This is a genomic window from Loktanella fryxellensis (assembly GCF_900110065.1).
GTDB classification, from domain to species: Bacteria; Pseudomonadota; Alphaproteobacteria; order Rhodobacterales; family Rhodobacteraceae; genus Loktanella; species Loktanella fryxellensis.
Map to the genome: position 1 here is coordinate 1 of NZ_FOCI01000021.1, position 54,058 is coordinate 54,058.

Here is a 54,058-nt window from a genome sequence, read left to right on the forward strand (position 1 = left end):
GCGCATCTTGGCTTCGGCGCGGCTGCGGGCGTGGCATCCGGTCCACCGCTTCCAGAATGCCCGACCATAGTGACGTGTGGCGCGCAGGGTTTCATTGCGCGCCCGGGCGGCTGGGCAGTCTTCCTTCCATGGCCGACCGTTCTTGCGGATCGGGATGATCGCAGTGCCACCGTGTGCGATGATGGCGCTATGGCAGCGGCGGGGTGAAGGGCGTCTCGGAATTGATCCAGTGGATCAATTCAGCCCTGAACGGGCATAGCCCCGGGTCGTAGGCGCCGTCTGCGGTAACGGTGCCGCTGTCTTGGCCCTCAGAGGTCCGGCAGGACGGGGCTGTCGCCTTCCCGGCTGGGGTGAACGCGACCACACGGATGTCGGAGGTGGCGCTGTCCATGGCCAGATTGACCCTGCGCCATTGGCGACGGCCTTGCACACCTTGCTTGCGGGCCTGCCATTCATCGTCGCCGAGGAACTTGATGCCGGTGCTGTCCACCAGCAGGTTCAGCGGCCCGCCAGCACGGCGATACGGGATCTGCACCCCCAGGGTCTTCTGTCTGCGGCACAGCGTGGAGTAGTCCGCAACCGGCCAATCCAGCCCGGCCGGGCGCAGCAGGCCGGCGACCATCCCGGCGGCCTGCCTGAGCGGCAGCTTGAACGGCACCTTTATCGACAAGCAGAACTGGATAGCCGAATTCGAGAAGACCGGCGGTCGCCCGTGGCGGCCCTCATGCGGTGCGTGCCAGGCCATCTCCTTGTCCAGCCAGATCAGTAGCCACCCACGCTTCCTGAGCGCATCGTTTTAGGTGGACCAGTGCGTCGTGTGCGGTAGCGGGCGGACTTGGGCTTGCTCATGCGGCCCGTCCAACCGCATGGATTCCTCATGTGAATCCTTCACGGTGAGAGTTCTGCAACGACGCCATCCGCATGTCCCATGCACCGCACGGCGGCGGCCACGGACGCCCCGATCAGGCCGCCGATCTGTCAGCCGACCAACCTGCATCAGTGCGGGACACCGCGTAAGCCTGCATACCCCACAGGATGGCGGGCCCGCCCTTTTCCGCACCCCCGCCAACCGCCGCGACCGCCGTGCATCGGGGGCGACGGGCGGATACCGCTTGCCCCCGACATCGCGGTCGCGGGCCGATCAACAGGAGTTTCCATGACCCATGCCATGACGGACAAGATCGTGCTGATCACCGGCGCTGCGGGCGCCCTCGGTCTGGCCGCAGCCATGCTGCTGGCGGCCCGCGGTGCCATCATCGTGGCCACCGATGTGGCCGGCGCGGACTTTGCCCCGCTGCACGCGGCGATCCCCGATGCGGCCCGGCTGCTGGTGATCCCGGCGGACGTGACCGACGAGGCGGCCTTCGGTCTGGTGGTCGCCAAGGCCGTCGCGGCCTTCGGCACCATCGACGTGTTCTTCAACAACGCCGGCATCGAAGGGCCGGTGGCGCCGATCCCCGACTTTCCGACCGACGGCTTTCGCCGCGTGATGGACGTGAACGTGACGGGCATCTTCCTCGGCCTGAAACTGGTGATCCCGGTCATGGCCAAGGCCGGAAGCGGTAGCATCATCAATTCCTCGAGCGTGGCCGGGCTGACCGGGTCGGCGGGCCTGTGCGCCTACGTGGCCAGCAAACATGCCGTGCTGGGTCTGACGCGGGCCGCGGCGGTCGAATGGGGCGGCAAGGGCATCCGCGTCAACTGCATCAACCCCGGCCCCATCGACAGCCGCATGATGGCGTCGATAGAGGAGGGCGCGAGCCCCGGGGCCGCGGCGGCGGTGCACGACGGCTTTGCCGCGACGATCCCGATGAAACGCTATGGCACACCTGCCGAGGTGGCAGGGCTCGTGGCCTTCCTCGCCTCCGACGACGCGGGCTATGTCAACGGCGCTGCCTACACCGTCGATGGCGGCATGACCGCCGCATGACGGGGCCGGCGAGGGGGGCCGTGCATCGGGACGACCGCCCTGCCAGCCATGTCGTGCGACAGGCCTGACACGGCCCTATCAAACCCTGAACCGAGAGGTGCGCGCAGGTCCCATGACCGCGATGTGGCCGGGCACGCCGCCCTTGCCATCTGCGAATCGCTGCTGCTCGCGGCGAAAGACCGCAACATCCTGCCGGAGCGTGAGGTCGCGGGAATCCTGCAGGATGCGGCAGCGGCCCATGCAAAGGGCACCGGCGATGTGGACGCCGCCGATCTGCACCGCGCCGTTGCGGCCCTGATCGACCGGATCAGGGCGGCAGGCAGCCTGGTCCGCCGCCGGTCGGGCGGTGCAGCTGTCCCGCACCCCGCCGCAGTCATGGCCGCGCACGCCGCCGCCGATCGGGCCGCATGTCGGCCCGGCCCCGTGGACAGCGCGCACGGACCGCGTCCGCGGTGACGTGGGGGGCGGTGCCGCCGATCTTCAGCGTCACCGCCCTCGGGCCGCCGCAGGCGCATGACTTGAGTGTGTCAAAAGCGAATCATCCGTCGCCGCCGTCGTCATGGGCGGCACCGGCAGGTCGTTTCAGGACGCGAAGTTAAAGCTCGGCAGCGCCTGCAGCGACGCCTTGGCGGCCCCGTGCAGGGTCAGCCTCGCGCCGACCAGTTCCAGCGCGGATGCGGCGACGATGACGTGATGCGCATCCACGCCCAGGTACCCGCCGACCGATACCACCGCATAGGGAATGGTTGCGGCGCTGGTGATGGTCAGGGCCTCGATCTTGCCGATCCTGTCGTCGGTATAGGCATCGGCTCCGATCACGTCGGTCGCCCGCCACCATGTGGCGAGCACCACGGGATCGACCGCGGTTGGGACGGCGGTCTGCGCGGCAGGCTCGGCCATCGTGGGCGCCGCAAGGCTGAGGGACGCGAGGACCGCGGTGATCCAGGTCAGGTTGGACAGGGATCGCATGTCGCTGTTCCTCGCAAGCGCCTGACTGGCCACTGGCGCACATGCAAACGGGGCGTGGGATGGATCATGGACGATACGGTGCATCACACGTGGTGCGACGGGTCGTAATAGGGTTGCAGGTAGCCGCCGTTGCGATCGGCGCCGAACGCCGCCTGCAGGGCCGGGTCGGTCTTGCGGCGGTGGACGGTCCCGCCCAGCGGCCGCATCGCGTCGTCCACCACCGCGATCTCGTCCTCTGACACCTCGGCCACAACGGCGGACTCGCCGTCCTGCAGCATGAAGAAGGACCCATATGTGGCATCGTCGCGGTGCTGCTCGGTGATGGCATCCGCCGCGGCACCGACGGCACCACCCGCCAGCGCGCCAACACCGGCGGCTGCGCCGACCGACAGGGCCGCAGCCCCGGCGACACCTGCCGCCACGCCGACCGGCCCGGCCAGCAGACCCAGCAGCGCCCCTATTCCGATCCCGATGGCGGTGCGCATCCCGGCGTCGCCGTTGCGCTGGTTCACGCGGATGTGCCCCATGTCGTCGCGGTGCACGATGGCAGCACCATGCATGGTGATCTCGCCTTCACCATCCATATGCCACAGCGTCTGCATACCCCGATAGGCCTTGTCGTCGGACGGAAAGACCACGGCGATGAAGGTATTCATGCCGTCACCGCCTTGGGTGCGATCGCCAGCGCCAGTCTGGTGCGGCCGGCGGCGACGGCGGCGCTCAGGCTCTGCGTTGCTTTATGGGTGCTGTCCAGCATCGCCGCATTGGCGCGTCGCACACCGTCCTTGGCCGCGCCGGCCTTGTCCTCGACGACATGGCCCGCCGCCTCCAGCTTGGCGATGGCGGCACCGATGCCCGCCTTCACGTCGCCCGCCTGATCGGCGGCCAGCGCCTGCATCTTGCTCACGAGGGTCGCGATCTCTGCCTGGATGGCTGTCACGTCGGCCCAGGTGGCGTGTTCCGCCTTTGCGATGTTGGCGCTGATCTTCTTGTGCAGATCCTGCGCATCGCATCGTGCAACGTCGAGCATCGTCATCGGTTTGGTCATGATCCTACCTTTCGGGGTTGCGGGAGGGGGGGCGAGGAGGAGGGGGGGCGAGGTGGCACTGCTATTGCGCCATGTCGCCCACGCCGTTCCGCACCGGATGCAGCGCAGCACGGGCCAGCGCCAGCAACTCGGGCACGGTGGCATGCGACAGGTTCGCGGTCAGGTCGTGCGACAGGCGGGTCAGAACCGCCGGATAATGGCTGGCCAGATGCGTCAGCAGGTGACCCGCCGCATGGCTCTGCCCCTTGCCATGACCGATCAGGACGATCCGTCCGGTGCCGGCGACCGCATCCGCCACCGCGTCGAAGAAGCGGATGTCGGCGGGGTCCGTCTGGTCGCGGTCGGTGTCGTGCCGGATGCGGTCGGTCGGATGCCGCAGGTGGTGCAGCGGTTGCGGATGGGCCGTCACCGCACGGGCCACGGGATAGATCCGCGCGCCGGTCTGGTCGATCACGACGACCAGATCGTCGGGAACGGGCGGTGGCGGCAGGGGTGTGGTCCGGGACATGATCGCAACCTTTCGGGCGGGGGCCCATTGCATCGGGCCTTGCACCACAGGGGTAAGGCCACGGATGCGATCGCGGCAGCCTCGGAAACTACCTATCCCCGGGGTGCATCCGCGGCGTCGGTCGTATCCGAGGGTGATCGCCCGTGTCCCGATGCTGCTGGTGCGCGCGGACCTGTGATCCCACCGGCAGGGGGGTCTTTCCAAGCGGCGGATAGAGCCTGCGGTCATCCCGGACCGTCACGATGGCGCATAGAGCCTCGCGTCGAAGCGCCCTGCGGCGTGGTCGCGGTTTCCGTAATTGAGCGCCACGCCAAGAAAACCCGCGCAGGCGCTGCCTTGCCGCAACTCGTCGTCGCCGCCGTGCCGCTGGCGGTTCTGCTCGTCGCGGTGTCCTGCGCATCATCCTCGTCCTTTCGGTATCGGCCGTGCCGTCGGCACCGTCGTCCACCTCGCTTAGGTAGTTTCCGATCCTGTCGCGGCACGTGCTTCAGGGTCAGACACAGGACAGACGCAAATTCTGCGCCGCATGAAGGAGAAAGCGATGTCCGACGACAAGCACCTGAAGCAGGCCGTCCTCGACGAATTGAAGTGGGAGCCGAGCGTGAACGCCGCCCACATCGGCGTGACCGCCCAAGACGGGGTCGTCACCCTGATGGGCTCGGTCGAAACCTATGCCGAGAAACACGCGGCCGAAACCGCGACCCTGCGCGTCAAGGACGTGAAGGCCGTCGCCGAGGAGATCGAGGTCAAGCTGCCCTTCGACGTCAAGCATGGCGATTCGGAGATCGCCGCAGCCGCCGTGGAACGCCTGTCGTGGAGCGTGTCAGTCCCCAAGGACGCGGTCAAGGTGACCGTGTCGAAAGGCTGGGTCACGCTGACCGGCATCGTGCACTGGCACTATCAGCAGGCCGCCGCCGCCGATGCGGTGCGCACGTTGTGGGGTGTCACCGGCGTGTCGAACCAGGTCACGATCAAACCGCAGGCCAATGCGGGCAACATCAAGGTCGACATCATGTCCGCCCTGCACCGGTCGTGGTTCAGCCCCGACAACATCAGCGTGACCGCGCACGACGGTCGGGTCACCCTGACCGGCAAGGTCGAATACTGGGACGAACGCGCACTGGCGGCCACGACGGCCTGGGCCGCACCGGGCGTCACATCCGTCGTGAACGACATCTGGGTCGCCTGACCTGTCACCCGCGCGCTGCAGTCCCGTCATGCCGACTGCGGCGCGCGGACCAGCCAGAGGTCGACGCAGGCCTGACCGCAGGGCCGGACCGGATGACGGCATCCGGAGGTGCATGACCTGACGGGGCAGGGATATGCCCATCACGTCCGTCCGCAGCGATGGTGCTGACGGACTGGCCGCCTTTCTGGTGTCGTGGCATGGCCATGCGCCCTTGTGCTGCGGTGCAGACCTCGGACGCGGCCCGTGGTCGGTCCGTCGGTTCCTCGGATGACCGTCGCGCGCATCTGGACGACCGGTGCGGGTCAACATGGGCGCGGCACGCAGGGATCCCGGTTCGATCCATATCTCGGCGATTCCGCATGGAACCGCTCAGCGATGGCTGATCGCCAGAACCGTGCTGTCGGCATCCGCGGCGATGCCGACCGCCAGCCGGGCGAGGGCGGGCAGCGACATGGCCCCGGTCCGCCGCATGATCGCCGCACGGTGGCTTTCGACCGTCCGCTGACTGATGTGCAGATCGGCGGCGATGTTCTTGCTGGGGTGGCCTGCCAGCACGAGGTCCATGATCTGGTGCTGGCGTGGCGTCAGCGCCTCCGCGACCGCCAGCGATGGGGCGGCCTCGTGGGCGATCAGGATGACGATGGCCCCGCCGGGGCCGTCGCCGTTCGTGTCATGCGGCAGGATATGGCACGCCCAGACCCGCCCGTCCGGCCTGTGGACGGTCAGCGTCATGGCGTCACCGGTCCGGCAGACCCGCGCGACGGCGTCGGTGTCGCAAAGGTCGCAACCGGGCGGCAGGTGCCGATCATCGCCGCAAAGGCCAAGCAGTTCGGCGGCAGCGGGGGTCATGAAATGCAGTCTCATGTCCGGGCAGACATGCAGGATCGGCAGGTTCAGGCCGCACAGCAAGCCGTGCAGCAGATCGGCCTGGCTGGTCTGGCGGTCCAAGGGTGCCGGGTCTTTTGCTGCGATGTCATGCGCGGCGAGCGCAGGGTCGACGCGCCGAGGCGCATCAGGCTGCGGCAGGCGGCGGTTGACGCGGGTGGCTGGAAAGCAATCCGCGCAGTCGGACAGCGGCGCACCGCAGGGATTGGCGGTCTCAGACATGCTCAGGCCCTCCGCGCTGGAACCGGCCCATGGCAGGGGGCCTGCCGTAGGGGTAGACCGCCGCGCCGTCCCGGTCTTTAACATGGGTCAGCATGTCGCGCAGGTGTCGTCATCCGCAAGGTCCGGAACGGGCCGGGCCCCATGCATCGATGGGAACCCCTGCAAGGTCCATCTGCGGCGTCCCCGATCCCCGACGGTGCATACGACACGCGCGGCGCATGCGGCGACCGCAGATCAGATCAGCATCGGACCCTCTTCGTCGAGGTAGGTCCGGTCGAAGTTCGACATGGCGATCAACCCGTCGAGGTCGTGTATTTCGACATGGCCGTGCCGGAACGTGAGCAAGCCGTCCTCGCGCAACTCGCGCAGGACGCGGTTGACGTGGACGGTACTCAACCCCAGCGCATCAGCCACTAGATTTTGCGACAGCGGGCAGTCGTAGCCTGCAGACGTCGCCATCCCGACCAGCTTCAGCCGTGATTTCAGCTCCAGCAGGAAATGGACGATCCGCACCTTGGCGTCCCTGCGCCCGACGCCCACCAGGTGCTCGACCACCATCGCCTCGTCGCGCGACGCCGCCCACAGGACCGCCGTCGCAACGCGGGGCATATCCGTGAACGTGTCCAGAAGATCGCTGGCCAGCACTTCCGACGCTTCCAGCGTGGTCACAGGCTCAATGTTGTGGTCGGCGGTGCGGCAGAGGACGGACCGCAGTCCGAGGAAGTCGCCGGGGATCTGGAAATCCACGATCTGCCGCGAGCCGTCCGACAGGATCTTGTAGGACGACGCCCAGCCGCTTGCGACGATATAGGCGGAATGGTTCGTCTGGCCTTCGTGGATCATGTCCCGCCCGGACGGGAACACCTTGCGTCGGGTATGAAGCCCGTCGAGGGCTATGAGTTCGCGGTCGGACAAGGCGACGAAAGCACCGAGTTTACGGGCGAACGGGCTGTGCGACGCAGTCATTCGGATCTCCTTGACGATGGGGCAAAGCCGCGCGGCATGGCCTTTGACGTCGCGGATAGGTGCAACTGGCTGCGACGCCACTGATCTGCCTCAGTGCATGATAGTGCATCGCGGTCAGAATGGCGCAGTCGATCGCGCATGACAGGAATCTGCCTGCTTCCGTGTCGCTTGACTGAAAGTTGTTACAATGACCACTCCGCCCGATGTTGCCGGTACCGCAGCGCTTGCGATCTGTGAATCGCTGATGCTGGCCTTGAACGACCACAAGATCCTGCCAGAGCGCGAGATCGTCGGAATCCTGCGGGACGCGGCGTCCGCACACGAGAACGACGATGGCAAGGACGGTCATGCGGAGCTTCACCGGGCCGTCGCCCAGCTGATCAACATCATCATCGCCGGAGGAAACTCCGTTCGCAGACCATGAGGATCTTGCGCGTCGCGTTGGTCGCGGGCGCGCCGCATCCGGGAGCGGGGGGGGCGATCAGGCGGGCGGCGCGGGTGACGTGCGCGTTGCGTCGTAGGACCGCAGCGTGCCGACAGCGCTGCGACCCGCATGACGCGGGCGCATCCGCTGCACCCCGGATACCACTGTGTTCCGCATGGCGACGAGCAGCCTTGGTGGCTGCCGCAGGCTGTGCAAGCGGGGTCGCTTGTCGCAAGGGACGTCAGCCGGATTGCCGTTCTGAATCGACAGACGTCTGAACCGCACGACGTGCGCAGACCCGGCCACCATGATCGACCGACGCCATCCTGCGCCGCGATCAGCCGGCTGTGCCCACCGCCCAGTCCGCCATGGCGGGTGTCAGCACGTCCATGGTGCGCTGGAACGCGGCGACGACCGCTGCGGGGCTGGCGTCGGTGGCGCGGGCCATCTGCGCAAAGGTGCGTCCGCCGATGACGGCCTGCGTGCGGTCGTCAATGGCGGTCAGCGTGATGTCCACCTGTGCCGTGAACGTGTCGGGGGCGGTCACCGCGACCTCGAACCGGTCGATCCGCACCAGCAGCACCCGGTCCGGCACTGGCCCGCCGTCTGTGCGTCCGACAAAGCCCACGCGCCCGGTGCCTGCGATGCTGCGGATCAGTATCGACTGGATGACGATGGGCAGGGTGTCGCTCCACCGCGCGTCTGGCAGATAGGTGATGGACGCAGGCTGCGGCCGGATCATCAGCCGGTCCGTGGACAGCGGTGCCGCCGCCTCTGGCAGGGTGACCAGCAGCGTGGCAGCACTGCGCGGGCCAGTCGTGGCACCGGGCGTGGGCTGCAGGTCGTAGGTGTCCAGCGGCACAGCCGCCGCGTCCAGTGCGGACAGCGCACTGCATCCGCCCAGCAGCGCGACGCCGCCCAGCAGGGCCATGCGGCGGGTCAGGATGGTGTGGGTCATCGGTCAGTTCCTGTATTCGGGCACGCGGTCATCCAGGATGAAGCGGGCGGGGTCACGCGCGATCCGGCGCACGAGGCTGTCGAGGGTCGCGACAAGCCCGCGCGCATCGCCCGCCAGCCGCGTCAGTTCCGGCAGGCCGCTGCCCGCGAAATCGCCAAGCGCCGGTGCGGTGGCGGCGACCGCCCCCTGCACCTGCGCCACGGTTGCATCGGCCCGCGCGATCAGGGCGCGCAAGTCGGCGGTGATGGCGGGCGCGTCGGTGGTGACCTGTTCGACCGACGTGGCGATCCGGTCGGCGGCGCTGCGGATATCCGCGATCACCGGGTCCAGATCGGTCTGCATCACGCCACTGGCCGCATCGAACGCGGTCGTGGCCGACGCCAGTGCGCCGTCCGCCCCGGTCAATGTCGTGTCCAGCGCGTCGAGGCTTGCCTGCGCGCGCAGCACCAGATCGCGGGCGGCGGCCAGCGTCGCCTGTGCGTCGTCGGTGATCGGCCCGACGCGGCCCGTCGCCTGCGTGACGTCGCTGGCGGCCTGCGCGATGGCCGCCGTCGCCGTGGCGGTGGCGGTGCGCAGATCGGCCACGACGCTGGGCACGTCGTCGCGGGTCACGGCCTCGATCATGGCGATGGTCCGGCGGGTGGCGGCCAGCACGTCGCGCGCGTCCGCCACCATCAGGGTGCCGTCGCCCGCCACCAGCGCATCGAACGTCTCTGACGCAGCCGTCACTGCGGCGAATGCGGTGTCGGCCTCCTGCAGGGACGTCTCCAGCTCTCGCAGGCGGGCGTTCAGCAGGTCCGGCGTGGCGGCCAGATCGTCCAGCGCTGCCCCTGACCGCACGTGCAGGTCGGCGATGGCGGCACGCGCCTCGGCCGCGGTGCCTGCGATGTCGGCCACGATTTCCGGCACGTCGTCGCGCAGCAGCGCCGCCACGTCCGCCGTCGCGGTGGCCGCATCCGCGATCATCGGCGTCGCATCGGCCAGCGCGCGATCCGCCCCCGCAAACGTGCGCGTGGCCGCCGCCAGCGTGGCATCCACGTTCGTCGCGGTCGTCGTGATCGCCTCTGCCAGCCCGTCCAGCCGGTTCGTGAAGCCCGCGATCTGCGCGGTCGCATCGCCCACGGTGCCGGTGATGGTGGAAAAGTCGGCCAGCGCCTGATCCAGCTGGGCAGAGGAGCGGTCGAGGTTCTGCAGGATACCCGTCACATGTGCCTGATTGACGGGGCCGGTCATGGCGCGGAACTGTTCCAGCAGGCGCGTCGCCTCGGTCACGAGGTCGGGTGCATCCTCGACCAGCGACTGCAGGGTGGACCTGCGCGACGCGATGATCGGCAACCCGCCGTCCGCATCCGTCAGCGCCGCCGCATCCGGCGTCCCCCCCGAAAGCGAGATGTAGCTGACCCCCGTCACGCCCTGCGACTGCAGCTGCGCCAGCGTGTTCGTGCGGATCGGCGTGGCTGCGTCGATCTCGACCGTGGTCAGGACGCGTGACGGGTCGGTGGGGTCGATCCGCAGGGCGATGACGCGACCGACGGCGATGCCGTTGAACCGCACGTCGCCCGACGCATCCAGCCCCGACACATCGTCGAAGTAGATGCCGTAGGTGGCATACTGCCGGTCCACCTGCACACCCGCCAGCCAGACGAAGAATCCCAGCGATCCCAGCAGCACCGCAAGGGTGAAGATGCCGATCAGCAGATAGGGTGCGCGGGTTTCCATCAGTGCGCCATGTCCGGGGATGCTGTCCGTGTGCCACGGTCCGCGGCGCGGGCGCGGGGGCCGTGGAAATAGGCCTGCACCCACGGATGCTCGATCCGCAGCATCTCCTCCATCGTGCCCACCGCCAGCACCTTGTGGTCCGCCAGCACGGCGATGCGGTCGCAGATGGCGTTCAGGCTGTCCAGATCGTGGGTCACGAGGAACACCGTCAGCCCGAAGGCCGCCTGCAACTGACCGATCAGCGCATCAAAGGCGGCGGCCCCCACCGGGTCCAGCCCGGCGGTCGGCTCATCCAGGAACACGATTTCCGGGTCCAGTGCGATGGCGCGGGCGAACCCCGCCCGCTTGCGCATGCCGCCCGACAGTTCCGCCGGATACTGGGTCATCGCGGCCTCCGGCAGGCCGACCATCCGGACCTTGATCGCGGCCAGCGTCTCTCTCAGGTCTGCAGGCAGGTCGAGCTGTTCGCGCATCGGCGCCTCGACGTTCTGGCGCACGGTGAGCGAGGAGAACAGCGCCCCGTCCTGAAACATGACGCCCCAGCGGCGGCGCAGCGCGCGGGTGGTCGCCGCGTCGGTGTCACGGACGCTTTCGCCGAACACCTCGATGGTGCCTGCCTCCGGCATCAGAAGGCCCACGATGGTGTGCAGCAGCACCGACTTGCCCGTGCCGGACCCGCCGACGATGCCGATGATCTCGCCCCGCCGCACGTCCAGATCCAGCCCGTCGTGCACCGTCTGGGTGCCGAACCGGGTGACGAGGCCGCGCACGCGGATGATCGGAGCCTCGGTCATCACACCCCCACCGTCGCGAAGAAGATCGAAAACAGCGCGTCCATCACGATCACGAGGAAGATCGACAGCACCACGGACCCGGAGGTGTGCTGTCCCAGCGATTCCGCGTCACCGCCCACCGTCAGCCCCATGTGGCAGCCGATGATCCCGATGATCAGGGCAAACACCGGTGCCTTGATCATGCCGACGGCGAAATGCCAGACGTCGGTATTGGACAGCAGGCGCGACTGGAACACCGCAGGCGACACGCCAAGGTCGATCCACGCCATCAGCGCGCCGCCCAGCAGCCCCGACAGGTCGGCAATGAACCCGAGCGCCGGCAGCATCAGCATCAGCGCCAGCACGCGCGGCACGACAAGGACCGCCACCGGATCAAGGCCGAGGGTCCGCATCGCGTCGATCTCTTCGCGCATCTTCATCGCGCCGATGGCGGCGGTAAAGGCGGACCCGGACCGCCCCGCCACGATGATCGCGGTCAGCAAAATGCCCAGCTCGCGCAGGACCGAAATCGCGATAAGGTCGACGACGAACACCTCCGCCCCGAACTGGCGCAACTGCGCCGATCCTTGGAATGCGAGGACGACGCCGATGAGGAACGCCATCAGGGCGACGATAGGCACCGCCCGCATGCCGACCTGATCGCAATGGTGCACCAGCGCCGTCAGACGCAGGCGGCGCGGATGCAGGCACAGACCCGCGCACGTCGCGACCACCTGACCCAGAAACGACACGATGGCGCCAGCGGTCCGCACCCCGGCAACCACCCGCTTGCCGATGCCGGCCAGCCATGCCGCGATGTCGTGCGGCACCGGCGGCACCGGGTCCGTCGCGGTCATGGTCCGGCGGACGGTGGCGATCAGCTGCGTCTGCTCGACCGTGGCACTGGCGATGGTCGCCCCCGCATGGCGGTCCTGCAGGGTCACGATCCACCAGGCCCCCGCCGTATCCATCGCGGTCAACGCGGCCACGTCGATGACGGCCGCCGCCGGTGCAGGGGCCGTGGCGTCGCTGCGGACAAGCCGCGCGACAGCCTCGATCGTCAACGCACCGGTCAGGCACAGCCGGTCGCCGGTGGCGGTCAGGTGCGCCGCCGCCGGTGCCGCCGACAATAGGGCAGGTCCGGTCATGCGCGCGTCATTGCACCGTCAGGACGGGGCAGGTCGCGTGCACGTTCAGCGACTGCGACACGCTGCCCAGCAGCAAACCCCGGATCGCCCCGAACCCGCGCCGCCCGGCCACGATCAGGTCGGCCTGCATGGTCGCCGCATGTTCGAGGATCGCATCGGCGGCAAGGCCGCGCAGGATGTGGGTCGTGACCGCTGTCGCACCGGCGTCGGTCGCGATTCTGGACGCGTCCGCCAGCACCGCCTCGGCGCGGGCGGTCACTTCGGCTGGGTCCATCGGCATGTAGATCACATCGGCCCCCCCGGCGACCGCGTCACCGTGAACCTGTGCCACATGCACGATCTGCAGGTCGCCTTGGCACAGATGCGCCAGACCTGCTGCGATCCGCAGCGCGGCAGCCGCATGGTCCGATCCGTCGGTGCAGACGAGGATGCGTGAAAACATGATGATCTCCGATGTCGTTCACCCATCCATGGACCGATGTGGCGTCGCATACGTTGATCTGGATCAGTTCAGGACTGATTCCCTGTCGATTCCCGCAGGGTGCTCACGCGCTCAGACCGCGCAGGACGGCGGGCAGCAGGCCCGGCAGATCATCGGCGATCAGGCCGGGGCCGAATCGGCTGGCGGCGTCGCCGTGCATCCAGACCGCGGCTGCGGCTGCGTCAAAGGCGTCCATCCCCTGCGCGAGCAGCCCCAGCACGAGGCCTGCCAGCACGTCGCCCGATCCGGCGGTGGCCAACGTGGGCGGTGCGTTGGTGTTGACGATGGCCCGCCCGTCGGGTGCCGCGATCACCGTATCCGCGCCCTTCAGCACGATCACAGCGCCGCTGCGGGCGGCGGCGGCGCGGGCGCGGTGCAGCTTGTCTCCCGTCGTATCCCACAGGCGCGCGAACTCTCCGTCGTGGGGGGTCATCACGCAGGGGCCGGTGATGGCGCGGTCCAGTGCTGCGGGGTCGCCTGCGAAGGACGTCAGTGCATCGGCGTCCAGCACGACGGCCCGGCCCGTGGCCAGCATCGCCAGCGCCGTGCTGCGCGTCGCGTCGCCGACACCCGCCCCCGGCCCGATCAGATGCGCCGTGATCCGCCCGTCCGACAGCAGCGCCGCCAGATCCTCGGCACCGGTGACGGGGCGCACCATGATGCTGGTCAGCGCCGTGGCATAGATCGGCAGCGCCTGCGGTGGCACGGCCACGCTGGTCAGGCCAGCCCCCGCCCGTGCGGCGGCCCGTGTCGCCAGACGCGCGGCCCCGGTCATCGGATAGCCGCCCCAGACCAGCGCGTGACCGCGCGTGTACTTGTGGCCCGTGGGATGCAGAAGCGGCAGCGCGTCCCGCCACAGGTCTGGGCCATTCTCCCACGTCTGCGGCGCGATCCGGTCCAGCACCGACGGCGCAATGCCGATGTCGGCCACCACCGTCTCGCCGCACAGCGTCCGCCCAGGCAGCAGCACGTGACCCGGCTTCTTGCGAAAGAACGTGATGGTCAGGGAGGCCGCAACTGCCCCGAGGTCGGCCCCCGTGTCGCCCATCACGCCGCTTGGCACGTCGATGGCGACGATGGGTGCCTGTGCGGCGGCAGCGGCCAGCAACGCCGCCACCCGTCGGTCCGGCGCCCGGTTCAGACCGGCCCCGAACAGCGCGTCGACGATCAGCGTTGCACCCTCCAGCACGGCAGGGCTCAGGGGTGCGACCGGCCCGGTCCATAGCGCCGCATTATGTGCCGCAGCCCCTGTCAGCCGGTCGGGCGCGCCCAGCAGCGAGAGCTGCACGTCCCAGCCTGCCTCGGCCAGCCTGCGCGCCACGACGAAACCGTCGCCGCCGTTGTCGCCCGGACCGCACAGCACCGCGACGCGGCCCGGGGACCAGCGGTCCGCGATGATCCGTGCAACCGCCGATCCTGCCGCGCCCATCAGCACCGGCACGGGGGTGCCGCCAGCCACCGTCAACCGGTCGGCGACAGCCATCTGCGCCACGCTCAGCAAGGCGCGGTCGCCCGTCAGAACGGCACCGCGACCGTCCGGGCCCACTTCGCCACCACATCGTCGATAGCGTTCAGGTGTTCCACATCGAGATCCGCCTTTACCGTGCCCGCCGCAGCAAAGGTCACAGCCGCCGCCATGTCAACGCGTCGCTGCCGCCACACACCGGGACCCGGCGCGTCCGGTCCCGATCCATGTTGGCATCCGCACCGCCCGGCGGTGATCCGGCACCCCTTACCGCATGCACCATGCGCGATCGGGCACAGTTATGGTCACCACGACCTTTCCGTAATCCCCAGCCACACCGACCCGCCAAGGCACCACGAACGATTTCGCCCGCGCCGAAGGGCGCACGCACGTCAGGGCGATGCCCGACGGGCACGGCCTGTGCATCCTGTCGCTGCCCGGCCTGCGCTGCGGCGGCTGCGTCGCCGCCGTCGAGCGCGCGTTGACCGAACCGCCAGACGTGGTCGGGGTCAGGGTCAACCCGACCCTGAAGCCGATGGTCGTGACGCTGCGCGACCCTGACCCAGACCCGGCCCCCGTCATCGCGCAACTGGTCGCGCCGTGCTACAGGGCCGTTCCCGCCGCTGTGGACGATGCGACGGACGACGGCGATGCGGCGGGCCGCCGTCTGGTGCGCGTGATGGCTGTGGCGGGTTTCGGCACCGCCAACATCATGTTGCTGTCGGTGGGCGTCTGGCCGGGGGCCAGCGACCAGACCCGCGACACGTTCCGCATGATCTCGGCGCTGATCGCCGTGCCCGTCGTGGCCTATGCCGGTCAGCCGTTCTTCCGGTCGGCCTTGCAGGCAATGCGCACGGGGCGGCTGAACATGGATGTGCCGCTTGCGGTCGGCGTCCTGCTGGCGCTGCTGCTGAAGCTGCTCGAGACGGCGCATGGCGAAGAGGAGGCGGTCTTCGACGCTGCCGTCACGTTGCTGTTCCTCCTGCTGTGCGGCCGCTTCCCGGATCATCTGATGCGCGAACGGGCGCGCGGCGCGGTATCCGGGCTGGCACGCCTGTCGCCGCGCGGCGCGATGTGGCGGCAGGCGGATGGCGCGCTGACCGACGTCCGGCTGCAGGCCATCGTGCCGGACGCGGTCATCTGGATCGGGCCGGATCAGCGCAATCCGGTCGATGTGCGCATCATCGCAGGGTCCACCGATCTGGACCGGTCGCTTGTGACTGGTGAGGCGATGTGCGTCACCGCAGGCCCCGGCGACACGCTGAAGGCGGGGACACCGAACCTGACCGGCACGATCGAGGCCCGTGTGCTGCGATCCGCCGCCGACTCCTTCCTAACGCGGATGATGCGGATGCAGAACGAGGCCGACATTAAGGGCGGGCGCGGCACCGACCTGCGGATCGCCGACCGGGCGACACCGCTCGATCCGCCGCACGTGCACATCCCGGCACTTGCGACCTTCGCGGTCTGGGTCGCGGTGACGGACGACTGGCACGCATCCGCCTTCGGGGGCATCAGCGCCCTCATCATCACCTGCCCCTGTGCGCCGGGACTGGCCGTGCCGGTGGCCCACGTGGTCGCTGCGGGCCGCCTGATGCGGATGGGCATCCCGATGAAGGACGGATCGGCGCTGGAGCGGCTGGCCGAGATCGACTGCGCGGTCTTCGACAAGACCGGTACGCTCACGATAGGCGCCGCGGCCGTCGCCTGCCGGTCCGACGATCCCGCGCTGCGCCCGCTGGCCAAGGCGCTGGCCCTGCGGCCCAGGCACCCCACGGCCCGCGCGATTGCCGCAGGCATCCCCGACTGGTTTTGCCCGCTGGACGACGCGACCGAGGTGCCGGGCCTCGGCATCGCAGGGCATGTCGGCGGATGTGTCCTGCGGCCGGGGCGCGCGGACGGGGTGGCCCTGATCGCGCCGCAGGCCGCAGGTCGTGCCAGCCCTGTCTTTGCCTGTGCGGACGGGCCCACCCTGTCGTTCGGGATCGTCGAGGGCTTGCGCCCCGGTGCGCAGGACGCCGTCGCCACCCTTGTCGCGGCTGGCATCGCGGTGTCGATCTTGTCCGGTGACATCGCGGCACGGACCGCCGCCGTCGCGGCACAGTTGCACCTGACCGATGTGCAGTCGGGCACGACACCCGCAGACAAGATCGCGGCGCTGGATGCCCTGCGGGCGGCGGGCCACCACGCCCTAATGGTGGGCTGCGGACTGAACGACGCAGCCGCCCTGGCGGCGGCGCATGGGTCGATGGCACCGGGCAGCGCGTCCGATGCGGGCCGGACGGCTGCGGATTTCATCATCCTGCGCGACGGTCTGGACGCGGTGCCTGCGGCATGGCGGATGGCCTGCGATACGGCGCGGATCGTGCGGCAGAACTTCGCGCTCGCCATCGCCTGCAACTGCATGGCGATCCCGCTGGCGATGGCGGGTCTGGTCACGCCCCTGATCGCGGCGGCGACGATGTCGACGTTGTCGGTCATCGTGATCGCCGACGCCCTGCGCCCGCACCGCGCGCCTCCAACCGACACCACCGCCGCCAAGCACCCCGCACCTGCGCAGGTCCCCGCATGACGATCCTGCTGTTCCTGATCCGCGTGACGCTGGGCATGGGGATGGGGTCTTCTTCTGATCGCTGCGCAGCAACCGGTACGACGACCTGTCCGACGACGCGGAACGCATCCTCCACGACGACGACCGCCCCCTGCCGGGTGCACCGCGCCTGGCTTTGACCCCGACCAGGGAACCCGGACCATGGTGACCAACCTGACCAGCACCGAACGGGCGCGGGGTCTGGCGATCGCAGGCGCGGGGGTGCTGACCGGCCTCGCGATCGCCCTCGTCGGTCGCGACGATCCGATGGCCATGCACGGCTGGATCATCCTGCTGTTCTGCGGCGTGCTGTCCTTCGTGATCGGCGACACGCTCTTCGATGCCGAACCGGTCGAGGATCGCAGCCTGTCCTACTCCGACGATCCCTCCAAGGTCGGCATCCTGCTGGCCCTCGTCTGGGCCGTCGTCGGCATGGGCATGGGGGTCTGGGTCGCCTCGCAATCGACGAGGCCCGACCTGCGGTTCGACGCGGCGTGGTCCGGCTTTGGCCGCACCCGCCAGTTGCACACGTCCGGCGTCATCTTCGGCTTCGGCGGCATTGCGTTGATCGCCACGTCCTATCACATCATGCAGCGCACCAGCCGCGCGCGGATGCCCGATCAGGTGTCGCCGTGGTTCGTCGTGCTGGGCTTCATTCGGTTCTGCGCGGTCGCCGCCAGCGGCTGCCCGATCGGCGTGACCCAGTCCAAGGAGTACGCCGAATCCGAATGGTATGCCGTGCTGTGGCTGGTGATCGTCTGGGTGGTGCATTTCGTCCTTTATATCAGCACGCTGGCCCACCGGAACGAGCCGCACGTCCATGTGGCAAGCTGGTCTGACCTGTCGTTCATCCTCGTCGTGGCGATCCTGCACATCGTGAACAACCGCGCGATCCCCGCGTCGTTGACGGGGGCCAAGAGCTATTGCGCCGTCTCCGGCGTGCAGGATGCGATGGTGCAGTGGTGGTCTGGGCACAGCGCGGTGGCGTTCTTTCTGACCACCGGCTTTGTGGGGATGCTTTACTACTTCCTGCCCAAGCGGGCAGGGCGGCCGATCTAGTCCTATCACATGTCGATCCTGTCGTTCTGGGGGATCGTGGTCTTCTACATCTGGGTCGGCTCGCACCATTTGCACTGCACCGCGTGCCGCACTGGGTGCAGACGCTGGGCGGCATATTCTCGATCATGGTGCTGGTGCCGAATTGGGCCAGCGCGGGCTATGCGCTGATGACGCTGAACGGCGCGTGGCACTCGGTCCGCGACGATGCCACGCTGCGCGTCATGCCGGTGGCGGCGGTGTTCTACGGCCTGTCCACGTTCGAGGGGTCGTTGCATGAGATCCGTCCGGTCGACGCCCTGTCCCACAACACCGACCGGACCAGCGGCCACGACCACTCCGGTGCGATGGGCTGGGTCGCCATGATCACCTGCGGCGCGATCTATGCCCTGACGCCGATGCTGTGGCGGCGCGAGGCGATGTAGTCGTGGAAGGCCGTCGAATGGCACTTTTGGTTGGCCCTGTCGGGCACTGTCAATTACGTCTTCGCCATGTGGAACGGCGGCATCACGCAAGGGCTGATGTGGCGCACCTACATGCCGATTACAGCGCACGCGCACTGGGCGGCCTGCCGTTGCTGACCGGGGCCTGCATCTGCCTGTGGAACGTCGTCATGACGATCCGCCGCGTGCCGCATCTGACCCCGGCCATCGACGTTTCCACGTCATGGCGCCTGCCTTGCCGGCGGCGGAGTAAGCGCATTGTCGCAACCCTCCTCCCGCGTGTCCGGGTTTCAGGCACGGACCCACTACCGGATGGAACGTCATTCATGGCCCTGAACGCGGGCATCATCCTTGCCGCCGGTGTCGGCGGCGTGGTCAAGATCGCGCCCCTGTTCACCATCGACGACACGGTCGAGAGTGTGGCCGACATGCGGGTCAAAACCCTGCTGGAACAGGTCGGGCGCGGCATCTACATCCGCAAAGGCTGCTATCCCTGCCATAGCCAGATGATCCGCACCCTGCGCGACGAGGTCGTGCGCTACGGCCCCTATTCGCTCGCGGTGGAATCGAGCGACGACGATCCGATGCTGTGGGCCTCGAAGCGGACCGGGCCGGACCTCGCACGGGTGGGCGGGAAGTATTCCGACGACTGGCAGGTCCGGCATCTGGTGGACCCGCGCGGTCTGGTGACCGTATCCGTCATGCCGGACTACGCTTTCCTGCGCGAGGCGGCCCTGCGCACCGACGATCTGTCGGACCGGCTGGGCGCGCTGCGGATGGTCGGCGTGCCCGACACCGACAAGATGGTCGCCAAGGCGGCCAGCGACGCGTTCGGTCAGGCGCAGCCCGACACCGACCGGGGTGACGGCGTGTTCCACCGCTACGGCGATGCGACCAACGTGTGCGCCTTCGACGGGCAGGCCGACCGCATGACCGAGATGGACGCCCTCGTCGCCTAGCTGCAGATCCTCGGCCATCTGACCGATGCCGCACAGGCCACCCAACCGGTGACCGGGGCGTAGCGGGAATGGACATGACCCACGACTGGTGTGTCATGATGTCGAAATCCTTCGGTCTGTTCTGGCTGGTGGGGCTGTCTGTCGTGACCACCGCCCATGTTTTCTGGCCGTCGCCCGGCCCGCGGTTCGACACAGCCGCCAACAGCATCCCCGATGACGCGGATGAACCGGCACCGCCCGTCGCCACAGGGTCGGAGGCGGGATCATGACCGTCAAGGCCCACGATCCCCTGACGGGGCACAGGACCACCGGCCACGAATGGGACGGCATCACAGAATGGACCACATGCGTGCCGCGCAGCGTGTGGGTGTTCATCGTCGTGACGCGCCTGTTGGCGCTGGTCCTGTGGATCCTTCTGCCGGCGTGGCCGCTGGGGGCAACCCATACGAGGGGTCTGCTCGGCGTGGACCAGCGTGACGCGGTGGCCGACGACATCGCGCTTGCGACGCTGGCGCGTGCCGACTGGATGCAGCTGGTCGCGACCCTGCCCACGGACCGGATCATGGCGGACCCGGCACGGATGGCGCGGCTGACGGGCACGGCGCATCAGTTCTTCGGCGAGAACTGCGCGGGCTGTCACGGCTCCGCGGCGGCGGTGGCAGGCTTTGCCAGCCTGATCGACGCGGACTGGCTGTGGGGCGGCGACACGGACACGGTAAGGGAAACGCTGCGCGTCGGCATCGACGCCACCCACCCCGACACCCGCCATGCCCAGATGCTGGCCTTCGGCGCGCACGGCATCTTGCCCGCCGCCGACATCTGCCTTGTCGTGAATTACGTGCAGTCGCTATCCGCCACGTCCGGAGGCATAGTCGCTGCTGACGCGTAGGTGGCAGGTGCGGCCCGGTTCGCCGACAACTGCGCCGCCTGCCTTGGCGACGGCGGCGGCGGCAACACCGACATGGGCGCGCCGAACCTGACCCATGCGGTCTGGCTCTATGGCTCCGACGATGCGTCGATGGTCCGAACGATCTGGGATGGCCGTCAGGGCCGGTTGCCCGCATGGGAAGACCACCTGTCTCTGACCGAGCGCAGGATCCTTGCCGTCTACCTGCAGCATCTGGGGCAGGGGGCTGCGCAATGACCGTCGCATCCCACCGCGAGCCGGGCCCGCGGGCGGACTTCTGGACCGGCCCGCGCCTGTCCGAGAGCGCCACCGTGTCGCTCGTCCTGATCGTGTTCGTCGCGGCCAACGCGCACCGGATCACGGTGTCTTTTGCATCCGCCCCCGACTGCGTCCTGCACCCGACCAGGGAAGGCCCCGTGACCTACGCGGCGGTAAAACCATCATGCTGAGCGATCATTCCCCGCCCGACGACGTGCTGTCGCCACCCGGCAATCCCCACGCGGCCGATGGCCTGCCCCTGATCGGGCCGCTGCTGTCGCACCCGGACCTGTGCGCCCGCGATCTGCCGTGGCGGACCCCGCTCGGCTGGCTGCGGGCTGGCTGGGACGATTTGTGGCGCGATCCGCTGAACAGCCTGTCCTATGGGCTGGGGGTCTTTCTGATGTCCGCGCTGGTCGTCTGGACCGTCTTCGTCTTCGACTACCGCTATGTCCTGTGGCCCGCACTGGCCGGGTTCACGGTCGTGGGCCCGCTGATCGCCAACGGTCTGTACGAGAAAGGCCGCCAGCGCGAGGCGGGCCACGCCACCCCGCTTTTGCAGATGGTCTTTGGCAGGCCACGGTCCAGCCCGCGGGCCGTGTTCATGGGGGTGCTGCTGCTGTGCCTGTTCCTGCTGTGGATGCGGCTGCCGTCCTGATCTGAGTGCTGTCCTTCGGCACCGTGCCGTTTCCCGGCACCGACCAGATCGTGCCGATGCTGTTCCTGACACCCGTCGGCTGGTCGGCCCTATTGGTCGGCAGTGCCGTGGGCGGGCTCTTCGCAGCATTCTCCTTTGCCATCAGCATCTTTGCCGTGCCGATGCTGCTGACGGAACGGACCGATGCGCTGTCGGCGCTGGAGATCAGCATGGCAATGGTCGCCAGCAACCGGATGGTCATGCGGGCGTGGGGCGCGATCGTGGTGGAGCTGTTCGCCCCTGTCGCTGTTCGCCGGGGGTCTGGGCCAGATCCTGATCTTCCCGCTGCTGGGCCACGCGACGTGGCACGCCTATCGCGGCATTCGCGGTGATGCGCAGCAGCAGGTAAAGGCAGAACGCATGTTCATCCGCCCTGCGTGACGCAGGCGACGCCCCAGTGCCCCGGCAGGGTCGTCATGCCGCCGGATCGGTCGTGTGCCAGCGGCAGGGCGCATCCGCGCGAGGCATGATTATGATCCGCTAGACCGCCCTTGCGGTCCGGCCGCGCTGCGCGATGGCCTTGACCACGTGGTCCGCATCCTGAGCCACGCCCAGAAACCGACCCGATCCCCACGTGTGCAACCAGCCGAGGCCGAGGAAATACATGCCGTCCACATCGCAGATGCCGCGGGTGTGAATCGGCCTGCCACGTGCGTCGCGGCAATCGACCTGCAGCCAGTCGTAGTTCGGTCTGAACCCGATGCACCACAGGACCGACGTGATCCCTTCGGCTGCCGCGTCGATCTCGGTGATCTCGCGCTGTGGCCGCCAGACCTTCTCGAATGCGGGCGCCTCGGGCGCGTCGATCCCTTCGTGGGCGATGTAGGCGTCGATCATCTGGCGGATCCCAACATAGCTCTTGTCGGCGGTGTCGAGGTTCTGTTCCAGATCGGGCAGAAAGCGGATCGTGGTGCCGTCCATGTCGGAGACGGAGCCATACATCCGCAAGCCATCGCGCGCGAAGCGGCGCAGGTCGATCTCGTGTCCGCCGTCGCGGCCCGACATGTAGTGGTTGGTCTTGCCTTCCGTCGCCGCGGGGTCGGGCTGCTGGGCGATGGTGATGTCGTAATAGCCCAGCACGTGCAGCCAGTCGGTGGCGTCGCGGCCGCGATACCAGCGCGGGCTGCGCGGTGCGGGTCCGACCGCCAGCCGCACGTCGCGGCCCGCGATCCACAGATCCTCCATCATCTGCACGCCGGACTGCCCGGTGCCCACGACCAGACAGGTGCCGTCCGGAATGTCCGACGGGCGGCGGTAGGATTTGGAATGGATCTGCGCGATGGCCGGGTCGAGGCGGTCCGCAAAGGCGGGCGTGATCGGCGTGTCGTAGCCGCCGGAGGCCACGATGACATGGTCGGCGGACCACAGGCCGCGGTCTGTGTCGACCTCGAACACGCCGCCGACCTTTTGCACGCGGGTCACGGTGACCCCTTCTTGCAGGGGGGCGGCGAAGCTGTTGCAGAACCCCTCGACGTAATCGACGATCTGATCCTTGACCATGAACCCGGTCGGGTCGTCGCCGCGATAGGGGTAATCCGGCAGCCTGCACTGCCAGTTCGGCGTGACGAGGCAGAAACTGTCCCAGCGGTCCGCCTTCCACGCGTGGAACCGCTGGTGGCGTTCCAGCACGACATGATCCACACCCGCCCGGCACAGGTAGTAGGACGCGGACATCCCGGCCTGTCCCGCACCGACGACGACGGTCGTGACATGGGTGCGCGGGGCGGGTTTCAGCGGATGGACAGACATGTGACGATCTCCTCTGGCCGGTAACGGGCTGCGGCTGCGGCAAGGCGTGCCGCCTGCGCGTCGGCGGACGAACAGCGAAAGCCGTATTTCGCAGCCACCCGGTCTGCCGCAAGGTTCAGGGCGGTGAGGCTGCGGGCCGCGAAGTCGTCGATGCGATAGCCCGTGCCGGCCGTCAGGTGGTCGTGGATGACGGTCGAGGGCGAGTAGCACGCCTCTTCGGTGCCGTCGGGCCAGCGGATGCGGAAGGTGACCTCAGGCATCGGCCCCCTCCCTGATCGGGGCGAGGCCGAGGTAGGGGGCGGTGCCGTGGTCCCAGATCGCATGGCCGGTTGCCCCGTCGGTCAGTGCCACGGTGCTGCCCGGCGTGACGGTGCCGATGACGGCGGCACCGATGTCGCGGGCGTGAAAGCGGGCCAACACCGCAGGCGCGTTGGCGGCCTTGGCGGTCAGCAGAAAGCCGAAGCTGGGAAAGGCGGTCATCCAGCGGGCCAGATCGCCCCCCGGTGCAGCGATGGCCGCCGGGTCGATGGCGATGCCCACGCCGGAACATTCGGCCAACATCACGGCGGTGCCCGCGATGCCGCCCTGGCTGATGTCCTTGCCGGCGGTCACGAGCTCGTCTTCGGCCAGCCTCGGCAAGATCTCCATGTCGCCGCGCAGGCGGGCATGGGGTGCGTTCAGAAAGGCGGGAAAGTTGCTGCTGTCGCCCGCATAGGCGCCGCGCAGGTCCGCCGCCGCGATCAGCACGTCGCCGGGGTGCGCGTCGAAGCTGGTGATGAGTGCCTTGGCCCGGCCCCAGATCGCGGCGGCCAGTTGCGGCTGCGGCGTGCGCAGGTTCGTGTGGCCGCCGACGATGGGGATGCCGTAGGCTGCAGAGGCGTCGCGCATTCCGCGCAGGATCTCTGCCGCCGTTGCGGCGTCCGGGGCCCAGAGCGCATTTGTCAGGGCGGTCGGCCTGCCGCCCATGGCGAGGATGTCGCTCATGTTCACCATGACCGCGCACCAGCCCGCGAACCACGGGGCGGATGCGACGAAGTCGTTCATGAACCCCTCTTGCGCCATCAACTGCCAGCCGTCGCCATCGCGGATCGCAGCGGCGTCGTCGCCGGGGCGGCCCGGGCTGTCCTGCGTCAGGCCGAGTGCGGCACAGGCCACGTCGATGTCGCGTTTGCCCGTTACATGCGGGTGCGCGGCAAGATGCGCGGCAAGGGCGGCCACGTCCGTCATGCGGCGCGCCGGGTCAGCGCCATCCAGCCACGCGCGGGATCGGCGATCGCAGGATAGGCCGCAAGGTCCGCCTGCATCCGCATGTGCGGATGACCGTGCAGGTCCTGCTGGCCCAAGGGCTGCCAGTCCAGCTTTTCGAACAGCGGCACGTTCTGCAACTGCACATGCGCCATGAAGGCCGTGCAGCCGCGCGCATGGGCGGTGCCCACCGCCAGACGGATCAGCTCCGCCCCCAGCCGCCCGACGCCGCGATAGGCAGGGGCGACGGCCAGCCGCCCGCCCCACCACACGCCGGGGGTCTCCTCATGGATGCGGACGGTGCCCACGACCTCGTCTGCCTCTGACGCCATGGTGGACAGGGCGACCAGCGGCAGGGCGACGCGGTCGATGGCATCCCGGTCGTGGCCGTCGAAGAGGCCCTGTTCGCGCACGAAGGTGCGGTGCCGCAGGGATGCGGCGCCACTGATCTCCCACGCCTGCGTGGCCTGACGGATCAGGAACTCCGACGTGACGAAGGCTGCGGGACGTTCGATGATCACGACGCTGTCTCCAGCGCGGGGCGCCTGAACTTCTCGAAGGCGGACAGGGCCGAACAGGCGCCGCAGCGCCCGCAGCCGGCCTTGATGTCCTCGGCCCGCATGCCGCGGTCCACGATCATCTGCGACAGCGGCCCCAGCACGCGCTGCATCAAGGCGGACGTGGGCGCCGGGTGGCTTTCCAGCGGGGTGCCCGTGACGGGCACGAAGGGCACGACGAAGGGATAGACGCCGATCGCCGTCAGCCGGTCGCACATGGTCAGGATCGCATCCTCGGTATCGCCGAGACCCGCGAGGATGTAGGTCGACACCTGTCCCCAGCCGAACACGTCCACCGCCGCGCCGAAGCTGTCGAAATACTTCGACAGCGGCACCTGCGCCTTGCCGGGCATGATCTGCTGACGCAATGCGGGCGTCACCACCTCCAGATGCATGCCGAGGCTGTCGATGCCCGCATCCTTCATCCGGCGGTGCCATGCGTCATCCTCGGGGGGTTCGCACTGCGCCTGCAGCGGCAGGTCGACGGCGGCACGGATGGCGATGGCGCTTTCGGTCAGCACCAGTGCGCCCCGGTCGGACCCGGCGGGCGTGCCGGTCGTCATGACCATGTGCTTGACCCCGTCCAGCAGCACGGCGGCGCGGGCGACCTCGGCCAGTTGGGCGGGCGTCTTGTGGGCGATGGTGCGCCCGGCGGCGAGGCTCTGGCCGATGGCGCAGAACCTGCAGGTCTTCTTGCGGCTCTCGTAGCGGATGCAGGTCTGCAGGACGGTGGTCGCCAGCACGTCCTTGGCGTGCAGTTGCGCGATGTGGCCGTAGGGCACGCCGTCGGCGGTGGACAGGTCGAGGAACTTCGCCCGCTGCGGAAACCGCACGTCGGCCCAGAACACCCCGTCCTTCAGCACGCGGGCGCGGCCCTGCGCGTCCGGTGCCTCGACCAGATAGGGCGACTCGAACGCCGTCGCGGTATGGACGGGCACCATCACGGTCAGCCCGCCGATGGTCACGGCCTTGTGGTCGGTCGGCCCGGCGCCGCCGCGCCGACTGTCGGCCCCCGCGCGGGGATCGACCAGACGCATGCCGCGGGTCTGTAGGTCGTTGATGATGTCGCCGGTCTGCATGTCAATCCTCCAGGGGGATCGGTTGGAATTGGGCGCCCGTCGCGGTAGTGTGCCGCGCCGGGGTCATGTCGGTGTTGTGGTTCAGCGACAGAAGTTCCGGCCGGGCATAGTGGCCGACGGAATCCATCATCCGCTTGCGTTTCGTGACCAGCGCCATGTCGAGGTCGGCGTAGAGGATGCCTTCGCCGCTGGTCAGCGGCGGCACGACGTGGCGCCCTTCCGGCGTGACGATGCAGGTCATGCAGCCGTCGCGCAGCGCCTTCTGCAGGGTGGTGTCGGGGGTGATCCCCTCGATCTGCGCGTCCGTCAGCCAGCCCGTCGCGTTCACGACGAAGCAGCCCGATTCCAGCGCGTGATGCCGCATCGTCACCTCGATCTGTTCGGCAAAGATCGGTCCGACCAGACTGCCGGGGAACTGGGCCACGTGGATTTCCTCGTGCTGGGTCATCAGCGCATAGCGGGCGAGGGGGTTGTAATGCTCCCAACACGCCAGCGCGCCGATGCGGCCGACGCGGGTGTCCACGACCTTCAGCCCTGCGCCGTCGCCCTGACCCCAGACCATCCGTTCGTGATAGGTCGGCGTGATCTTGCGCCGTTTCAGGACCAGCGTCCCGCAGCCGTCGAAGATCAGCTGCGCGTTATAGAGCGATCCGTGGTCGCGTTCGTTCACGCCCAGCACCACCACGACGCCGTGGTGGGCACAGCGCTGGGCGACGCGGCGGGTGTCGTCTGACGGGACCGTGACCGCCTGTTCATAGAGGTGCAGGTGCGGCTTGCCCTGCTGGCAGGGCGGCAGCACGAACGAGAAATAAGGATAGAAAGGCACGAAGGTTTCGGGAAAGACGATCAGGTCCGCGCCGTTGACAGCCGCCTCGTCGATGGCGTCCAGCACGCGGGCCATGGTCGCCGCGCGGCTGGTCAGATCGGGCGCGATCTGGACGGCGGCGGCCTTGACGATGCGTGACATGGGCGTTCTCCCGATAGGTGGGCCGGGGCGCGGTCCGCCCCGGCGGAAGGGGCCTTACAGCGTCCAGGTGTCGATGATGACGGCGTTGTCGCGCACGTGCAGCAGCTTCAGGTCCAGCACGTCCTGCGGCGCGATGGGCACGATGCCGGGCAGCAGCGCCGCCTCGCCGTGGCCGTACAGCGCCTGCAGCGCAAAGCGGCAGGCATAGATCTTGCTGCCCTCGGCCATGAACTTCTTGAGGTTGTCGCCGAAGTTCTGGTGCCCCGGAAAGGCCGCGTCGCCCAAGGTCGGAAAGCCGCGCTGCACGCCCAGCATGACGCCCGGACCATACAGCAGGATCGACGTCTCATAGCCCTTGCGGGCCAGACGGATCGCGTTGAGCATGTTGACGAGGCCGATCGACCCTTCGAAGGCCACGGTGTGGAAGGTCACCAGCGCCTTCTGGCCCGGCTCCGCTTTGACGTCTTCGAAGACCTTTTCCTCGTAGTCGACGAAGAAGTCGCCGTCCTTGTGTTTTTCCTGCGTGACTGCGGGCATCGTGCGCTTCCTTTGCGTGCTTGGCTGGGTCTGGTGCCACGATGCGGCGGCAGCATGCATCCGATCAATAATTCTGACAATTATGCATACAATATAGCCAGTCACGGCTGCGGCAGCGCGCAGGGTTCAGGAAACCCGCCCATTTCGGCGGCGCCCGGAAAAGAAATCCGCCACATCTGCACCCGGCATCCATACAATCCGTTTCAATTCGCATGGAATCGGATTTAGGGTCGCGGGATGAGAGACTGGACACCCACCCTGCGCCGCGACGGTGCCGCCCGTTATCTGCAACTGGCCGATGCCATCGCCACGGGCATCGCCGACGGCAGCCTGCGCGACGGCGTGCGCCTGCCGCCACAGCGTGTGCTGGCCGACCGCCTCGGCATCGATTTCACCACCGTGTCGCGCGGCTATGCAGAGGCGCGGACGCGGGGGTTGGTGGACAGCCACGTCGGGCGCGGCACCTTCGTCGTCGGGATCAAGGCCGCCGATCCGCAGCGCGAGTTGCGCCGCCACGCGGATGTGGATCTGACGATGAACCTGCCGCCCGAACCGGACGCGCCGGACCTGCTGGCGCGAATGCAGGCCGGATTGCAGACCGTGTCCGCAAACCTGATCGACCTGCTGCGCTATCAATCCTCGACCGGCGGGCAGATCGACAAGGAGGCCGCATCGACGTGGCTGTCGCTGCGCGGTCTCGTGCCGACGCTGGACCGGATCGCCGTGACGCCCGGTGCGCATCCGACGATCCTCGCCATCCTGATGAGCCTGACCGTCCCCGGCGACGTGGTCCTGTGCGAGGATGTCACCTACGCCGGCATCCGGGGGATCTGCGCACGGCTGGGGTTGCGCCTGATCGGCCTGCCCGGCGATGCGGAGGGCATCGATCCAGACGCGCTCGATGCGGCGATCCGGGACCATCGGCCCAGGGTCCTTTACCTCAACCCGACCCTGAACAATCCGACGACCCGGACGATCACGCTGGCCCGGCGGCAGGCCATCGCCGACGTCATGCTGACGCATCGCCTGCCCCTGATCGAGGACGATGCCTACGGCTTCATCCCGCCGCATCCGCCTGCGCCGCTGGCCAGCTTTGCGCCCGACCTCGTCTGGCACATCGGTGGGCTGGCCAAGTGCATCGGCGCGGGGCTGCGGGTGGCCTACACGGTGGCACCCGACAGCCACGCCGCCCGCGATCTGGCGCATCAGCTGAAGGTGATTTCCGTGATGCCGTCGCCGCTGATGATGGCGCTGGCGACCCGCTGGATCACCGACGGCACGGCGGACGGCATCCGCCGCTTCATCCGTGAGGAAACCCAGGCCCGCCAGGCCATCGCGGCGCAGATGCTGGCCCCGTTCCGCCACGAGGCGGCGCCACATGCCTTCAACGTCTGGCTGCATCTGCCAGACGGCGTGACGCGGGCCGAGATCATCGGGCGCATGGCGGGGACGGGCCTCGGCATGATGCCGTCCGATGCCTTCACCGTGTCGGGCGAGCCTGCCGAGGCGATCCGAGTCTGTCTGGGTGGGCAGATTACGCGCAGCCAGCTGCGCGACGCGCTGGGGCTGCTGGCCTACATCATGGCGTCACCGCTGTGAATGCGCCGGGTGGGGTGATAAATCTTGGTGGGCCGCTGATGGCCCGCAGGGACGCGGGCACCATGGCCGATGGAACGACAGGACCGAGGTCCGCGCATTCACTCTGCACTGGACAGAGCTGATTTCACCAACGCAGCCCCATCGGAAAACCGCCCTGCGGCGATCGGGCGGGGTGGAGCCGTCTCCAATTATTTGCGCGGTGGAGTGGGGGATAAGTGGCAGCCCGTAGGGAAGGGCACTTCTCTAGCAATATCACGGGACTTGGATTGTCCAACCCCCTCTGAACGCCCCATTGAAAACAATGGCGAAATTCGGCGTTTGTCCAACCGATTTTGCGATGGCGAAAACGCCCCGCTTGACGTCCCGACCATTGCAAGGCGTGTCGATCAAAACGGCAACTGGAACCGCGCCCGATGGGGCTGGCTAAAGGCCGTAACGGGTGACGGCGAACTGTCACCGATGGCACGCCTTCTTGCCCACGTCCTTGCCACGCAGTTTTCGCACCATGAGACGGCCCATTGCACGCCGGGCACCGAAACCTTGGCCGATGCCCTCTGCACGTCTGTTGACACGATCAAGCGCGCCTTGCGCGATCTGGCGGCGGCAGGATGGCTGATCAGGACCGAAGGGCGCGGGCGCGGGAATCGGTCTGAAATCTTCTTTCTGGGCGGTAATAACGTGGTGCCGATGATCTGCCCGAAGGGGCCGGAAACGTCCGGCCATGCCCGCCCGAAACCGGCCCAAGCACCATCCAAAGGACACGAAAAAGGGGGCAAATCTGCACCCTTTTACAACCGCAACACGGCTGCGAAAAAGGGGGCAGATATGCGTGGAAAAGGGGGCAAATCTGCACTGTCCTATATAAAGGATGATCCAAAGAATATCCAAAGGGCTGGCCAGCAGTCCGAAACCTCTATTTCGCCTCGTTCGTCTGGCCGGATGGACTGGACCAATTACGACCGGGCAACCGAACCCGAAAAGTGGGAACGCGGCCTGTGTGACATCAAGCGCGGCACATATGCCGAAGATGCTTGGAACGCTTGGCTTGCCGATCATGGCTTTCCGACGCTGGTGCAGATCGGTCTTGGGAATGGTCCAGACGGTTGGGCCGTGCCGTTCCGAATGCCGCCGCGTGTTGACGATGACAAGATCGAAATCAGCCTTTCCCTGAAATGGGCGCGCATTTTCAGCCGCAACGCGAAGGAACGGGCCAATGTTTGATGAAGAACGCCAAGAGCGCATTGAATCGAAAGAGGCGGTTGCCGAAAAGGCCGCGTCCTGCATCCGCGAGTGCATGGCGCTGATGCGCGAAAGCGGGATGCCTTGGGATAGCATCATCGCCGGTGCCCATGCCGAGGTGATCAGCGCCATGACGCTGGCCTTCGGCGGGCGGATGGCAGCGCATTGCTGCACCAGCGCCGCCGAACGGGTCTGCACCCTGCCTTCGGAGGCGGACCATGCCCTTGCCTGCGCCAGACCAGCGGGCAGCGCGTGACCTTCGCGGGTCCTTGCCAGCCCCGACCTATACGGGGGGCAGAGGCGCGATGCTTGAAGCTATGCAATACTTTACAAGGGGTTAAAAGATGCGGATCATGTCGGAATTGCCGGGGCTTGGGGGCGACAAGCCTGTCCATCGCATTGGCGGTTCTGACCTTTGCGACCTGTTCGGCATCACGCCGGGGATGCTGACGGCCCTTGGCAAACGCGATATCGTGGTTCGTCTAGGCCATGATGCCTATGACCTTGAGGAAAGCGCGCGACGCTACATCGCCAGCCTGCGCGAGACGGCAAGCGGGCGCGGCGGCGAAGAACAGGTGCTGAACCTGACCAGCGAGCGGGCGCGGCTGGCACGGGAACAGGCCGACGCGCAGGCCCTGAAAAACGCCGTACTGCGCGGCGAATACGTCCCGGCAAGCGAGGTGGAACGGGCTTGGGCCGATACCCTGCGCGCCCTGCGTTCCCGGCTTCTGGCGGTGCCTTCCCGGCTGCGCCAATCCATGCAGCACCTGACCACCAGCGACGTGACCATGATCGACCGCGAATTGCGCGACGCCTTGCAGGAACTTGGCAATGCCGACGCTTGACCAGATCACCAGACAGGCGCTGCGCGCCCTGATCCCCCCGCCGCGCCTACGCCTGTCGGACTGGATCGAGCGCGAAATCGTGCTGCCCGATGGCGTGTCCGCCTTGCCCGGCCCGGTGCGCCTTTGGCCTTTTCAACGCGAGATTGCCGACGCCATAGGCGACGCCGAAATCGAACGGGTGACTCTGGTGAAGCCCGTCCGGGTCGGATTCACCACGCTCTTGACCAGCGCGCTTGCGTCTTTCGTCGCCAATGAACCTGCGCCGATCCTTTGCCTTCTGCCCGCAGAGGCCGATTGCCGCGACTACATGGTGTCCGATATCGAACCGATCTTCGGGGCATCCCCGGCGCTTGCCGCTGCCCTGTCCGATGAACAGGACGAATCCGGGCGCAACACCCTTCTGTCGCGCCGCTTCCCCGGCGGATCGTTGAAAGTGGTCGCGGCAAAGGCACCCCGCAACCTGCGCCGCCACAACGTCCGGGTCCTGTTCATGGATGAGGCGGACGGCATGGAAGCAACCGCCGAAGGGTCGCCGATCCTGTTGGCCGAACGCCGCACCATGTCGTTTCCCGACCGTAAGATCGTGCTTGGATCGACGCCCGTGCATGAAGAAACCTCGCACGTCCTGCGCGCCTATGCGCAGTCCGACGCCCGGATTTATGAGGTGCCTTGCCCCGATTGCGGGGCCATGAGTGAACTTATGTGGCCCGATATCATCTGGGATGAAGGCGCGCCCGAAACGGCCCGCTGGCGTTGCCCGCATTGCGCCGCAGAGGTATCAGAACGGCATAAGACCGATATGGTCGCGGCTGGCCAGTGGCGCGCTACCCGGCCCGAAGTGCAGGGCCACGCCGGGTTCCGAATGAACGCCCTGATATCGCTGCACACGAACGCGGCTTGGGGCAAACTGGCGGTGGAATTCGTCCAGGCTAAAGACGATCCGACCATGCTGCAAACCTTTGTGAACACGATCCTTGGCCAAGGCTGGCGCAGCGCCGGGGATGAACTGGCCGAAGATGAGCTGATGGGTCGCGCCGAGCCCTTTGGGCTTGCTGTCATTCCCGCCGAAGTGCTGGCCTTGACGGTTGGGGTGGACGTGCAGCACGACCGCTTAGAAGTCACCTATCTGGGCTGGACCGAAAGCGGCGTGACGTTGGTGCTGGGGCATCGGGTGATCTGGGGACAATATGACGCCGAAGAAACATGGGTCGAACTGGACGGGCTGATCGGTTCCCGCTTTCCCCATGCGCTTGGCGGCAAGATCGGGGTGGACGCCTGCGCGATTGACGCGGGCGATGGCGTGTCCATGCACCACGTCACCGCCTTTGCCACGCCCCGGACGCGGCGCAAGGTGATGGCGATCAAGGGCGCGCCCGGTAATCGCCCGATGATCGAACGAGCAGGATCGACCACCAAGACGGGCGCGCGCCTGTGGATCATTGGCGTGGACACAGTGAAACTGCAATTGTTCGGGCGGCTGGCGCAGGCGGGCAGCTTTCGGTTTTCTGCCGATCTGCCCCCGGTCTGGTTTGAACAACTGGCGTCCGAACGGTCTGTGGTGCGCTACACCCGTGGCCAACCGACGCGCAGCTTCGTTCGGATTCCGGGGCGGCGGGCAGAGGCGCTTGACTGTGTGGTCTATGCTTTCGCGGCGCGGGCATTGGTTAATTTGGACTATGACCAGCGTCGGGCCGACCTTTCGACCGAAGCCGCGCCCGCGCCGAAGCCCGCCCCGGTGCTGGCATCAAGCTGGATGCAGTGGTGAAAGAAAAGTGGACCCAAGGCAAAAATTCGATTACCGGAATTTTTCTGCGATCGCAGCAATTTGTGGACCTGTGGCCTTCTTAGTTTCAGAGCCGGTTCTAAAGAATGCATCATCTCCTAAAAAGCTCATGTTCGTTTGTGCTGGTATTCGAACTCTAATGATTTCCAGCCCCTTGTAAGTTATCGAATCTATAGAAGTAGCCATCATTGTCTTCAAGGGTTCCATTAATCCTGATTGGCCAATATGATCTGTCAGCAGCCGAACATAGTCATCAAGGCTCTTTCCCAAGATAGTAGCTTCTCTTTCAACTCCTACCACGTTCACATGGCGGACCCTAACTGGCACCACACCATCAAGTTCTGCTATCCTTGTTGCGTGCGTATCCTTATCAGCAATGCCGATGTAAAGATAACCATTCGCATCTGGCCCCACATTTGCTATCGCACAAACTGTTTCAATTATTGTCTTAAGGATATTTTCATCCATTTTCCGACTATCATCAAGTCTTAGGAAGCCCTGCTTGAATTCATATCGAGAAGTTTCCGTCTTCGCTCTACTTATGGAATTCTCGAAATCAAGTATGACCCCAGGTCCATGCTGAAATGCCGCCATATCCTTCTTGACAAATTGATCTCTCACGAGTCCTTTAGAGATATTTATGTTCGTCCTTCTGTCTTCTGCTTTGGTTTGTTTTTGGCCAACTTCAATTTTGTTGGTCAAGTTGTTGAGGCACGACATAATTTTCTTTGAGTCATCTGGAAACATACTTTCCTTAATTATTAAATCAAAGAAAGTCATAAAGACGGCATAAAAGGGCGATTTCTGAGCATTTGAAGTAGCAGTTGGATAAACAACTTTCCTAAAGTGATTAGTTTCGCCATTGCTTTCCTCTACTACAGTGCGCAAGGCGGAAAAAACCAATTTCACCTCAGCAGCAATTTTCTCCTTTCCATAAGCAGTCAAGCGTTTTGCGATGTCTTTTGCATCCGCATGATCCACATTGTACAGATTATCACGATACACCCGCGTACCATCGACAGGGCCACTTAAAAGAATTGAGGCGCAGATATCAATGATCATTTCTTCGTCGTCGCTGTCGCGAAGATCGCCAGTTCTCAAGATGCCTTGCTGACACCAGAAAATTTCTTCTGCCTTTAAGTTATAGCCATGAGGATTCTTTTGGTTTTCAATACTTATTTCTGGCATGTCGTGAAGAGCCAATCGCTCCTTCGACACATCGCCCCTCAGCTCAGCGCCAAGCTCACGAACAAGTTCTGCAAATTCGGACAGAACACCAGCTTGTCTGCGTTCCTGATCGCTGAGCTGCTTACCACCAGAGTTAATTCGACCAAAGATATCAGTGATGCGCTTATCATCTTCCCCAGAAAACGACGTCACAGCCATCTGGTAGTCAAGAAAGTCCGAGCAGATTTTTGGACTAAGTCTCTTTACATCCATGCCAAATATATTGAAGAGGCCTTCTTCATTTGCCTGTCGGGCGCGCGCGAATTCGTTCACATCAAAGCACAAATCATTGACCGTAAACCCATGTTCAATGAAGCTAAATATCGCATTTAAGCGTTGCATTCCATCAATGACTTCAATGGTGTCCTGCCCATCTGGTCCTTCAGCCTTTTTCTCTGCAAGAAGAATAAGCGGAATGGGGTAGTTGAGCAATATGCTTTCAATTAACCGCTTTTTTTCATCCACAGTCCAGACCAGTTTTCTTTGATACTGTCGATTTACAACCAATGACCCACTTCTATAGTCCCGATACAGCGACTGAATGCTCAGTCCTTTTGGTGAAACTGCCACAATCTAGCTCCCGCGGATCAAACTTTTTCAGAACATGCAAGAAGCCTGTCGCGGTTGCAACTCGAATCAGTGACAAGTGCGATCCCTTTCTTCTTAAACTCGTTCGTTTGCTCTCCGCCCCGCCCCCATAGGATTTCAGTTGAGTGGCCCAAAAGCTCAGTTCTGACGGCTTTGGTAAGGTTAGAATTTCATTCCGGCGATACGAAGCGAGTGAGGTATCACTTGACACCCCCTACGAGGCCTGCGCAGATTGGGAATCGAGTGATACCCAAATGGTGATGACATGAAACGCGCTGCTTTCCTCTACTGTGCCGACATCGACTTGACCCGCTTTAAGGTCTTGAACCAGCGTGACCAGCTTCCGTTCGTTGTGGGCCGAGATTGGGGTGGTTCGAACTACACGCTGGACCAAGCGTTCCGCTTGCGGGTCTTGCTTGACCTCCTCGGTGGTGAAGGGCGCGACGTCACTGCGATGGCGGGCTTGGGTCCGACCTATGCAACAAAGATGATCTTTAACGCACTCTCCAAGTTCCCCCGGCACCCGCTTAACAAGGTCGTACCGTCTGACTGTTATCTTGGTGTCGTCGTGTACAAAGAACCCGAGCAAGATGGCGAAATCTTGCGCAGTTCCGAATGGATTGCCTGCGAACTTGAGCGGCTTCCGGCGTGGCTTGACGAACGCCGAACCGATTCGATTACAGGGCAACGCAAGGAAATCATTCGTATCTTTCTGGTTAACGTGACCCGCGCGGCCAAGTTTGTTCGCGAGCGGGCCGATGCTCTTGGCCTTCCCGAAGGCAGCGACTATTCGGAGATTCCCGATTGAACGCCCTAGCCCGCCTTTTGACCCGGATTACGGGGCCGGTGCACAAACGCCAGATTGAAGCTGGCGGCGGTGGGCGGCGTTGGCAGGGTTCGCCCATGATGAACGCGCCGCAAGCGTCGATCCTTGCGGCCCGCGCGCCAGCCAAGGCCCGTGCAGCGGCGTTGTCCATGAACAACCCGACGGCGGCGCGGATCGTGGAGACGTGGCTTGCGGCGCTGGCGGGCAAGGGCTGGCAGGCGCTTTCGCAGCACTCGGACCCTGCAATCCGGCGTGCGCTGAATAACGAATTTGAAGGGCAGATGCTGGCCTTGTTGCCAGTCGCGGTGCGCGCCCTGGTGCGCGACGGCGAAGCCTTTGTGAGAACCTTTACTGTTTCGGGTGATCCGGGAGAGGATAGGCGGGCGGCGTTTGGTTCCTTGGCGCTGCCCGCCGACCAGATTGACCCGTCGCTGACCCGCGACCTTGGCGACGGCGGGCGGATCGTTGCTGGGGTTGAATTCGACGCAAGCGACCGGATCGTCGCCTATCACATTCTGCCCGATGCCCCCGGAACCCCGTTCGGGTTGATTGGGCAGGCGGTGCGGGTTCCGTCGCGCGAAGTGCTGCACGTCTTTGACCAGCTTTTCCCCGGACAGGTGCGCGGCATTTCTTGGCTTGCCCCGGTGCTGCTGAAGCTGGCGGACTTTGATGCGGCGTCCGACGCCATGCTGATGACGCTCAAGGTTCAAAGCCTGATGACGGGCTTTGTGCGCGACGCGGAAGGCGGCACGGCGGGGTTCGAATCCACCGACGGCAGCGTGAACGTAAGCCTTGAGCCAGGCGCTATGCGGGTTCTGCCCTATGGGTCCGAAGTGGAATTCTCGCAGCCCGGACAGGGACTGTCGCAGGCCGTGGAATTCGTGAAAGGCCAGCAACGCGAAATCGCCGTCGGTGTTGGGCTGACCTATGAACAGGTGACGGGCGATCTGTCGGGCACGAATTATTCAAGTGCCCGTGTCGGCTTGCTGGAATTCCGCCGTCGCGCGGAAATGCTGCAAAAGACGTTGATTGAGGCGCAGTTGCTGCGCCCCCTCTGGCGGCGCTGGATCGACGCCAAGGCATTGGCGGGTGAATTCGGCACCAGTGAATCCGAATTGGCCGACTATCGCGCCGTCAAATTCGTTGCCCCCGGCTGGCAATGGGTGGACCCGCTGAAAGAGGCGAATTCCGATATCCGCGCGATTGAGGCGGGTTTGAAATCGCGCGCCGAAGTGGTCGCAGGCCGTGGCCGCGATATCGAAGAACTGGACGAAGAAATCGCGGCGGACACCTTCGCCCGCGCAACCAAACCTACAGGAGTCTGAAATGCGAAATTCCCTTTTCTCTGGCAACAACGTCACGCTGCCCGCGCCTTTTGCCCTGACTTCGGGGCAGGTGGCGCAAGTTGGTTCGATCATCGGTGTGGCGCAAGGTGCCGCTGCATCCGGTGCCGACGTGGTGCTTGTGCGCCAAGGCGTGTTCACCCTGACTAAAACCGCCGCGCAGGCATGGACCCTTGGCCAGACGCTTTATTGGGACAACGCCGCGCGCGCCGTCACCACGACCGTTGCCAGCAACAAGATCATCGGTGCCGCCTTTGCCGCTGCCCTTGCGGCGGACACGGCGGGGCAGGTGCTGTGTGACGGCACGATCCGCTAAGAACCGGGAACCGATACCATGACCATTCACCTTCGGGCGGCAAACATGCGCCCCGCCACCTTCAACGCAGAAGCCCGCACGATTGAAGCAATCGTATCGACCGGGGCGGCGGTTGCCCGCCCCGGCTTTACCGAAGTGCTTGACCTGCGCGGCGTCGATCTGGCGCGGCTTGTCGGTGCCCCGGTGCTGGACGGGCACCGCCGCGACACGACCCGCGATCAGTTGGGCGTGATCGAGGCGGCGCGCATGACGCACGAAGGTTTGCTTGTGGTGATCCGGTTCCGCGAATCCACCCCGGCGCAAGCCGTAATGACTGACGTTGCCAACGGCACCCTGCGCGGGCTGTCGATTGGCTACACCGTTGAGCAGACCCGCGAGGCCAAAGACGGCACCAAGCGGGTTCGCACCGCGACCAAGTGGACGCCGATTGAGGTGTCCATCGTTCCCGTTCCCGCCGATCCCGGCGCATATTTCAGAAATGGAGAAGTCACCATGCCGACCACCGAACTTGATGTGCAGGTGCAAACCCGCGCTGAAATGAACACCGAAATTCGCAGCATCGCCGAACTGGCGGGGCTGGACCGGGCTTGGACCGACGGGCAGATCGACGCCGAGGCGACGCCGGAAGCGGCCCGCGAACTGGCTTGGGCCGCGATGGCGCAACGCCAGGCACAAACCCGAACCCGCACCACGGCGCAGATCACCTTTGATCACAACGACCCGGCGGTGTTCACTTCCCGCATGGGCGAGGCGATCCACGCCCGGATGAACCCAGGCTATGAACTGTCTGCCGCAGCGCGCCAGTATGCGAACTTGCGGATGCCCGATGTGGTCCGCGAAGTCGCTAAGCGCCACGGCATTGCGGTGCAGGGGCTGTCTGACAGTCAGGTGTTCACCCGCGCGGGCAGCATGGTCACGGGCGATCTGGCGGGCATCCTTGGCGATAGCGCCGGGCGCAGCTTGCGGACCGCCTATGATGCTGCCCCGTCCGGTCTGCGCCCCGCCGCGCGCCAGACGCAGTATCCGAACTTCAAAGTGCAGACCAAGTATATGCTTGGTGACGCCCCGGCCCTTCGCCGGGTGCTTGAAGGCGGCGAATATCCGATGGGTTCGGTTGCCGAATCCGCCAACACCAATACGCTGGCCACCTTCGGCAACATCATCCCCTACACGCGGCAAATGTGGATCAATGATGATCTGGGCGCGCTGGCGGACTTTTCCCGCCGCATGGGCATCGCGTCGCGCGAATTCGAGAACGCGCAGCTTGTCACGGCCCTGACCAGCAACCCGATCATGGGTGACGGTCTGGCGGTGTTTGTGGCTGGCCACGGCAACCTTGACGCCGCGTCCGCGCCAAGCGTCGCCAGCTTGAACGCCGGGCGGGTTCGGATGCGCAAACAGACTTCGGCGAACGGTATGCCGATCAATGCCGCCCCCCGCTATCTGATCGTGCCGCCCGAATATGAAACCATTGGCGAACAGTTGCTGACCACGCTGGCAGCAACTGCCGTGGCGGACGTCAACCCCTTTGCCAAGCTGTCGCTTCTGGTGGAACCCCGCCTGACCACCGCAACGCAATGGTATCTGGCAGCGGACCCCGCGAGTATCGACGGTCTGGAATACGCCTATCTTGAAGGCGCGCCCGGCCCGCAGGTGGAAACGACCGTCGCCTTCGAGGTTGACGCCATGATGATCAAGGTCCGCTTGGACTTTGGCGCTGCATGGATCGACCATCGCGGTTGGTATCGGAACGGCTGATGGCTATCGACCCGAGCGAACTGGAAACCCTGCGCGACGCCCTGATCAGGGCGCGCGCAAGTGCAACACGAGTCGTCATGTTTGAGGGCAAGCGGGTTGAATATGGCAGCGACGCCGAAATGGCGAACGCCCTCGCCGATCTGGAAACCCGTATCCGCCGCGCCTCTGCGCCCCGACCCGGCAATATCAACTTTTCAACCTCTAAAGGTATGTGATGGCAAACCGTCCCGCTCTTCTGAAACAGTCTGAACTGACTCGCTATCTCAAGGCGATGAAAGCCGCTGGCAATGACGGCGGCAGAGTTGAAGTGAAGCCTGATGGAACTCACGTCATCTTCCAAGGCGAGTCCGAAGCCTCTACTGTGACCAACCCTTGTGACAGGCTACTGAAATGATCCGACGCAAGAACCCTTATCCCGGCGTGACCCGGATCGTGGATCGGCACGGCCAAACCCGTTTCCGGTTTCGAAGTAAGGGGTTCACTTGCTATCTGCCGGGGCCGTATGGCTCTGTCGCGTTCCGTGCGGCCTATGACGCGGCGATTGAAGGGGCGAAGGCACCGAACCGCAGCACAACGCCCCAAGGCACCGTGGCTTGGCTGATCGAACAGTATCTGGCCAGCCCAAAGTATCGGAACCTGTCGGAAAGCCGCAAGCGCAGCATCCGGGGCGAACTGGACTGGTTGCGCGGCGTTGCGGGCGATCTGCCCTATGCGAGATTCGGAACTGGCCACGTCGAGGCGCTTATGGGCAAGAAGTCTGGCCCGACCGCCGCGAACACGGTCAAGAAGAACCTGTCCATGCTATTCAATTTTGCGATCAAGCGGGAAATGGGCGTCACCTTCAACCCGGCCCGATATGCTGACAGGCGCAAGGAAAACGCCGACGGCTATCACACTTGGACTGATCAAGAGATTGCCCGGTTTAAGGAACACCATGCGACGGGCAGCAAGGCTTTGCTGGCGATGATGCTGTTCCTTTGGACAGGCGCGTCGCGGCAAGACGTGGCCGCAATGGGCTGGCGCAACGTGCAAGGTGATCGGATCACCTACAGGCGTGGCAAGACAGGAATCGGGGCCGATCTGCCGATACATGAAGAACTTGCCGCCGAACTGGCCTATGTGCCGCGTGACCAGTTTCTGTTCGTCACGCATGGCGACGGCTTGGCTTACAAACCGACTACCTTGGGCAACTGGTTCAAGGATCAATGCAAGGCCGCAGGCAACCCGCTTTGTTCAGCGCATGGGCTGCGAAAGTCGCTGGCAACCCTGATGGCGAACGCTGGCAAGTCACCCGACGAAATCCGTGCTGTGATGGCTCACAAGACCAACAAGGAAGGGGCGACCTACACCAAAAAGGCAGATCGTTCGCGGCTTGCAGATAGTGGGTTTGTCGGCCTGTCCAGCACAGAAGCGGAACGAAACTTGTCCAACCTAACGGCGGGGTTGGACACAAGCGTATCGCAACCCATTGAAAGGAAAGCATTAAAATGAATAAGTGGCAGCCCGTAGGGGAGTCGAACCCCTCTTCCCAGGTTGAAAACCTGGTGTCCTAACCGATAGACGAACGGGCCACAGCTTGTGTCGCGCTTCTAATCAGCGGGTGCGGAGGGTGCAAGCAGCTTTTCGTCGGTTTCGTCGAAAAAATCGCATCGGCCCCCTCCACCCCCGATCAGGCCCGCGCCGCATCCTCCAGGCGCAGTTGCGGGCTCTGGCGACCTTGCCAGACGTTGACCTCCAGCTTGCCCGCGAGATGGAACCGGGCGTCGCCATGCGCCATCAGCGCAGGCCCCAGCGGGCCGTCCATCGCGCCGAAGGCGATGGCGTCGATCCGGGCCCCTAGACCGTCGCCGAACGTCACCTTCAGGTGCCCGGTGCCCACCACCTTGGCGAACAGGATGCGGCAATCGGGAAAGGCAAAGCGCGGGGCAGGGCTGCCCGCGCCGAAGGGACCCGCCGCATCGATCTGGCCGATCAGATCGACCGTCGCGGCCCCCGGCATCAGCACACCATCGAGGCGCAGGTCGCGCGGCCCCAGCGCCCCGGCGCCCTGCCGGTCCAGCAAGGCGGCGATGCGGTCCATTGCGGCGGAAATCAGATCCTCCCTCACGGTCAGGCCAGCGGCCATCTTGTGACCGCCGCCCTTCTCCAGCAGCGCTTCTCCGGCGACCCGCTGGATCACTGCGCCAAGGTCGATGCCGCCGACCGACCGTCCGGACCCCTTTCCGATGCCGTTGTCGAGGCCGATGACGATGGCGGGGCGGTTGGTCGCCTCCTTCAGCCGGGCGGCGACGATGCCCACGACGCCCGGATGCCAGCCCGCACCAGCGGCCCAGACCAGCGGGCCGTCGAGGCCGCGCGCCTCGGCCTGCGCCATGGCGGCATCGCGCACCACACCCTCGATCTCGCGTCGTTCGGTGTTCAACTGGTCGAGGCGCGCAGCCAGCGCCGCCGCCTCGTGCGCATCGTCGGTCGCCAACAGACGCGCGCCCAGATCGGCGGCCCCGATGCGGCCCCCCGCATTGACGCGCGGCCCCAGCATGAAGCCAAGGTGATGCGCCGTCGGCGCCTGATCCAACCCCGCCACGTCGGCCAGCGCCACCAGACCGGGCCGCTGCCGCCGCCCCATCACGACCAGCCCCTGCCGCACGAAGGCGCGGTTGACGCCCACCAGCGGGGCCACGTCGGCGACCGTCGCCAATGCCACCAGATCCAGCAGCCCCATCAGATCCGGGCCAGCCTCACCGGCCGCCTTCATCTGGCGGTTCGCCTCGACCAGCATCAGGAACACGACGCCAGCGGCGCACAGGTGGCCCAGCGTGCCATCCTCGTCCTGCCGGTTCGGGTTCACGATGGCGAGGGCGGGTGGCAGCGTCTCGGCCCCCAGATGGTGGTCCAGCACGACCACGTCGGCCCCCGTGGCCGCCGCGATGGGGCCATGGGACAGGGTGCCGCAATCGACGCAGACGATCAGGTCGTGGGCCGCCGCCAGCATCGCCATGGCCGCGTCGTTGGGGCCATAGCCTTCGTCGATGCGGTCCGGCACATAGAGCGTCGCCCGCACGCCCAGATCGCGCAGCCAGACCAGCAGGAGGGCCGCCGACGCGCCGCCGTCCACGTCGTAATCGGCAAAGACTGCGATCCGCTGCCGCCCCCGCACCGCCGCCAGCACCCGCGCCGCCGCCGCCTCCATGTCGCGCAGGGACCGCGGGTCCGGCAGCAGGTCGCGCAGGGTAGGTGCAAGATAGGCCGCCGCCCCGTCGGCCGCGACGTCGCGCGCAGCCAGCACGCGGCACAGGGCAGGGGGCAGGCCCGTCGCCTGCGCCAGCGCCTCGGCTTGCCGGTCGTCATGGGCGCTCGGCCCCGTCCAGCGCCGCCCCGACAAGGAGGCGTCCACCCCGAGGAAGGCGGGCCCGAGGAGCGCAGGCCCAAGGAAGGCAGGTCTTTCAATCATGGCGGTCCTGTCCCCTTCGGGCTTCTTCTGGTCTTAAATATCCCCGCGCGGAGCGCCGGGCCGCAGGCCCGATCGCCGACATCCGCCAAAGGCGCAATCGCCGCCGTCAGGCCACCGGGTTGCGATAGCGCATGTGGCGCACCGATCCGGTCTTGGACCGCATCAGCACCGTCTCTGCCGTGACGAACCCCGGTTCGCGCCGGATGCCCGGCAGCAGCGATCCGTCGGTGACGCCGGTGGCTGCAAAGATCACGTCGCCGGTCACCATCGCGTCCCGGTCATAGATCCGGTCGAGGTCCACGATCCCCGCCTTTGCGGCGCGGCTGCGTTCGTCGTCGTTGCGAAACATCAGGCGGCCAAAGATCTGGCCCCCCATGCATTTCAACGCCGCTGCCGCCAGCACACCCTCCGGCGCGCCGCCGGACCCCATGTACATGTCGATGCCCGTGCGCGCCGCTTCGGCGCAGTGCATGACGCCTGCCACGTCGCCGTCGGTGATCAGCCGGATCGCGGCCCCGGTGGCGCGCAACTCGGCGATCATCTCCTCGTGGCGTGGGCGTTCCAACACGCAGACGGTGATGTCGCTGCGCGCACATCCCTTGGCCTTCGCCAGCGCCGCGACGCGAGCGGCGGGCGACATGTCCAGCGTGACCACGCCGGGCTTGAACCCCGGCCCCACCGCCAGCTTGTCCATATAGACGTCGGGGGCGTGCAGCATCGACCCGCGCGGGCCCATGGCGATGACGGCCAGCGCGTTGGGCATGTCTTTGGCGGTCAGCGTCGTGCCTTCCAGCGGGTCGAGGGCGATGTCCACGCCCGGCCCGTTGCCGGTCCCGACCTCCTCGCCGATGAACAGCATGGGCGCCTCGTCCCGCTCGCCTTCGCCGATCACCACGACCCCCGCGATGTCGAGGGTGTTGAGCTGTCGGCGCATCGCGTCCACGGCGGCCTGATCGGCGGCCTTCTCGTCGCCGCGCCCGATCAGGGGCGCGCAGGCGATGGCCGCCGCCTCCGACACGCGGGCAAGGCCCAGCGAGAGGGAGCGGTCGTTGAAGTCGGGCGTATCCGTCATGGTCGCGGTTCCTGTGCTGGGTGTGTCACGGCCCTAGCCGCTGGGACCACGGCCTGACAAGCGTGTGAACGCTAACGGGCGGTGCGGCCCGGTCAGACCGCCTCGATCCGCAGCGCCACGGGGCTGCCCACCACGACGCCCGTCGTGGCAAAGCGCGACAGCGCGTCGTCCAGCGCCGTGCGCGTCGTCCTGTGGGTGACGATTAGCACCGGGGCCGCGGCGTCGACGTGGTCGTATTGCCGCATCCGGTCGATGCTGACGCCCGCGTCGCCCAACGCGGTCGCGACCTTGGCCAGCGCGCCGGGTTTGTCCAGCAGTTGCAGCCGCAGATAATAGGGTGCGGGGATCGCCGCCGTCGCGGCCCGCGCGCGGCGCAGGCTGGCGGCAGGCTGGCCGAAGGTCGGATAGCGGGTGCCGCGCGCCAGATCCATCACGTCGGCCATCACGGCGCTGGCGGTGGGACCGGCCCCGGCACCTGGGCCGCGCAGCACGATCTGACCCACCGCATCGCCTTCCAGCACGACCATGTTCGTCCCGCCCGGCAGTTGCGCCAGCGGCGATCCGGCGGGCACGAGGCAGGGCTGCATCCGCTGTTCCAGCCCGCGACCCGTCATCTGCGCCACGCCGAGCAGCTTGATCCGGTAGCCCATGTCGGCGGCCTGCCGGATATCCTCGATCGTGACGGACCCGATGCCTTCCAGCACGACGCCCGCGAAATCCACCTGTGTGCCGAAGGCCACGGCGGCCAGCAGCGCGAGCTTGTGGCCCGCATCGATGCCGCCCACGTCCAGCTCCGGGTCCGCCTCGAGGTAGCCCAGCGCGTCAGCCTCGGCAAAGACTTCGGCATAGCTCAGGCCGGCATCTTCCATCCGCGTCAGGATATAGTTGCAGCTGCCGTTCATCACGCCCAGCACGCGGGTGATGCCGTTGCCGGCCAGCCCCTCCATCAGCGATTTCACCACCGGGATCCCGCCGGCCACCGCCGCCTCGAACCGGATCACGCGGCCCTGTGCCTCGGCCGCTTCGGCCAGCGCCTGTCCGTGGATCGCCAGCAACGCCTTGTTGGCGCTGACCAGATCCTTGCCCGCCGCCAGTGCGGCCTCGGACAGCGCTTTCGCGGGGCCGTCGTGGCCACCCATCACCTCGATCACCACGTCCACGTCGGGCCTGTTCGCCAATGCCACGGGATCATCCTCCCACGCGTAGGACGACAGATCGAGGCCGCGGTCCCGCTGCGACCGGGCGCTGACGGCTGTGATGACGATGGGGCGGCCCGCACGGGCGGCCAGCAGGTCGGCCTGCCGCTGCACGATGCCGACGACGCCCATGCCCACCGTGCCCAGACCGGCGATACCAAGGCGAAGGGGGTCAGTCATGGGCGATGCTCCGGGTCTGGTGCTGGGGGCTGGTGCTGGGCGGTCGTGTCCTGCGCGGGGTGTTAGCGAAAACCGCGCGCTACCGCAACGCAGGCTGTGCCGCGCCCAGGGGCGTGTCGGCTGCCGCATCCGGCGTCTCGTCCCCGCTCCGATCTTCCGTCGGGTCCGCGCCCGCGTCCACCGTCGCCGTCGTGTCCACGCCGCCAGCCATCCGCGCACGGGTGTCCGCATCGACGACAGGCCCGCGCAGGGCCGCGGCCCGGGCGCGCAGGGCGGCGGCATCCCCGTCCACCGCCGCCGTCGTCGCGGGCGTCACGCGCGCCGGTGCGGCGGCCTGAACCAGCATCGGGGCCAGCGGTTGCAGCGTCGGATAGGGCGCCGCCGCGGCAGCCGCCGAAATCCGCCCGTCCAGATCCGGCACCTCGGCACACCCCGACAGGATCAGTGCCACCGCGCAGACAACGACACGACTGCGGGGTGGCAGGCAACCGGGTCGGCACCGATCGGAGAGGTTCATGGGTGCACCCTTTGCGACACGCCCCAGCATAGGCTGGCCCGCCGCCCTGTGAAACCGCTTTTCAAATGAACGGCCGTTCATTTAATCAGGCGTCATGGCGCGCAAACAGGGCTCTCACGCCGGGATCACCGGCCCCAAGGTGCAAGAGGCGGCGCTGCGCCTGTTCGCGCAGCACGGTTTTGCCGCCGTGTCGATGCGCCAGATCGCGGCCGAGGTGGGGGTGCAGGCGGGCGCGCTCTACAACTACACGCCGGACAAGCAGGCGCTGCTGTTCGATCTGCTGCGCGACCACATGGCGACATTGGCGCTGGCGCTGGATCAGGCGGGGATCGCGGGCGATCCGCTGACGCGGCTGGACGGGTTCACGCGCTTTCACATCCGCTTCCACCTGCGCCGACGTGATGCTGTCTTTCTGAGCTATATGGAGTTGCGCAATCTGACGCCTGCGAACTTTGCCCGGATCGCCGCCCTGCGCCGCGCCTACGAGGACCGGCTGGAGGCGATCCTGCGCGACGGCGTCACCACGGGCGCATTCACGCTGCCCGATCCGCGCATCGCCACCATGGCGCTGATCGCGCTGCTGACCGGCATCACCAACTGGTACCGCCCGGACGGCCGTTTGTCAGAGGCGGACGTGTCCGACACCTATCTGGCGCTGGTGCGCCAGACCGTGGGTGCGGGCCAGCCTGCCGCCACAGCAGCGCCGCAGGACGTGTCGCTGGCGATCGGCGGTCTGGGGGCCTGAACCCGGTCAGCAGACGCGGGCGCTGACATTGGTGGGCGTGTTGTTGAAGCAGGTCTGCCCCAGCCGTGGCGCGCTGAAGATGAAGGATTTCAGGACCGCATCCTTGATCTCGACCGATGCATAGTCGGCAGCGGTCGCGCTCTGTCCCGCGAACAGCGTCCGCAGCCCAATGTTGAACCCGGAGGTGAAGTCGGTCGTCGTCTCCACCAGGATCAGGCGGTCCTCGTTGCCCATCAGGGGTAGCTTGTTCATCAGCGTTTTGGACTCGGCATTCGTCATCGGGCTCAGCGGTTGTGCGGCGCTGCTGCCCCGGACCCGCGACCAGACCACGTCGTACCGGTCGGTCGAAGTGCCCGTGGCGGCCTTGGTGCGATAGCGCAGGACGCTGATTCGCATCAGCGGCGCAGGGTCGTGCGGCGTCAGGAACTGCAGCAGACCGTAGGCGCCGTTCAGATAGGTGTCGCTGACGTTGTCCTGTTCGCGGCTGATCATGTCGGCCACGGTCATCGCCGCCTTCTGCGTGTTCGATTCCGTGCGATAGGCATCGAAGTAGGCGATGCTGGCGATCCAGATCCAGATCATGACCGGAAAGAAGAACAGGAATTCGATGGTCAGCACGCCATCCTCATCGCGCCACCAGCGCAGCGCGCGGGTGCGGAGGCGCGAAAAGGCGCGTGTCGGGTGAACGTTCATCATCGCGTGATCTTCGGCGCAAAGGGTTCCATGACATAGGACGAGGTGGCGGTCAGCGCGTATTCACCGGCCGGGTTGTCGTCGACCAGCGCGCGGCCCAGTTCCGCGAACGGCATCAGCGGCTTGATCAGGATGCAGGCGCGCAGCACCATCAGCTCGTTGTTGCCGCCATTGGTGATCGTGATGGCGGGCGGCTTCGCCTCGGCGCGGTCGATGCAGCGCACGGTCCCGCTGGGCGCCGTCCAGGCGCGCGGATTGGCGCGGATCATCTCCATCCGCAGGCTGTCGGCGCAGTTCGGCAAAAGCCGTGCATTGGCGCAGATCCGCGTCACCAGCAGCGCGTGGTTCGGTTCCTTGACGATGCCAAGGCGCACCTCGCGCACCGTCAGGTCCAGTCCGCGTTCCAGCATGGTGTTCTGGACGGTATACATCCCCGCCTCCATCGCCATGCCGAAGGCCATCCAGATCAGCGGAAACAGGATCACGAACTCGATCGTTGCAGTCCCGTCCTCGCTGCGGCGGAACCGGCGGAACCGGCGGAACCGGCGGCGCCCCTTGGTCTGCCGCGCGCTCATTGGGTCAACCGCAGGTCGGTGATCTGTTCAGCGATCTTCTCGAAGATCGCGTTCAGCTCGGCACCGGACGTCAGGAAGAAGTGGTTGGACGAACTGGCACAGGCCGCCATCACGTTGCGCCCCTGCGTGAATTCCGGGTCGGTGTTGTCGCCGGTCATCGAGATCGCATAAATGATGATCCCCGCATTCTTGGCGGCGGTGCACATGCTGTTCATGTAACCGTCGCCGATTTGCGCCGTGTAGAAGGGGCTGGACTCGCGGTAGTCGAGGAGCGCGAAGCGCGGCGCGCCCGTCGTCGAGGATGTGGCCCACGCCAGGTTGTGGTGCGCCCAGTAGAACCGCTCGCTCGGGTCGTCATAGGCAGCGGGTCGCAGACGGAACGACTGGTCGTTGAACCCGTCGGTCATCAGCACGATGTATTTCAGCGCCGCGATGGTCTGACCCTTGCTGCGGTCCGCCTCGTAGGGTTCGGGACGCTGGGCGAAAGCGGGCGAGATGCGGCCCGTGGGCAGTGCTGCGATGACTGGACGGAACGAAGGGTCGAGCAGCGTCGCCCCCCATTTCAACCCCATGAAGATCGACGTGCCGGCGCGGGGCTGGAACTGCCGGATGGCCGCAACCAGCGCCGACTTGTCCTGGCTGATGGGAATGATGCGTTCATAGGAGAAGCGTGGACAGACCGGCTGGTCTAGGTCGGGGTTGGACGTGACGCGTGCATCCCCGTAGCCGAATGCGTTCGACTGGAAGTTCTGGGTCTGTGCATATTGCGTCGCCAGATCGAAACTGACGCGCGTGAACGCGACGGCTGGCAATTCGACGCAATGCGAGAGGTTGTGCACCCGGTTGGTGTTCAGCAGGTTGAAGATTTCCGGCCCGACGTTGACGTGTTCCGAATAGGGCACAAGAGAGATCGACACACGGTCCGCATATTCGGGTTTCAGAAGGGCGTTCACGAAATTTTCGGCCGCCGTGCGCAACTGCGCGATCCGTCGCGTGCTCGTTCCGCTGATGGTGTTGTGCATCGACCCCGACAGGTCGAGGACCAGCGACACCTCGACCGCGCCGACGCCCTGCACCGCGCTGGACACGGCGGGGGCAGCCAGCGTGTTGAACTGCGGCCCGAGGTAGCGCATGAACATCGTGTCCATGTCGTAGGTGCTGTTCACCGTCACGTCCCGGCGCTGGAAGCTCTGGTTCACGACGGTGGATTTCAGTTGCGGGGCCATCCCCGCCTTCAGGAAATAGTCGGTGACGACGGCGCTGGGCGTTTGGCTCTGCCCGAGGTTGGCTGCGGCCAGTGCCGCACGGTCCGTGACGCCCTGCAGCATGGCGCGGCGCGATTCGAACCGCATCATGTCGACGCCGATACCGCCCCAGATCGCCATGATCGCCAGCATCGGCAGGAACATGATGTAAAGCCCGCCGTCCTCCGCCCGCCATCGGTCAGCTAGCCGGCGGATCTGCCGGGAACGGGTCATGCGGCACAACAGGCGGTTCAGCGGCATCGTCGTCCATCCATTCGGTTCGGCCCACCGGGGCACGGGATACGTGGGGCTGCGGCCCACGGCCGTCACGGACGCATTGGCCGTGACCGGATGCGCCAGCCCGTCTCAGACCATGCGGTCGTGGCGGAATTTGGGCATTGCCGGGGCATCTGCACCGCTTGCGGCCCTATGATGTCCCAAGCAGCGGTATCGGGGTGACCGTGCCCATCGCCGTCACCCCGGATCGTGGGACGAACTTCATCGCCCGTTCATCCGCAGCGGATGTCTTGGGCATGCCACCGAATCGGGCTACCACTGTCGCAGGCCACAGGCCGTGACCCGGTGCAGGTCACGGCACAGCGCAGCAAAGGACACCACATGACCCCGTCAGATTCCTCGCAGACCGACACGATGCTCCCCGAACCCGGCTTTCGCGAAAGCGTGGACATCATGTTCAACCGCGCGGTCAAGCTGATGGACCTGTCGCCGGGGCTGGAGGAGAAGATCCGCGTCTGCAACGCGACCTACGTCGTGCGCTTCGGCGTGCGCCTGCGCGGCGGCATCCACACCTTCACCGGCTACCGTGCCGTCCATTCGGAACACATGGAACCGGTCAAGGGCGGCATCCGCTATGCCCTCAGCGTCCACCAGGACGAGGTCGAGGCGCTGGCAGCCTTGATGACCTACAAATGCGCGCTGGTGGATGCCCCCTTTGGCGGCTCCAAGGGCGGGCTCTGCATCGATCCGCGCGCGTGGGAGGAGCATGAGCTCGAACAGATCACCCGCCGCTTCGCCTACGAGCTGATCAAGCGCGACCTGATCCACCCCGCCCAGAACGTGCCAGCCCCCGACATGGGCACCGGAGAGCGCGAGATGGCGTGGATCGCCGACCAGTACAAACGCATGCACACCACCGACATCAACGGGGCCGCCTGCGTCACCGGCAAGCCGATCAACGCGGGCGGCATCAACGGCCGGACCGAGGCGACAGGGCGGGGCGTGCAGTACGCCCTGCGCGAATTCTTCCGTCACCCCGAGGATGTGGCGCGGGCGCGGCTGGACGGCACGCTGGCGGGCAAGCGGGTGATCGTGCAGGGTCTGGGTAACGTGGGCTATCACGCGGCCAAGTTCCTGTCCGAAGAGGACGGCGCGCTGGTGACCGGCATCATCGAACACGACGGCTCCGTCTACCGCGAGGCGGGTCTGGACGTGGAGGACGTAAAGCAGTGGATCGTCAGCCACGGCGGCCTGAAGGGCTATCCGGAGGCGACCTATGCCGCCGATGGCGCGACCCTGCTGGAACATGAGTGCGACATCCTGATTCCCGCCGCCCTCGAAGGCACCCTGCACCGGGGCAACGCCGCCCGGATCAAGGCGCCCCTGATCGTCGAGGCAGCCAACGGCCCCACCACCGCCGGCGCGGACGAGATCCTGCGCGACAAGGGCGTGGTCATCATCCCCGACATGTATGCCAATGCGGGCGGCGTGACGGTCAGCTACTTCGAATGGGTCAAGAACCTGTCGCACATCCGCTTCGGCCGCATGGAACGCCGGGCCGAAGAGGCGCGTCACCAGATGCTGGTGAACGAACTCGAACGCCTCGACGACATGCTGGAACACCGCTGGTCGATGACCCCCGACTTCAAGGAAAAGTACCTGCGCGGCTCGGACGAGCTGGAACTGGTGCGCTCCGGCCTCGATGACACGATGCGGACCGCCTATCAGGCGATGCGCAAGGTCTGGCACGAACATGCGGGCGTGCAGGATCTGCGCACGGCCGCCTACCTCGTATCGATCCGCAAGGTCGCCGACAGCTACCGCGCCAAGGGTCTCTGATTGGCCCTGTCCCGTGCGGCGCGACCGCACGGGATCGTCCATCCACGCGGCACCGACGGCGGGCACCGGATCCGGGGCGACCGATCGGGGCGGTCCGCCGTGGCACTGCGATGACACACCGCCGTTCTGCCCACACCGCCGGTCTGCCCACGGCGCCCGAACGGCGCGCGGGTCAGGCGCGCGCCATGCCACCGTTCGCGGACGGCCTTTCACGCCTTTGCCGATGCACTCCGCGCAGCCTGCACCGCAGATCGCACCCCGCACCCTTACTCGCTTTTTGTGAAAATACTCCCGCCGGAGGCTGACCGCAGGTCATTGCTTCCGCGACGACCCAACCCGCAGCGCAGCCCGTCAGATCCAGTCGTCGCGGCCCGTGCCCACGGCGTCGGCGACCGTGGCAAACCCGTCGCGGGCCAGCAGATCGTCCAGTCCCCGCGCGATGTCCGCCGCCAGTCTTATGCCGCCATAGACCAGCCCGGTATACAGCTGCACCGCCGACGCGCCCGCGCGGATCTTGTGATAGGCCTGTTCCGCAGACGCAACGCCGCCCACGCCGATGATCGGCAGCGACGTCATGCCCGCCAGCCGCGCCAGCAGCTTCGTGGATGCGGCGAACAGCGGCTGCCCCGACAGGCCGCCCGGCTCACCGCGGTGCGCGCTGCGCAACCCGTCGCGCGCCAGCGTGGTGTTGGTGGCGATCAGGCCGTGGATGCCGCTGGTGTTGGCGACCTCGGCCACGTCGGCGATCTCCTGCCCCGACAGATCCGGCGCGATCTTCAGAAACACGGGCACGGGTCTCGCCAATGCTGCATTCGCGGCCATCACGCCCGCCAGCAGGCTGGCCAGCGCCGCCTTGCCCTGCAGGTCGCGCAAGCGTTCGGTGTTCGGCGACGACACGTTGACGGTGGCGAAATCCACATGCGCGCCGCAGGTCGTCAGCACGGTGGCGAAATCGCCCGCCCGGTCCTGCGACGTCTTGTTCGCCCCCAGGTTCAGGCCGACGATCCCCGCATGACCCTTCAGCCGCGCCGCGATCGCCGCCATGCCGTCGTTGTTGAAGCCGAAGCGGTTGATCGCGGCCCCGTCCTCGGTCAGGCGGAACAGGCGCGGACCGGGATTGCCGTCCTGGGGCAGGGGGGTGGCTGCCCCCACCTCGATGAACCCGAATCCGCAACGCGACAGGGGCGCCAGCGAGGTGGCGTTCTTGTCGAAGCCCGCGGCCAGACCCACCGGGTTGGGCAGATCGAGCCCCGCGACCCGCGTGCGCAGGCGTTGCGACGTGACCGGCCCGCCGCGCGGCCCCAGACCCGCCCGCAGCGCCATCAGCGCCAGACCATGCGCGCGCTCCGGGTCCACCTGCTGCAGCAGCGCCAGCCCGAGATCCTCGAGATGGCGGTACATCAGGTCAGGCCCGGAAAGACGTGCGCGCCATCCACCAGCGGCAGCGGCTTTTGCCAGGCCACATCGGTGATCCGCAGCGGGCGGTAGAGGTGCGGGAACAGCTCACCGCCGCGCGACGGCTCCCACTTCAGCGCGTCGCCCAAGCTGTCCGACTCGACCGCGATCAGCCACAGCCCGTCCGCATCCGCGAAGTGCCGCGCCGCCGTCTCCGGCGCCTGATCGGGTGTGGAAAAGTGGATGAAGCCATCCGCCAGATCGACGGCTGCACCGGCGGTCGAGCCGTCCGCCGTCAGGGCGGCCCACTCGGGACCGCGCAGGATTTTGTAGATCAACATGGGGTTGGTGTGGCCCAGCCCCGCGCAAAGATCAAGCCGCGGCTGGCCCGCCGCACGGCCCTCCTGCTGCCTGTCAGATGGGCGTTACATCCGTCCATTAGGCGCTGGGCAACCTGACGCCGGGTCAGGGGGCCTGCGCGTTTGACACGACGTAAACCTGCGGCCAAGCTGCCGACACACATAGAACAGGGGGATATCCTTATGATTTCGCGTATTCTGGGGACCAGCGCCATGCTGGCGCTGATGGCGGGCGCGGCCCAGGCCGAGTTCAACCTGACGATCCTGCACACCAACGATTTCCACGACCGGTTCGAGCCGATCAGCGGCAGCGACGGCCCTTGCGGCAAAGAGGATGCGGCGGCGGGCGAATGCTTCGGCGGCGCCGCGCGTCTGATGACCGCGATCACCGCGGCCCGCGCCGCGGACGAGACGACGATCCTCGTCGATGCGGGCGACCCGTTCCAAGGCACGTTGTTCTATACCCAGTACAAGGGCAGCATGACCGCCGAGTTCATGAACCTGATGGGCTACGAGGCGATGGCCGTGGGCAACCACGAATTCGACGACGGTCCCGAGACGCTGGCGGCCTTTGCCGATGCGGTGGACTTCCCCGTGCTCATGGCCAACGCTGACATCAGCGGCGAAGCGCTGCTGACCGACAAGATCGCCAAGTCCACTGTGATCGAGAAGGGCGGCGAGCGGATCGGCCTGATCGGCCTGACGCCGGTGGCCAACCCCGAACTGGCCAGCCCCGGCCCCAACATCATCTTCACCCCGCCCGCCGACGCCGTGCAGGCCGAGGTCGACGCCCTGACCGCCGACGGCATCAACAAGATCATCGTGCTGTCCCATTCCGGCTATGACGTGGATCAGGCGATGGCCGCCGCCGTGACCGGCGTGGACGTGATCGTGGGTGGCCACGACCACAGCCTGCTGGGCGACATGGAAGGCGCGAAGGGACCCTATCCCACGATGGTCGGCGACACCGCGATCGTGCAGGCCTACGCATACGGCAAGTATCTGGGCATCCTCGACGTCACATTCGACGACGACGGGGTCGTGACGGCGACTGCCGGTCAGCCGCTGCTGCTCGACAACAGCGTGGCAGAGGACGAGGCCGTGCTGGCCCGCGTCACCGAACTGGCCGCCCCGCTGGAGGAAATCCGCAACGAGGTGGTGGGCGAGGCCACCGACCTGATCGACGGCAACCGCGATGTCTGCCGGGTGATGGAATGTTCGGGCGGCAACCTCGTGGCCGATGCCATGCTGGCGCGCGTCGCCGATCAGGGTATCCAGATCGCCATCGCGAACTCCGGCGGC

60 protein-coding genes, 1 tRNA gene and 1 pseudogene (1 of these 62 cut by a window edge) are annotated in these 54,058 nt (G+C 66.4%); 30 read left to right on the forward strand and 32 right to left on the reverse strand.

Annotated elements, in window-relative coordinates; all coding sequences use genetic code 11:
• A pseudogene (locus tag BMX16_RS13565) lies at positions 1–849 on the reverse strand (IS5 family transposase); the annotation flags it as partial.
• A 307-nt stretch (positions 850–1,156) separates the two neighbouring features.
• On the opposite strand from BMX16_RS13565, the gene BMX16_RS13570 reads away from it, so the two are divergent.
• Together BMX16_RS13570 and BMX16_RS18360 are read left to right on the forward strand one after the other, a co-directional pair.
• Positions 1,157–1,930 (forward strand): SDR family NAD(P)-dependent oxidoreductase, encoded by a 774-nt coding sequence (locus BMX16_RS13570; protein WP_218139894.1) that lies wholly within the window; start codon positions 1,157–1,159, stop codon positions 1,928–1,930.
• Positions 1,931–2,053: 123 nt separating this feature from the next.
• The gene (locus BMX16_RS18360; protein ID WP_425434037.1) at positions 2,054–2,386 is read left to right on the forward strand and encodes a hypothetical protein; all 333 of its coding nucleotides are present in this window, start codon (positions 2,054–2,056) and stop codon (positions 2,384–2,386) included.
• A gap of 126 nt (positions 2,387–2,512) precedes the next feature.
• Here the strand turns inward: BMX16_RS18360 and BMX16_RS13580 are convergent, their stop codons facing one another.
• From BMX16_RS13580 to BMX16_RS13595, 4 genes are all read right to left on the reverse strand, one after another.
• Positions 2,513–2,899 carry a hypothetical protein gene (locus BMX16_RS13580; protein ID WP_089904669.1) on the reverse strand — a complete coding sequence of 129 codons (387 nt, stop codon included), beginning with the start codon at positions 2,897–2,899 and terminating at the stop codon, positions 2,513–2,515.
• 83 nt (positions 2,900–2,982) lie between these two features.
• The gene (locus BMX16_RS13585; protein WP_089904672.1) at positions 2,983–3,555 is read right to left on the reverse strand and encodes a DUF1269 domain-containing protein; all 573 of its coding nucleotides are present in this window, start codon (positions 3,553–3,555) and stop codon (positions 2,983–2,985) included.
• A complete protein-coding gene (locus tag BMX16_RS13590; protein WP_089904675.1) occupies positions 3,552–3,947 on the reverse strand; it encodes a hypothetical protein in 396 nt (131 codons plus the stop codon). The genes BMX16_RS13585 and BMX16_RS13590 overlap by 4 nt, the downstream gene beginning before the upstream one ends.
• A 61-nt stretch (positions 3,948–4,008) precedes the next feature.
• Positions 4,009–4,455: a hypothetical protein gene (locus BMX16_RS13595; protein ID WP_089904678.1), complete on the reverse strand. Its 447-nt coding sequence runs from the start codon at positions 4,453–4,455 to the stop codon at positions 4,009–4,011.
• 541 nt (positions 4,456–4,996) lie between these two features.
• On the opposite strand from BMX16_RS13595, the gene BMX16_RS13600 reads away from it, so the two are divergent.
• Positions 4,997–5,644, forward strand: a complete 648-nt coding sequence (locus BMX16_RS13600) for a BON domain-containing protein (RefSeq protein WP_089904811.1) — start codon at positions 4,997–4,999, stop codon at positions 5,642–5,644.
• Between the two features lie 369 nt (positions 5,645–6,013).
• On the opposite strand, the gene BMX16_RS13605 is transcribed toward BMX16_RS13600, so the two are convergent.
• Entirely contained in the window at positions 6,014–6,751 is a 738-nt protein-coding gene (locus tag BMX16_RS13605; RefSeq protein ID WP_218139896.1) for a LuxR C-terminal-related transcriptional regulator, read from the reverse strand.
• A gap of 234 nt (positions 6,752–6,985) precedes the next feature.
• Positions 6,986–7,717, reverse strand: a complete 732-nt coding sequence (locus BMX16_RS13610; protein WP_089904685.1) for a Crp/Fnr family transcriptional regulator — start codon at positions 7,715–7,717, stop codon at positions 6,986–6,988.
• A gap of 187 nt (positions 7,718–7,904) precedes the next feature.
• Here BMX16_RS13610 and BMX16_RS13615 point away from each other — a divergent pair, with 187 nt between their 5' ends.
• A complete protein-coding gene (locus BMX16_RS13615) occupies positions 7,905–8,141 on the forward strand; it encodes a hypothetical protein (protein ID WP_089904688.1) in 237 nt (78 codons plus the stop codon).
• A 337-nt stretch (positions 8,142–8,478) separates the two neighbouring features.
• Here BMX16_RS13615 and BMX16_RS13620 read toward each other — a convergent pair whose 3' ends face one another.
• The 7 genes from BMX16_RS13620 to BMX16_RS18230 form a co-directional block, all read right to left on the reverse strand.
• On the reverse strand, positions 8,479–9,099 hold the full coding sequence (locus BMX16_RS13620; RefSeq protein WP_089904690.1) for an ABC-type transport auxiliary lipoprotein family protein: 621 nt from the start codon (positions 9,097–9,099) through the stop codon (positions 8,479–8,481).
• A gap of 3 nt (positions 9,100–9,102) precedes the next feature.
• Positions 9,103–10,818 (reverse strand): MlaD family protein, encoded by a 1,716-nt coding sequence (locus BMX16_RS13625; protein ID WP_089904693.1) that lies wholly within the window; start codon positions 10,816–10,818, stop codon positions 9,103–9,105.
• Entirely contained in the window at positions 10,818–11,612 is a 795-nt protein-coding gene (locus BMX16_RS13630) for an ABC transporter ATP-binding protein (RefSeq protein WP_089904696.1), read from the reverse strand. Before BMX16_RS13630 ends, BMX16_RS13625 begins: the two co-directional genes overlap by 1 nt.
• Positions 11,612–12,739, reverse strand: coding sequence for an MlaE family ABC transporter permease (locus BMX16_RS13635; RefSeq protein WP_089904699.1), 1,128 nt, complete (start codon positions 12,737–12,739; stop codon positions 11,612–11,614). Before BMX16_RS13635 ends, BMX16_RS13630 begins: the two co-directional genes overlap by 1 nt.
• 7 nt (positions 12,740–12,746) lie before the next feature.
• Positions 12,747–13,181: a universal stress protein gene (locus tag BMX16_RS13640; RefSeq protein WP_089904703.1), complete on the reverse strand. Its 435-nt coding sequence runs from the start codon at positions 13,179–13,181 to the stop codon at positions 12,747–12,749.
• 103 nt (positions 13,182–13,284) lie between these two features.
• The gene (locus tag BMX16_RS13645; protein WP_245731567.1) at positions 13,285–14,766 is read right to left on the reverse strand and encodes an NAD(P)H-hydrate dehydratase; all 1,482 of its coding nucleotides are present in this window, start codon (positions 14,764–14,766) and stop codon (positions 13,285–13,287) included.
• Entirely contained in the window at positions 14,736–14,858 is a 123-nt protein-coding gene (locus BMX16_RS18230; RefSeq protein WP_281242607.1) for a hypothetical protein, read from the reverse strand. Before BMX16_RS18230 ends, BMX16_RS13645 begins: the two co-directional genes overlap by 31 nt.
• A 227-nt stretch (positions 14,859–15,085) precedes the next feature.
• Here BMX16_RS18230 and BMX16_RS13650 point away from each other — a divergent pair, with 227 nt between their 5' ends.
• From BMX16_RS13650 to BMX16_RS18250, 11 genes are all read left to right on the forward strand, one after another.
• Positions 15,086–17,257: a heavy metal translocating P-type ATPase gene (locus BMX16_RS13650; protein WP_089904706.1), complete on the forward strand. Its 2,172-nt coding sequence runs from the start codon at positions 15,086–15,088 to the stop codon at positions 17,255–17,257.
• Complete coding sequence (locus BMX16_RS17355) at positions 17,254–17,415, forward strand: hypothetical protein (protein WP_218139898.1); 162 nt, start codon at positions 17,254–17,256, stop codon at positions 17,413–17,415. Before BMX16_RS13650 ends, BMX16_RS17355 begins: the two co-directional genes overlap by 4 nt.
• 22 nt (positions 17,416–17,437) lie before the next feature.
• Positions 17,438–18,334: a cbb3-type cytochrome c oxidase subunit I gene (locus BMX16_RS18235; RefSeq protein ID WP_281242608.1), complete on the forward strand. Its 897-nt coding sequence runs from the start codon at positions 17,438–17,440 to the stop codon at positions 18,332–18,334.
• Between the two features lie 83 nt (positions 18,335–18,417).
• The gene (locus BMX16_RS18240; protein WP_281242609.1) at positions 18,418–18,756 is read left to right on the forward strand and encodes a cbb3-type cytochrome c oxidase subunit I; all 339 of its coding nucleotides are present in this window, start codon (positions 18,418–18,420) and stop codon (positions 18,754–18,756) included.
• Between the two features lie 344 nt (positions 18,757–19,100).
• The gene (ccoO, locus tag BMX16_RS13660) at positions 19,101–19,733 is read left to right on the forward strand and encodes a cytochrome-c oxidase, cbb3-type subunit II (RefSeq protein ID WP_089904817.1); all 633 of its coding nucleotides are present in this window, start codon (positions 19,101–19,103) and stop codon (positions 19,731–19,733) included.
• A gap of 74 nt (positions 19,734–19,807) precedes the next feature.
• The gene (locus BMX16_RS13665; protein ID WP_218139900.1) at positions 19,808–20,002 is read left to right on the forward strand and encodes a cbb3-type cytochrome c oxidase subunit 3; all 195 of its coding nucleotides are present in this window, start codon (positions 19,808–19,810) and stop codon (positions 20,000–20,002) included.
• Complete coding sequence (locus BMX16_RS13670) at positions 19,999–20,622, forward strand: cbb3-type cytochrome c oxidase N-terminal domain-containing protein (protein ID WP_089904711.1); 624 nt, start codon at positions 19,999–20,001, stop codon at positions 20,620–20,622. The genes BMX16_RS13665 and BMX16_RS13670 overlap by 4 nt, the downstream gene beginning before the upstream one ends.
• On the forward strand, positions 20,623–20,877 hold the full coding sequence (locus BMX16_RS13675; protein WP_089904714.1) for a c-type cytochrome: 255 nt from the start codon (positions 20,623–20,625) through the stop codon (positions 20,875–20,877).
• Positions 20,874–21,089 carry a hypothetical protein gene (locus BMX16_RS13680; protein ID WP_089904718.1) on the forward strand — a complete coding sequence of 72 codons (216 nt, stop codon included), beginning with the start codon at positions 20,874–20,876 and terminating at the stop codon, positions 21,087–21,089. Before BMX16_RS13675 ends, BMX16_RS13680 begins: the two co-directional genes overlap by 4 nt.
• A complete protein-coding gene (locus tag BMX16_RS18245; RefSeq protein WP_218139901.1) occupies positions 21,083–21,556 on the forward strand; it encodes a DUF2189 domain-containing protein in 474 nt (157 codons plus the stop codon). Before BMX16_RS13680 ends, BMX16_RS18245 begins: the two co-directional genes overlap by 7 nt.
• Positions 21,557–21,561: 5 nt before the next feature.
• Positions 21,562–21,927, forward strand: a complete 366-nt coding sequence (locus tag BMX16_RS18250) for a DUF2189 domain-containing protein (RefSeq protein WP_218139903.1) — start codon at positions 21,562–21,564, stop codon at positions 21,925–21,927.
• A 148-nt stretch (positions 21,928–22,075) separates the two neighbouring features.
• Here the strand turns inward: BMX16_RS18250 and BMX16_RS13690 are convergent, their stop codons facing one another.
• From BMX16_RS13690 to BMX16_RS13720, 7 genes are read right to left on the reverse strand one after another with little or no spacing between them, the layout of a single operon-like run.
• The gene (locus tag BMX16_RS13690) at positions 22,076–23,344 is read right to left on the reverse strand and encodes an MSMEG_0569 family flavin-dependent oxidoreductase (protein ID WP_089904720.1); all 1,269 of its coding nucleotides are present in this window, start codon (positions 23,342–23,344) and stop codon (positions 22,076–22,078) included.
• Positions 23,326–23,604, reverse strand: a complete 279-nt coding sequence (locus tag BMX16_RS13695; RefSeq protein WP_089904723.1) for an MSMEG_0570 family nitrogen starvation response protein — start codon at positions 23,602–23,604, stop codon at positions 23,326–23,328. Before BMX16_RS13695 ends, BMX16_RS13690 begins: the two co-directional genes overlap by 19 nt.
• Positions 23,597–24,571 (reverse strand): sll0787 family AIR synthase-like protein, encoded by a 975-nt coding sequence (locus BMX16_RS13700; RefSeq protein WP_177174675.1) that lies wholly within the window; start codon positions 24,569–24,571, stop codon positions 23,597–23,599. The genes BMX16_RS13695 and BMX16_RS13700 overlap by 8 nt, the downstream gene beginning before the upstream one ends.
• Positions 24,568–25,110: an MSMEG_0567/Sll0786 family nitrogen starvation N-acetyltransferase gene (locus BMX16_RS13705; RefSeq protein WP_089904725.1), complete on the reverse strand. Its 543-nt coding sequence runs from the start codon at positions 25,108–25,110 to the stop codon at positions 24,568–24,570. Before BMX16_RS13705 ends, BMX16_RS13700 begins: the two co-directional genes overlap by 4 nt.
• Positions 25,107–26,225 (reverse strand): MSMEG_0568 family radical SAM protein, encoded by a 1,119-nt coding sequence (locus tag BMX16_RS13710; protein ID WP_089904728.1) that lies wholly within the window; start codon positions 26,223–26,225, stop codon positions 25,107–25,109. The genes BMX16_RS13705 and BMX16_RS13710 overlap by 4 nt, the downstream gene beginning before the upstream one ends.
• Position 26,226: 1 nt before the next feature.
• Entirely contained in the window at positions 26,227–27,192 is a 966-nt protein-coding gene (locus BMX16_RS13715; RefSeq protein WP_089904731.1) for a Nit6803 family nitrilase, read from the reverse strand.
• A gap of 54 nt (positions 27,193–27,246) precedes the next feature.
• Complete coding sequence (locus BMX16_RS13720; RefSeq protein ID WP_089904734.1) at positions 27,247–27,729, reverse strand: MSMEG_0572/Sll0783 family nitrogen starvation response protein; 483 nt, start codon at positions 27,727–27,729, stop codon at positions 27,247–27,249.
• A gap of 237 nt (positions 27,730–27,966) precedes the next feature.
• Between BMX16_RS13720 and BMX16_RS13725 the strand changes: the two genes are divergently transcribed.
• From BMX16_RS13725 to BMX16_RS13745, 5 genes are all read left to right on the forward strand, one after another.
• Positions 27,967–29,328, forward strand: coding sequence for an aminotransferase-like domain-containing protein (locus BMX16_RS13725; protein ID WP_089904737.1), 1,362 nt, complete (start codon positions 27,967–27,969; stop codon positions 29,326–29,328).
• 261 nt (positions 29,329–29,589) lie between these two features.
• Positions 29,590–30,549 (forward strand): helix-turn-helix domain-containing protein, encoded by a 960-nt coding sequence (locus BMX16_RS13730; RefSeq protein ID WP_177174676.1) that lies wholly within the window; start codon positions 29,590–29,592, stop codon positions 30,547–30,549.
• The gene (locus tag BMX16_RS13735) at positions 30,542–30,823 is read left to right on the forward strand and encodes a hypothetical protein (protein WP_089904743.1); all 282 of its coding nucleotides are present in this window, start codon (positions 30,542–30,544) and stop codon (positions 30,821–30,823) included. The genes BMX16_RS13730 and BMX16_RS13735 overlap by 8 nt, the downstream gene beginning before the upstream one ends.
• Before the next feature lie 187 nt (positions 30,824–31,010).
• A complete protein-coding gene (locus BMX16_RS13740; RefSeq protein WP_245731569.1) occupies positions 31,011–31,412 on the forward strand; it encodes a terminase small subunit in 402 nt (133 codons plus the stop codon).
• Positions 31,399–33,177, forward strand: a complete 1,779-nt coding sequence (locus tag BMX16_RS13745; RefSeq protein ID WP_089904749.1) for a phage terminase large subunit family protein — start codon at positions 31,399–31,401, stop codon at positions 33,175–33,177. The genes BMX16_RS13740 and BMX16_RS13745 overlap by 14 nt, the downstream gene beginning before the upstream one ends.
• A 30-nt stretch (positions 33,178–33,207) precedes the next feature.
• Here the strand turns inward: BMX16_RS13745 and BMX16_RS13750 are convergent, their stop codons facing one another.
• Entirely contained in the window at positions 33,208–34,992 is a 1,785-nt protein-coding gene (locus BMX16_RS13750) for a GmrSD restriction endonuclease domain-containing protein (protein ID WP_089904752.1), read from the reverse strand.
• Between the two features lie 283 nt (positions 34,993–35,275).
• Between BMX16_RS13750 and BMX16_RS13755 the strand changes: the two genes are divergently transcribed.
• The 7 genes from BMX16_RS13755 (at position 35,276) to BMX16_RS13780 (ending at position 40,744) form a co-directional block, all read left to right on the forward strand.
• Complete coding sequence (locus tag BMX16_RS13755) at positions 35,276–35,818, forward strand: hypothetical protein (protein WP_089904755.1); 543 nt, start codon at positions 35,276–35,278, stop codon at positions 35,816–35,818.
• Between the two features lie 95 nt (positions 35,819–35,913).
• Positions 35,914–37,161, forward strand: a complete 1,248-nt coding sequence (locus BMX16_RS13760) for a phage portal protein (protein ID WP_245731574.1) — start codon at positions 35,914–35,916, stop codon at positions 37,159–37,161.
• Between the two features lies 1 nt (position 37,162).
• Positions 37,163–37,495 (forward strand): DUF2190 family protein, encoded by a 333-nt coding sequence (locus tag BMX16_RS13765; protein WP_089904761.1) that lies wholly within the window; start codon positions 37,163–37,165, stop codon positions 37,493–37,495.
• A gap of 18 nt (positions 37,496–37,513) precedes the next feature.
• Positions 37,514–39,253, forward strand: coding sequence for a prohead protease/major capsid protein fusion protein (locus BMX16_RS13770; protein ID WP_089904764.1), 1,740 nt, complete (start codon positions 37,514–37,516; stop codon positions 39,251–39,253).
• Positions 39,253–39,468, forward strand: a complete 216-nt coding sequence (locus BMX16_RS13775; protein WP_089904767.1) for a phage head-tail joining protein — start codon at positions 39,253–39,255, stop codon at positions 39,466–39,468. Before BMX16_RS13770 ends, BMX16_RS13775 begins: the two co-directional genes overlap by 1 nt.
• Complete coding sequence (locus BMX16_RS17360; RefSeq protein WP_143058038.1) at positions 39,468–39,647, forward strand: hypothetical protein; 180 nt, start codon at positions 39,468–39,470, stop codon at positions 39,645–39,647. Before BMX16_RS13775 ends, BMX16_RS17360 begins: the two co-directional genes overlap by 1 nt.
• Entirely contained in the window at positions 39,644–40,744 is a 1,101-nt protein-coding gene (locus tag BMX16_RS13780) for a tyrosine-type recombinase/integrase (RefSeq protein ID WP_177174677.1), read from the forward strand. The genes BMX16_RS17360 and BMX16_RS13780 overlap by 4 nt, the downstream gene beginning before the upstream one ends.
• A gap of 5 nt (positions 40,745–40,749) precedes the next feature.
• Here BMX16_RS13780 and BMX16_RS13785 read toward each other — a convergent pair.
• The 5 genes from BMX16_RS13785 to BMX16_RS13805 form a co-directional block, all read right to left on the reverse strand.
• A tRNA-Glu gene (locus BMX16_RS13785) sits at positions 40,750–40,824 on the reverse strand.
• A 98-nt stretch (positions 40,825–40,922) separates the two neighbouring features.
• Positions 40,923–42,704 (reverse strand): single-stranded-DNA-specific exonuclease RecJ, encoded by a 1,782-nt coding sequence (recJ, locus tag BMX16_RS13790; protein WP_089904770.1) that lies wholly within the window; start codon positions 42,702–42,704, stop codon positions 40,923–40,925.
• A 106-nt stretch (positions 42,705–42,810) separates the two neighbouring features.
• Entirely contained in the window at positions 42,811–43,776 is a 966-nt protein-coding gene (gene glpX / locus BMX16_RS13795) for a class II fructose-bisphosphatase (protein ID WP_089904773.1), read from the reverse strand.
• Positions 43,777–43,868: 92 nt separating this feature from the next.
• The gene (locus BMX16_RS13800; protein ID WP_089904776.1) at positions 43,869–45,152 is read right to left on the reverse strand and encodes a homoserine dehydrogenase; all 1,284 of its coding nucleotides are present in this window, start codon (positions 45,150–45,152) and stop codon (positions 43,869–43,871) included.
• 79 nt (positions 45,153–45,231) lie between these two features.
• Positions 45,232–45,669, reverse strand: a complete 438-nt coding sequence (locus BMX16_RS13805) for a hypothetical protein (RefSeq protein ID WP_089904779.1) — start codon at positions 45,667–45,669, stop codon at positions 45,232–45,234.
• A gap of 94 nt (positions 45,670–45,763) precedes the next feature.
• Here BMX16_RS13805 and BMX16_RS13810 point away from each other — a divergent pair, with 94 nt between their 5' ends.
• The gene (locus tag BMX16_RS13810; RefSeq protein WP_089904782.1) at positions 45,764–46,414 is read left to right on the forward strand and encodes a TetR/AcrR family transcriptional regulator; all 651 of its coding nucleotides are present in this window, start codon (positions 45,764–45,766) and stop codon (positions 46,412–46,414) included.
• 6 nt (positions 46,415–46,420) lie between these two features.
• Here BMX16_RS13810 and BMX16_RS13815 read toward each other — a convergent pair whose 3' ends face one another.
• From BMX16_RS13815 to BMX16_RS13825, 3 genes are read right to left on the reverse strand one after another with little or no spacing between them, the layout of a single operon-like run.
• Positions 46,421–47,110, reverse strand: a complete 690-nt coding sequence (locus BMX16_RS13815; RefSeq protein WP_089904785.1) for a TadE/TadG family type IV pilus assembly protein — start codon at positions 47,108–47,110, stop codon at positions 46,421–46,423.
• Positions 47,107–47,682 carry a TadE/TadG family type IV pilus assembly protein gene (locus BMX16_RS13820; RefSeq protein WP_089904788.1) on the reverse strand — a complete coding sequence of 192 codons (576 nt, stop codon included), beginning with the start codon at positions 47,680–47,682 and terminating at the stop codon, positions 47,107–47,109. The genes BMX16_RS13815 and BMX16_RS13820 overlap by 4 nt, the downstream gene beginning before the upstream one ends.
• Positions 47,679–49,187 (reverse strand): TadE/TadG family type IV pilus assembly protein, encoded by a 1,509-nt coding sequence (locus tag BMX16_RS13825; protein WP_089904790.1) that lies wholly within the window; start codon positions 49,185–49,187, stop codon positions 47,679–47,681. The genes BMX16_RS13820 and BMX16_RS13825 overlap by 4 nt, the downstream gene beginning before the upstream one ends.
• A 357-nt stretch (positions 49,188–49,544) precedes the next feature.
• On the opposite strand from BMX16_RS13825, the gene BMX16_RS13830 reads away from it, so the two are divergent.
• Complete coding sequence (locus tag BMX16_RS13830) at positions 49,545–51,002, forward strand: Glu/Leu/Phe/Val family dehydrogenase (RefSeq protein WP_245731576.1); 1,458 nt, start codon at positions 49,545–49,547, stop codon at positions 51,000–51,002.
• Between the two features lie 351 nt (positions 51,003–51,353).
• Here the strand turns inward: BMX16_RS13830 and BMX16_RS13835 are convergent, their stop codons facing one another.
• Positions 51,354–52,403: a quinone-dependent dihydroorotate dehydrogenase gene (locus BMX16_RS13835; RefSeq protein ID WP_089904793.1), complete on the reverse strand. Its 1,050-nt coding sequence runs from the start codon at positions 52,401–52,403 to the stop codon at positions 51,354–51,356.
• Positions 52,403–52,738, reverse strand: coding sequence for a DUF952 domain-containing protein (locus tag BMX16_RS13840; protein WP_089904796.1), 336 nt, complete (start codon positions 52,736–52,738; stop codon positions 52,403–52,405). Before BMX16_RS13840 ends, BMX16_RS13835 begins: the two co-directional genes overlap by 1 nt.
• Positions 52,739–52,939: 201 nt before the next feature.
• On the opposite strand from BMX16_RS13840, the gene BMX16_RS13845 reads away from it, so the two are divergent.
• Positions 52,940–54,058 carry the 5' portion of a bifunctional metallophosphatase/5'-nucleotidase gene (locus BMX16_RS13845; RefSeq protein ID WP_089904799.1) on the forward strand. The gene runs 441 nt beyond the window's last position, so the window shows 1,119 of its 1,560 coding nt (coding positions 1–1,119); its start codon is at positions 52,940–52,942; the stop codon falls past the right edge of the window.

What these genes read in the sequence shown, in the direction of transcription:
- BMX16_RS13570 (WP_218139894.1), top strand. Translation starts at nt 1,157, where the DNA reads ATGACCCATGCCATGACGGACAAGATCGTGCTGATCACCGGCGCTGCG.
- BMX16_RS13580 (WP_089904669.1), bottom strand. Translation starts at nt 2,899, where the DNA reads ATGCGATCCCTGTCCAACCTGACCTGGATCACCGCGGTCCTCGCGTCC.
- BMX16_RS13585 (WP_089904672.1), bottom strand. Translation starts at nt 3,555, where the DNA reads ATGAATACCTTCATCGCCGTGGTCTTTCCGTCCGACGACAAGGCCTAT.
- BMX16_RS13590 (WP_089904675.1), bottom strand. Translation starts at nt 3,947, where the DNA reads ATGACCAAACCGATGACGATGCTCGACGTTGCACGATGCGATGCGCAG.
- BMX16_RS13595 (WP_089904678.1), bottom strand. Translation starts at nt 4,455, where the DNA reads ATGTCCCGGACCACACCCCTGCCGCCACCGCCCGTTCCCGACGATCTG.
- BMX16_RS13600 (WP_089904811.1), top strand. Translation starts at nt 4,997, where the DNA reads ATGTCCGACGACAAGCACCTGAAGCAGGCCGTCCTCGACGAATTGAAG.
- BMX16_RS13605 (WP_218139896.1), bottom strand. Translation starts at nt 6,751, where the DNA reads ATGTCTGAGACCGCCAATCCCTGCGGTGCGCCGCTGTCCGACTGCGCG.
- BMX16_RS13610 (WP_089904685.1), bottom strand. Translation starts at nt 7,717, where the DNA reads ATGACTGCGTCGCACAGCCCGTTCGCCCGTAAACTCGGTGCTTTCGTC.
- BMX16_RS13615 (WP_089904688.1), top strand. Translation starts at nt 7,905, where the DNA reads ATGACCACTCCGCCCGATGTTGCCGGTACCGCAGCGCTTGCGATCTGT.
- BMX16_RS13620 (WP_089904690.1), bottom strand. Translation starts at nt 9,099, where the DNA reads ATGACCCACACCATCCTGACCCGCCGCATGGCCCTGCTGGGCGGCGTC.
- BMX16_RS13625 (WP_089904693.1), bottom strand. Translation starts at nt 10,818, where the DNA reads ATGGAAACCCGCGCACCCTATCTGCTGATCGGCATCTTCACCCTTGCG.
- BMX16_RS13630 (WP_089904696.1), bottom strand. Translation starts at nt 11,612, where the DNA reads ATGACCGAGGCTCCGATCATCCGCGTGCGCGGCCTCGTCACCCGGTTC.
- BMX16_RS13635 (WP_089904699.1), bottom strand. Translation starts at nt 12,739, where the DNA reads ATGACCGGACCTGCCCTATTGTCGGCGGCACCGGCGGCGGCGCACCTG.
- BMX16_RS13640 (WP_089904703.1), bottom strand. Translation starts at nt 13,181, where the DNA reads ATGTTTTCACGCATCCTCGTCTGCACCGACGGATCGGACCATGCGGCT.
- BMX16_RS18230 (WP_281242607.1), bottom strand. Translation starts at nt 14,858, where the DNA reads ATGGCGGCGGCTGTGACCTTTGCTGCGGCGGGCACGGTAAAGGCGGAT.
- BMX16_RS13650 (WP_089904706.1), top strand. Translation starts at nt 15,086, where the DNA reads ATGCCCGACGGGCACGGCCTGTGCATCCTGTCGCTGCCCGGCCTGCGC.
- BMX16_RS17355 (WP_218139898.1), top strand. Translation starts at nt 17,254, where the DNA reads ATGACGATCCTGCTGTTCCTGATCCGCGTGACGCTGGGCATGGGGATG.
- BMX16_RS18235 (WP_281242608.1), top strand. Translation starts at nt 17,438, where the DNA reads ATGGTGACCAACCTGACCAGCACCGAACGGGCGCGGGGTCTGGCGATC.
- ccoO (WP_089904817.1), top strand. Translation starts at nt 19,101, where the DNA reads ATGGCCCTGAACGCGGGCATCATCCTTGCCGCCGGTGTCGGCGGCGTG.
- BMX16_RS13665 (WP_218139900.1), top strand. Translation starts at nt 19,808, where the DNA reads ATGACCCACGACTGGTGTGTCATGATGTCGAAATCCTTCGGTCTGTTC.
- BMX16_RS13670 (WP_089904711.1), top strand. Translation starts at nt 19,999, where the DNA reads ATGACCGTCAAGGCCCACGATCCCCTGACGGGGCACAGGACCACCGGC.
- BMX16_RS13680 (WP_089904718.1), top strand. Translation starts at nt 20,874, where the DNA reads ATGACCGTCGCATCCCACCGCGAGCCGGGCCCGCGGGCGGACTTCTGG.
- BMX16_RS18245 (WP_218139901.1), top strand. Translation starts at nt 21,083, where the DNA reads ATGCTGAGCGATCATTCCCCGCCCGACGACGTGCTGTCGCCACCCGGC.
- BMX16_RS13690 (WP_089904720.1), bottom strand. Translation starts at nt 23,344, where the DNA reads ATGTCTGTCCATCCGCTGAAACCCGCCCCGCGCACCCATGTCACGACC.
- BMX16_RS13695 (WP_089904723.1), bottom strand. Translation starts at nt 23,604, where the DNA reads ATGCCTGAGGTCACCTTCCGCATCCGCTGGCCCGACGGCACCGAAGAG.
- BMX16_RS13700 (WP_177174675.1), bottom strand. Translation starts at nt 24,571, where the DNA reads ATGACGGACGTGGCCGCCCTTGCCGCGCATCTTGCCGCGCACCCGCAT.
- BMX16_RS13710 (WP_089904728.1), bottom strand. Translation starts at nt 26,225, where the DNA reads ATGCAGACCGGCGACATCATCAACGACCTACAGACCCGCGGCATGCGT.
- BMX16_RS13715 (WP_089904731.1), bottom strand. Translation starts at nt 27,192, where the DNA reads ATGTCACGCATCGTCAAGGCCGCCGCCGTCCAGATCGCGCCCGATCTG.
- BMX16_RS13720 (WP_089904734.1), bottom strand. Translation starts at nt 27,729, where the DNA reads ATGCCCGCAGTCACGCAGGAAAAACACAAGGACGGCGACTTCTTCGTC.
- BMX16_RS13725 (WP_089904737.1), top strand. Translation starts at nt 27,967, where the DNA reads ATGAGAGACTGGACACCCACCCTGCGCCGCGACGGTGCCGCCCGTTAT.
- BMX16_RS13735 (WP_089904743.1), top strand. Translation starts at nt 30,542, where the DNA reads ATGTTTGATGAAGAACGCCAAGAGCGCATTGAATCGAAAGAGGCGGTT.
- BMX16_RS13740 (WP_245731569.1), top strand. Translation starts at nt 31,011, where the DNA reads ATGCTGACGGCCCTTGGCAAACGCGATATCGTGGTTCGTCTAGGCCAT.
- BMX16_RS13745 (WP_089904749.1), top strand. Translation starts at nt 31,399, where the DNA reads ATGCCGACGCTTGACCAGATCACCAGACAGGCGCTGCGCGCCCTGATC.
- BMX16_RS13755 (WP_089904755.1), top strand. Translation starts at nt 35,276, where the DNA reads ATGAAACGCGCTGCTTTCCTCTACTGTGCCGACATCGACTTGACCCGC.
- BMX16_RS13760 (WP_245731574.1), top strand. Translation starts at nt 35,914, where the DNA reads ATGATGAACGCGCCGCAAGCGTCGATCCTTGCGGCCCGCGCGCCAGCC.
- BMX16_RS13765 (WP_089904761.1), top strand. Translation starts at nt 37,163, where the DNA reads ATGCGAAATTCCCTTTTCTCTGGCAACAACGTCACGCTGCCCGCGCCT.
- BMX16_RS13770 (WP_089904764.1), top strand. Translation starts at nt 37,514, where the DNA reads ATGACCATTCACCTTCGGGCGGCAAACATGCGCCCCGCCACCTTCAAC.
- BMX16_RS13775 (WP_089904767.1), top strand. Translation starts at nt 39,253, where the DNA reads ATGGCTATCGACCCGAGCGAACTGGAAACCCTGCGCGACGCCCTGATC.
- BMX16_RS17360 (WP_143058038.1), top strand. Translation starts at nt 39,468, where the DNA reads ATGGCAAACCGTCCCGCTCTTCTGAAACAGTCTGAACTGACTCGCTAT.
- BMX16_RS13780 (WP_177174677.1), top strand. Translation starts at nt 39,644, where the DNA reads ATGATCCGACGCAAGAACCCTTATCCCGGCGTGACCCGGATCGTGGAT.
- recJ (WP_089904770.1), bottom strand. Translation starts at nt 42,704, where the DNA reads ATGATTGAAAGACCTGCCTTCCTTGGGCCTGCGCTCCTCGGGCCCGCC.
- glpX (WP_089904773.1), bottom strand. Translation starts at nt 43,776, where the DNA reads ATGACGGATACGCCCGACTTCAACGACCGCTCCCTCTCGCTGGGCCTT.
- BMX16_RS13800 (WP_089904776.1), bottom strand. Translation starts at nt 45,152, where the DNA reads ATGACTGACCCCCTTCGCCTTGGTATCGCCGGTCTGGGCACGGTGGGC.
- BMX16_RS13805 (WP_089904779.1), bottom strand. Translation starts at nt 45,669, where the DNA reads ATGAACCTCTCCGATCGGTGCCGACCCGGTTGCCTGCCACCCCGCAGT.
- BMX16_RS13810 (WP_089904782.1), top strand. Translation starts at nt 45,764, where the DNA reads ATGGCGCGCAAACAGGGCTCTCACGCCGGGATCACCGGCCCCAAGGTG.
- BMX16_RS13815 (WP_089904785.1), bottom strand. Translation starts at nt 47,110, where the DNA reads ATGATGAACGTTCACCCGACACGCGCCTTTTCGCGCCTCCGCACCCGC.
- BMX16_RS13820 (WP_089904788.1), bottom strand. Translation starts at nt 47,682, where the DNA reads ATGAGCGCGCGGCAGACCAAGGGGCGCCGCCGGTTCCGCCGGTTCCGC.
- BMX16_RS13825 (WP_089904790.1), bottom strand. Translation starts at nt 49,187, where the DNA reads ATGCCGCTGAACCGCCTGTTGTGCCGCATGACCCGTTCCCGGCAGATC.
- BMX16_RS13830 (WP_245731576.1), top strand. Translation starts at nt 49,545, where the DNA reads ATGACCCCGTCAGATTCCTCGCAGACCGACACGATGCTCCCCGAACCC.
- BMX16_RS13835 (WP_089904793.1), bottom strand. Translation starts at nt 52,403, where the DNA reads ATGTACCGCCATCTCGAGGATCTCGGGCTGGCGCTGCTGCAGCAGGTG.
- BMX16_RS13840 (WP_089904796.1), bottom strand. Translation starts at nt 52,738, where the DNA reads ATGTTGATCTACAAAATCCTGCGCGGTCCCGAGTGGGCCGCCCTGACG.